Here is a 56122-nt window from a genome sequence, read left to right as displayed (position 1 = left end):
AACGAGCCGTTCTCGGTCGTCAGCCGGTGCAGGAAAATGATGTTCAACACAATCCAGCCGATCGGCAGCAAACCGTTGGCGGCCCCGTACAGCGCGGCCGACCCGGCCATGCCGGCGGGCATATCAAAGGCGAAAATCGCGATCACCAGGGCCGAGGCCAGGGCCATCAGTGCCGCCAGGTGTGCCTTGACATGGAAGAACGCCAGGGCTGCCAGCATCACCACCACCGGCACCGCGGCCATGAGGGTTGAAAGCACCGGGTTGTTGAACGGATCGTAGATTTGCTGCCAGACCATGTTCCACCTCTGCTTTTATTGTTGGACGTGCAGCCCCTTGGGGGGAGGTGGCCTGTAGTATAGGTGGCATTGCGCCGCTGTCAGGGCGTGTTTACCGGCGCTGTGCAGGCGCCTGAGCTAGCATTGCCGATAGGTCCAAACTGCCACGGGAGGAAAACCGCAATGACTGAGCGCCATCTGGAGCACAAGGAGACGCTTTCGAACGGATGCAGCATCAAGGTCAAGGCCGAGATACTGAAGGACGGCTCCCTGGGCATGTTCATCGGAGTCTACCGACCGGATGGCACGGCCATCGACGAAAACCACGATCCCAAGCCGCATATGCTGGACATGGAAGCGGCGATGGACTGGGGGATCGACATTGCCAAGGGGATTGGCAATAGCCAGAGGACGCTATAACGCAAGGCTGGGGATTTGCGGTGATGCCATCGCCAGCAGGCTGGCTCCCACAGCCAAATTGTGGGAGCCAGCCTGCTGGCGATGGTTTTAGTGCTTGAACATCACATGCCGCACGACGGTGTAGTCCTCCAGCCCATACATCGACATGTCCTTGCCATACCCGGACAGCTTCTGCCCGCCATGGGGCATTTCGCTGACCAGCATGAAGTGCGTATTCACCCAGGTGCAGCCGTACTGCAAGCGCGCCGACAGGCGATGCGCACGACCGACGTCGGCGGTCCATACCGATGACGCCAGGCCGTAGTCCGAGTCGTTGGCCCAGCCCAGCACCTGCGCCTCATCGGTGAATCTGGTCACCGACACCACTGGCCCGAACACTTCGCGCCGCACGATTTCGTCGTCCTGCTGAGCATCGGCCAACACCGTCGGTTCGAAGAAGAAGCCATTGCCGTCCACCGCTTTACCGCCGGTGATCAGGCGGATGTGCGGCTGCGCCACGGCGCGCTCGACGAAGCCGGCCACGCGGTCGCGGTGCTGCGCGGTGATCAGCGGGCCGAGCTCGGTCGCCGGATCGTCCTGCAAGCCGTACTTGATGCTGCTGACCGCCGCGCCGAGTTTTTCCACGAATTTGTCGTAGATGCCTTCCTGGGCATAGATGCGGCAGGCGGCGGTGCAGTCCTGGCCGGCGTTGTAGAAACCGAAGGTGCGGATGCCCTCGACGGCGGCGTCGATGTCGGCGTCGTCGAAGATGATCACCGGGGCCTTGCCGCCCAGTTCCATGTGCATGCGCTTGACGCTGTCGGCGGTGCTGGAAATGATGTTCGAGCCGGTGGCGATCGAGCCGGTCAGCGACACCATGCGCACTTTCGGGTGGGTGACCAGCGGGCTGCCGACCGTGGGACCACGGCCAAACACCAAGTTGAGCACGCCAGCGGGGAAGATTTCCGACGCCAGTTGTGCCAGGCGCAGGGCGGTCAACGGCGTCTGTTCCGACGGCTTGAGCACCACGGTATTACCGGCGGCGAGGGCCGGGGCGATTTTCCAGGCGACCATCATCAGCGGGTAGTTCCACGGCGCGATGGAGGCGATCACCCCCACCGGGTCGCGGCGGATCATCGAGGTGTGGCCGGGCAGGTACTCGCCACCGGCCGAGCCGATCATGCAGCGGCTGGCGCCGGCAAAAAAGCGGAACACGTCGGCGATCGCCGGAATCTCGTCGTTGAGCGCGGCGCTGTAGGGCTTGCCGCAGTTGTCCGATTCCAGCTTGGCCAGCTCTTCGCCGTGGGCCTCGATGGCGTCGGCGAGCTTGAGCAGCAGCAGCGAACGTTCCTTGGGCGGGGTCTGCGACCAGCTGTCGAACGCGGCATCGGCGGCGCGCACCGCGGCATCGACCTGGGCTTCGCTGGCTTCGTTGATTTCCACCAGCACGCGCCCCAGCGCCGGGTTGAACACCGGTTGGGCGGGGCCTTCGCCGTTGATGAGTTGGCCGTTGATCAAGAGTTGGGTTTGCATGGTTCTGTCCTCTTTGAAGCTATTTTATTTTTATCTGTGGAATCCGGTCCAAATGTGGGAGCGGGCTTGCTCGCGAAGGGGCCATCACCTTCAACACTGATGTCGGCTGACACACCGCTTTCGCTGGCAAGCCAGCTCCTACAGGATCCGGTTCCCACAATGGGTATCGGGTTGTCAGATGGCTGGTTTGTTTATCGCAGCACCTGGAAGGTCAGCACCCTTGGCCCGCGGCTTGGAAAACTTCCACGCATCCCCCGCCGGCGCCGTGCCTTTGTCGTAGGGCTTGCCCAGCAGCATGTAGACCAGGCCCGCACCCATCACCACCAGCGTGGTGAGGATCATCGAATAGTTGATGTACCAGGCCGCGTCCGGCGAGCGCGGCCAGACCATGTTGACGATGGCGCACACGCCATAGATCAGTGCCGCCAGGTTCACCCACAGGCCCCAGGCGCCGAGGGTGAATTGACCGTTCGGGCGCCAGCCCTTGGCACGGGCGATCAGCGCGGCGACCACGATCAACTGGAAGGCCACGTAAATGCCGATCGCGGCGAAACCGACGATGGTGGCCACGGCATCGGCCATGAACATCCCCAGGCAGACAATCGCCGCCGGCACCAGGCCGCTGACCAGCAGCGCGAACGACGGCACCTGGTTGGCCGACAGGCGCTTGAACAGTGAGCTGCCGACGATCATCTCGTCCCGGGCATAGGCGAACAGCAGGCGGCTGGCCGCCGCTTGCAGGCTCAGCACGCAGGAGATGAACGAGACCATGACCACCGCCATCACCAGGCGCGAACCGACCGGGCCGAAGGCATTGGCCAGGATCGTGGCGACCGGGTCGGTGTCTTCACCGGCCAGTACCTTGGCCATGTCCGGCACCGAGAGAATCAACGCCAGGCACGCGAACATCGCTGCCGCGCCGCCGATGTAGATGGTCATGCGCATGGCCTTGGGAATGCGCTTGCCCGGGTTCGGGGTTTCTTCCGCGACATCGCCGCAGGCCTCGAACCCGTAGTACTGGAACAGGCCGGCCAGGGAGGCCGCGAGGAAGGCCGGCAGGTACGAGCCATTGACCTCAAGGTTGAAGGTGTCGAACAGCACGCCGATCGGTTGATGACGCTCGAAGATCAGCAGGTAGCCACCGACCAGGATCGCGCCGACCAGCTCGCAGAGAAAGCCGAACATCGCCACCCGTGCCAGTAGCTTGGTGCCCACTAGGTTCAGCGCGGTGGACAGCAGGATGATCGCCAGGGCGATGACGATGTTGGCATCCGGGCCGGGATTGAAGCCCAGCATGATCGCCAGGTACGGCCCGGCACCCACCGCAACCCCGGCGATGGTGGCGCACAACGCCCAGGCATAGACCCAGCCGACCATCCACGCCCAGCGCTTGCCCACCAGGCGACGGGCCCAGGGGTAGACGCCACCGGAAATCGGGAACTGCGACACCACTTCGCCAAAAATCAGGCAGACCAGCATTTGCCCGGCGCCAATCAGCAGGTAGGACCAGAACATCGGCGGGCCGCCGGCGGCCAGGCACAGGCCGAACAGGGTATAGACCCCGACCACCGGCGACAGGTAGGTAAAGCCCAGGGAAAAGTTCTCCCACAGGCTCATGCTGCGATTGAAATCCGAGCTGTAGCCGAGGGCGCGCAGTTGTTCGGCGTCCTGATCGGCGCTGCTTGCACGCGTGTTGGATGAGCCACTCATGTTATTTCCTCATTATCAATGGCAGTGGTTTGCGGTGTGGGAGCCAGCCCGCTGGCGATGGCGCCCTCAAGACCGCCATCGCCAGCAGGCTGGCTCCCACAGGGGGATCGCATCAGGCTTTGGTTTCGTCGTCGTACTGCGACAGCCACTCGACCGCCGCATCGCGGTACCGGCTGAAGCCTTTGTAATCGACCAATTGCTGATTCAGGTCGCGCAGCACCCGGTGCATGCGACGCGCCCATGCCGGATTGGTGGCGATGTCTTCGAGGCTGAGCAGGTAGGTGCGGATCGGAAAGACAATGGCGTTGCTGCGCGGCAGGCGGTGCAGCGGTTGCAGCTCGATGCGCAGGTACACCAGCTTGCCGGCGTTTTCGGCGGTCACGAGGGTCCGGTCCGGCGCCCATTCGGGCAGGCTTTCGGCCGAGACTTCAAGGCGCGGGTTGACCGTCAGCGACCAGTTCAGGCGCCGCACCGGGTGGCCGGTACGCAGGCGCAGGAGGAATTTCAGGGCACGGTCGAGCATGCCGATTTCCTTCACCAGCGGCACCGGGCCGTGGAACTCTTCCCAGCTCATGCCGAGGTTGAATCGCAGCGAATAGTCGGCCCGTTGGGTGGCGATCCCTGCGCCCCAATACAGCGTACCGTCGCGTTCTTCCTGCAATACCCAGTCGCCCTGGGCCTGGCGGGTCACGTACTCCATCGGCTCATAGGGCAGGGTCGCCGGGTCGCCGAAGGTGAAGTGATCGTCGATGTCCAGCAGGCGGTTGACCCAGTGCCACTGGCGGCCTTCACGGGACAGGGTGAAGTACTGCGGATAGTCGCGGGCGTAGGACTCCATGATCAGTTCGAGCAGGTCCCACTGCGCCTCCATCATGTGCGGCGCCGCGACGTAGTGCATGCCCGGATCTTTCTCCAGGGTGATGGCGCGGTCCCGGCATTCGCTGATGTAGTGCTCGTCGATATCGAACGCGGCCCGGAAGGCGCCGTCGCCGACGGAGACATGGGGCTCGAGGTTCATCGAGTACATGTAGTCGTCATCGGGGAACGGGAAGGGCGCGCGGGCGATGGTCTCCGGGCTGTTGGCGAAGGTGTAGTCGTCGCGGTAGGTTTCGTCGGGATTGAATTTGATATTCATTGTTATGGTTTCCGTCGATCAGAGGTCGATGACCAGGCGATTGCATTTGGCGCGGGATACGCAGGGCATGATTTTCTTGTGGCTGCTCTTGTCGTCGTCCGACAGCCAGTCATCGCTGTGCAGCAGTTCGCCGTCGAGCTCCAGGACCGCGGTTTCGCAATGGCCACAGGCGCCACCACGGCACAGGTAAGGCATGCTGTAGCCCGCAGCCTCGACCGCTTCGAGCATGGTCTGGTCAGGCGAGACTTCGATGGTTGCGCCACTGCGCCCGAGGGTGAAACTGAAGGCTTCGCCGCCGCTGCTTTGTTCGATGAAGCGCTCGAAGTGCACGTGGCTGTCGGTCCAGCCCAGGTCGCGGGCACAGGCCAGGGTGGCGTCGATCATGCTGTCCGGTCCGCACGCATAAACGTGACTGCCCAGCGGGCGATCGGCGAGGATCCGGCCGATGTCCATGCGCGTTTCGATGCCTTTGCGATACAGGTGGACCTGTTCGCCGTAGGTGGCCTGCAACTCTTTGCCGAGCTGTGCGTGTTCATCGCCGCGAACGGCGTAATGCAGTTCGAAGGGCACCTTGCTCAGGCGCAATTCCTCCAGCTGGGAGATCACCGGGGTGATACCCACGCCACCGGCAATGAACAGGTGCAGGCGGGCCTGCTTGATCAGCGGGAACAGATTGACCGGTGGCGTGACCTCGATCAGGTCGCCCTCGCGGACACTGTCATGCAGCGCCATCGAACCACCGCGACCGCTTTCCACCCGGCGCACGGCAATCTGATAGCTGCTGGTGTCATAGGGCGAACTCAGCAGCGAGTAGGGGTTGCGCAGCGTGTTGTTCGGGTTGGCGATGAGCACCACCACGTGGCTGCCGCCGGAGAACGCCGGCAGGTGCGCACCGGTCGGCGATACCAGGGTGAAGCGTTTGATCTCTGGGGTCACCGCTTCGATGCGGACCACCCGCAGATTCAAGGTCCCGTTGTTCTGGCTCATGTATCGAGCTCCTCGGCTGGGGGCAGTTCGCCCGGTACTTCGGCATCGGCCTTGACCGCCTGGAAGGCCGCCAGGCGCCGGGAATAGTGGTCGCGCACCACCAGCGTCAGGCTGCAACCGGGGCAGTCGTAGACGCGTTGGGTCACGTTTTCGGTGTAGGTGTCGCAGTGCACGCACCAGACCCGGCGCACGAGCGTGCCGGAGTGCTCGCGCAGCACTTCGTCGCGATTGAGATCGAAGCGGGTGGCCACTTGCATGGCGCTGCCGAGGAAGCTTTCGGAACCGGCGAGGTAGAGGCGGGTACCCATCCTGGCGTCGCCGAGCAGGTCGTCGAGGGCGTCGATCAATGCCTGGTTGCTGGCATACACCCGCAGTTGATGACCCGGGTGCTGCTGCAATTGCGCCAGGAAGTCCTGGCCGGAAAATGACTCCTGGGCGTACAGCAGGGTCACGGGGCGATCCAGCCCGGCCATCTCCTCCAGCAAACGCAACATGGCGCGACCGCCACTGCCTTGCCCGGCAATGATGTGCCGGACACCTCCCGGCAGAGGTTGCAACCGGTCGTAGACCGGCCGACTTTTGATCCCGGTGATCAACATTATTGTTATTCCTCCTGACTATCGGAGCCCAACGATGGTGGGTTGCATATAGCAGGAGCACAGGGCGTGCCAAGTGTTTAAGTCGTTGTTTTTAAATGATTAAATATTTATACAGAATAAAAGTGTAAGCAGAAATAACTACGTTGTAGGCGTTTTTGCAGCGTTTTATTGGAGGGCACCGGGAAAAACCTGTAGGAGCTGGGCTTCCCAGCGAAGGCAGCCTGACAGCCGACCAATCTCCTGCCGATGTACACCGATCAACCTGTAGGAGCCGGCTTGCTGGCGATGGCGGCCTGACAGCCGACCATTCTCTTTCAGGTGTACATAGATCAACAGCCAAGCGAGTACCTGTGGGAGCGAGCCTGCTCGCGAAAAACCTGAGAGCGCCTTGGGTTGTCAGGATCCCCGCGTCATCGTTGACGTCCATCGCTGCGATGTGGCGACCCGACAAGCCAGCTCCTACAGTTAAGAGGCAAACCGTGGATGGCACCGAAAGAATAGGGTCGCCAAGCCCGGTCCCGCAGTCAGTCCCGCTGCAACTTGCGAATCAGCGTCCCTATATCAATCCCCAGATGCTGCGCAGCCTTGCGCTTGCTCCCGCACAGGTGCACGGCACGTAGAATGACCTGGCGTTCGAAATGCTGAACCTGAAGCTTGAGGTTCTGCTCCGACTCTTGCGGCGCTTGTTCCTGCGCGACCGAGGTGGCCCGGGAGCGCACCGGTTCGAGCAGTTCAGCCGGCAAGTGATGCTCCTGCGCCTCATCGTCGGCGAGCACGGCCAGACGTTCGAAAATGTTCACCAGCTCGCGAATGTTGCCCGGGAAGTCATAGCTCATCAAACGCTTGCGAACGCCGGCGGACAGGCTCAGGGACGGTACACGATCGCCATTGATGCGGCTGAGCAGGATGTCGATGAGAAACGGCAAGTCATCGCGGTGCTGGCGCAGCGGCGGGATCTCCACCGGCAGAACGGCGAGGCGATAATACAGGTCGGCGCGAAACTCACCCAGGTCCACCAGATGACGCAGGTCCTTGTTGGTGGCGGCGATGACCTGTACCTGCACGGTTTTGCTCAGGGGCGAGCCGACCGACTGGATGGTGCTGTCTTCGAGGAATTTCAGCAGTTTGGCCTGTACGTGCAGCGGGATCTCACCGATCTCGTCGAGGAACAGGGTGCCGCCCGACGCCGCTTCGATATAGCCTTGCTTGCCGCCCTGCAACGCGCCGGTAAAGGCGCCACGCTCGTAGCCGAACATCTCCGACTCGAACAGACTCTCCGGAATGCTCCCGCAATTGACGTGGATGAACGGACGATCGCCCCAACCGGCCGCTCGATGGATGTGCCGGGCGATCGCTGTCTTGCCGACCCCCGGCTCACCCAGCAGCAACAGCCGTGCGCGCCGGCGGAACGCCCGCACGCCGGTGTCGGCGATGCTCGACAGCTGCGGCGAAAGGTGCAGGGCATTGTCCTGGGGGTCGTGCAAGCCCTGGGGCTCCAGCGGCCGGTTGTTGAGCGATGCCCGGCGCTGCGGCTGGCTGGCGTCGAAGTCTTTCTGGGTGAGCATCCTGAACGGTTTTTCGTAGGCGCCGGTGGGGATCGCGTGGGTACTGCTGAGCAGCACCCGGCCTTCCCGTGAACGGGTCAACGCACTGTTGCCACCGCGGTTCAGCGCGGCCAGGAAGTCGTCGTAGTTCAACGCCGAACGCTGGAAAAAATCATTCTCGGACAAGCCTACGGCCTGCTGTTTCGACAGCCGGTTGACGCGCTCGGCGGCCAGGTTGATGAAGCGCAGCCGGCCCTCACCGTCGCTGATGATCAGCGCTTCGCTGAAGCTGTCGAGCAAGGCATGTAAGGCAGGCGTTTCCAGCAGCGCGCCCAGCACTTCGCTGCTGACATTGACCGAAGAACGCATGCCCATCTGCAAGGTGGGTGGCAGGTTGGAGTCTTTCATGGGTGCAACTCTTGGGGGGTGCGAACGCCCTGGCTTTCACGAAACACCGCCACGCGCCAGGCCACGCCTTCGCGAATCAGGATGCGCGAGCAATGCACATTGAAGTTCAGGTCGCGTCCGCTCAGGTCCGGCAGGGGCAGGCTGTGCCAGGTGCGTTCGGGCAAGGCATTGTCCAGCAGCAAACGGGCGATACCGGCACCATGGGTAATGCCGAAGGTGTCCTCAAAGGCTGCATTGCGCCACTGCGGTTGCAAGTGTTCATCGATCACCAGCACCGCGTCGGGCACGGCATCGAAGACCCGGCGCAAGGCATCGATGCGTTGCTCGGCATCGTGCTGCATGCGCAACTCCTGGCTGACGTCACGAATGCTGCCCCACATGCGCAACAGCTGGCCATTGACGATGGTGGCCCTGACGTCGTTTTCCACGTAGGCCGGCGAGCCATCGTGGCGGCGATCCACCGAGAGCGCTCCGTCGACATGAAACCCGGCCTCGATCAGGCGCCGCACGAACTCTTCGTTGGCCGGGCTGCGTGGCCAGTACAGGCGCACCGGTTGCTGGTTGAAGTCGACATCCGACGGCATCTCGTACACCTCGGCCATGGCCCGGTTGCACAGGCGCCAGTGGGAGTCGTTTTCGAACACCTGGCGCACGATCTCATCCGGTGAGTGGTTGATGTCCACCGCCTCGGCGAATTCGATGCACCAGTAGGCGACCTTGGCGCTTTGCAGCATCTGGTTCATTACTTCATTGGCGTTGTGCATTTCCCGCAGCCGATGGCCCAGCGTACCAAGGGGAATCTTCAACAGGTGCAGGCGTGCCGGTTGCACATTGCGCCACTCCAGCACACCGCTGGCAATCACATGCAGCAGGCCACCGTTGTGGCGAATCAGGGTCAGCTCCAGGCTGTGGATCAGCTCGTCGGCGGGCGGGTTGGCAAACAGCGCCTGCACCGTGCGCAGCGACTCGACGCTCAATACCCGCTCAATCGGTTGATTGAGCAGCTCCTCGGGTGCATAGCCCAATTGATCACTCAGGCTCAGGGACAGGCCGAGCAGTAGTCCGTCGGCGCCGACGGTACTGGTCAGGGGCTGGGCTTTGTTTACCAGCAAATTCAGGATATCCATTGGTGGATCGGCTCGATTCGGCTAATGGGACCTGGGCACAGAATGCCAGGGCAGTCTGTGCACGGCATATCGCATGCCAACTCAAAAGCCAGTGAACAGGAGGCCTTGCGCGTGGCCGTTTTGAATGCGCGCTGCGTTATTGCAGCATAATCAGCAAATATGCAGCGCGTTAATGATATCAACGGTTGTGCGCAGAACCTGTAGGAGCTGGCTTGTCGGGTCGCCGCATCGCAGCGAAGGCGTCCGTCAGATCACCATCCCATCAAGCCGGCACCTACAGGACCAAATCGATCTAAAAATTCCAGTCCACGCCCTGAGCGTTTTGCTACTCTGAAGTTGTAGGTGAAAACGCAGACTGATGCGCAAGCGGATAGCGAGGACGCGTGGGGCGCGCTCCGAAGGGTACACGGTTAGAAAGATCTCCGCGCTGAGATCCAGCCCTTATGCCGTGTGAAGCAGGACAGCGCTTATTGCTGTTTCTGTGGGAGTCCTGATAAACCTCGTAAGCCAGAGACCAGCGCTGGCCACCTACTTGGCTCTTAGAAGCCTGCCTTGTGCAGCTGAACATATGCAGCTCGCCAAGATCAAATGCCCCGACTTTCGGGGCATTTGTTTGTCTGCTCGTAGCCAACGATCTCAGGCCTTCACCCAGCGCTGGCGACTCCAGCTGCTCAGCGTATCGACCGCAAACACCAACACCAGCATCGCCAGGATCACCGTGCTGGCCTGGGCCTCCTGGAACAGGCTGAGGCTCATGTAAAGCATTTGTCCCAAACCGCCGGCACCGACGAAACCCAGCACGCTGGCCATGCGGATATTGTTCTCCCAGCGGTACAGGATGTAGGCCAGCAGCTGCGGGAACAGATTGGGCAGGGTGCCGTAGCAGAACGCCCACACGGCATTGCCCCCCTGCAGGCGGATCGCGTCGGCCGGTTCCGGCGGGGTGTTTTCCAGCGCTTCGGCAAACAGCCGGCCGAGCACGCCGGTGGTGTGCAGCGCCAACGCCAGGGTGCCGGCATTGGGGCCGAGCCCGGCGGCCAGGACCATCAGCACCGCCCAAACAAGCTCCGGAATCGCGCGCAGGGCATTGAGCACCAGGCGCGACAAACCCTGCATCGGCCAGCCGAATCGACCGGCCGCCGGCAGCGCGAGCAACAAGCCGAACACCGTCGCCAACAGTGTGCCCAGTGCCGACATGGCGATGGTTTCCAGCGCGCCGCGAGCAATCGCCTGCAAATGTCCGGTGCTCAGGTCCGGGCTGAGAAAACGCTGAATGTAGGCGAGCATCTGTTTCAGGTTGCCGCTGCCACCCAGTTCGCCGAGGTCGATGCCCAGGTAGCGGAACGAAGCGAACACCGCGGCGCCGATGCACAGCACCAGCAGCAGGTTGACCAGGCGACTCACGCCAGCCTCCAGCGCAACAGCCGGCTCAGTTGATCGGCGAGCAGCACCAGGACGAGGAAGGTCAGCAACAGGCTGGCCACTTCACCGCCGGCGAACATGCGCATCGACAGGTCGATCTGCTGGCCCAGGCCGCCGGCCCCGACGAAGCCCATCACCACCGAGGCGCGAATCGCGCATTCCCAGCGGTACACCGTGTACGACAACAGCTCCGCCGCGACGTTGGGCAGGATCCCGTAGCAGAACGCCGCGAGCCGCCCACTGCCGGCTTGCAGCAACGCGTGGGCGGGGCGCTGGTCGACCGATTCGAAAATTTCCGCGTAGACCTTGCCCAGCATGCCGCTGTAGGTAATGGCGATGGCCAGGACCCCGGCGGTCGGACCGAGGCCGACGGCGCGCACGAACAGCAGGGCCCAGACGATTTCCGGCACGCTGCGCAGGAAGATCAGCACCCCGCGCACCGGCCAGCGCAGCAGTTGCCCCCACTGGCTCGGGCGCCCGGCACGGGACGCTGCCGACAGGGACAGCGCGCGGCTGGCCAGCAGGCTGGCGGGGATCGCGAGGACCAGCGCCAGGGCCATGCCGGCCGTGGCGATGGCCAAGGTCTGCAAGGTGGCTTGCCACAACAGCTGAAGGAATTCTGCGCCATGGGCGGGCGGCCAAAAGGTCGCGACAAAGCGGCCCATTTCGCTCTGGCTGTCACTGGCCAGCAATACACTCAAGTCCAGTTCGCTGAAGCGGATACCCGGCCACAGCAGGGCGATCGCCAGCAGAGTGAGCAGCAGGCGTGGCCGGGCGGCGGGATCACGGGTGGCACGACTCAGCATCGGGGAATCTGCACGCTCAAGGAGGGAACCGGGGTTGGGGAGGGCTGCAACTGCTCGTTGGCGTAGAGGGCGTCGAGTTGCTCGCGGTCGACGGCGCTGGCCGGCAGGTCGAAGAGGATTTGTCCGTCACGCAAGCCGATGATCCGCGAGAAGTGCGCCAGCGCCAGATCCACCGCGTGCAGGCTGGCGACCAGGGTCACGGCGTGCTCCCGCGCATGCTGGCAGAGGACCTTGAGCGTGTGACCGGCCAGCACCGGGTCCATGGCCGAAACCGGTTCGTCAGCCAGCAACACCTCGGGCGCCTGATACAGCACCCGGGCGATGCCCACCCGTTGCAGCTGGCCGCCGGACAATTGCTGGCACTGAGCGAAGAGCTTGTCGTGCAGGTCGAGCCGGGTCAATGCCGCGCGAGCCCCGGGAACATCCAGCGGGTGCAGCAGGTTGATCAGGCTCTTGGCCAACCCCCACTGACCGATTTTTCCCGCCAGCACCGCGGTGATCACCCGCTGGCGCGGAGGCAGCGGCGGCGCTTGATGCACCAGGCCGATGCGCGCGCGCAGGCGTTGGCGCTGACGGGCCGACAGGTGCCAGGGCTGTTCCCCCAACACCTGCAATTCGCCGTTGCCGGGGCGCAGGCCGGTGGCAAGTACGTTAAGCAGGCTCGACTTGCCCGCGCCGGACGGGCCGATGATGGCGACCTGTTCACCGGCTTCGATGTGCAAGTCCAGGCTGCGCAGCGCCTGTACTCCGTTGGCATGGGTGAGACTGACCCGGGTCAAATGCAAGGTCATTTGAGCAGGTCGGCGGCGCGTGCGGCTTCCTCGATGCCCTTGTAGTTTTCCGGCTTGGTCTCGATGAAGCGGCTGGCGGCCTGCAAGTCGAGGATTGCTTTCTGCTCGGGTTTCGCCGGATCAAGCGCGAGGAAGGCAGCCTTGATCTTCGCCGCCAGCGCCGGGTCGAGGGTGCCGCGCACGGTCCAGTTGTAGTCATAGTAGGCCGGCGTGGTGGCAAATACCTTGACCTTGTTGGTGTCGACCTTGCCAGCCTTGACCAGTTTTTCCCAAACGCTGGCGTTGAGCACACCGGCATCGACCTTGCCCGCCTGGACCCAGGCCACGGTGGCGTCATGGGCGCCGGAGTAACCGACGCGGCTGAAGTAGGTTTCCGGCTTGATGCCGTCCTGCAACATGAAATAGCGCGGCATCAGGCTGCCGGATGTCGAGGACACCGAGCCGAAGGCGAAGGTCTTGCCCTTGAGGTCGGCGAGGGATTTGACGTTCGGGTCGGCGGTGATGAATTTGCTGGTGAACTGGGCGTCCTGTTCGCGCTGCACCAACGGAATGGCATTGCCGGTTTTCAGCCGCGCCTGGACGAAGGTGAACCCCCCGAGCCAGGCCATGTCGATCCGGTCGGTGGCCAGCGCCTCGACCACGGCCGGGTAGTCGCTGACCGGCACGAACTCGACCTTCATGCCCAATTGCTGTTCCAGATAAGTGCCCAGAGGCTGGAACTTGCGCAGCAGTTCGGTGGGGGCTTCATCGGGAATGGCACTGACCTTGAGGACGTCGGCGGCCTGTGCCAGCAGGGTGGAAAAGGACAGGGTCAAGCCGACAGCCAATGCCAGGGTGCGTTTGAGCATGAAAGTTCTCCGGTTCATTAGCGCAAGTATTTCGAAGCGCCTGACCTATATGGGATAACGGTCAGGCGCTTTTTGAGGGTAGACGAAGTGCGGCGATTATAGGGATTGCAGATGGCGTATCAACCAATCGCTGAAACTGCGTGCATTGTTCTCACTGTCACGGTGGGTCAGCAGGGCCCAGTACGGTGAAGTCGTCCTTGATTGGCCAATAGCGTATCGCAACGTATCCACCGCTCACCCAGCTACGTTGGCATACAAAAACCGGGGTGGCGGGACACGCAGGCGATACACGACGAGCGCGTAATGCAACAGCCGGATAACGGCTTTTACCTTGCGCTCACTGGAGAATCACCATGTCCCGAACCCCCACCCGCTACGCGGCAGGCCTGCTCGGCGTTGCCCTGGTCACTGCGACACTCACCGCCTTCACGGGCCTCGCCCAAGCCCAGGAATCCGGCCAGCCACCGGCAAAAAACTGGCAGGCCGGCCTCAAGCGTACGGACCTGGTGCGCCGCGACCTTGACGTCGCCGGGCGCGAAGTGATCCAGGTGCTCGTTGAATTCGATCCGGGCGTGGCGTCGCCGAAACACTCGCACCCCGGGGTAGAAGTGGCCTACGTCACCGACGGCACCCTGGAATATCAACTCGAAGGGCAACCGACCGTGACGCTCAAGGCTGGTGAATCCCTGTACATTCCGGCCGGCACCGCCCATGTGGCGAAAAACATCGGCCAGGGCAAGGCATCGGAACTGGCGACCTACATCGTCAAGAAAGACACGCCGTTGGTGTCGCTGGAGCAGTAAGCGCCTCTACCGCGGGTCAGCCTGCCTGCGCCATGCGACCAGGCAGGCGACAACGATCAGCCCCAGCGCGACCAGATAGGTCGTGCGCATGCCGCTGGCAATGGCCTGCGGCTGGGCGGTGCCGATGTCGACCGCCTTTGAGGCCAGGGCAAACACGGCGCCCATCGCCGAGGCCCCGGTGACCAGTCCCAGATTTCGTGACAGGTTGAGCAGGCCGGAGACCACGCCGCGTTGATCGGGCAACACGTCGAGCATCACGGCGGTGTTGTTGGCGGTCTGGAACAGCGCATACCCCAAAGTGATAACGACCATGGGCGCGATGTAGCCGCCGACGCCGAACGTTTCGGGCACCATCGACAACAGGCAGCAGCCGAGCGCCATGCCCAGCAGCCCGGCGAGGGTCATGGCCGGGGCCCCCCAACGGTCGACGATGCGCCCGGCGGGCACTCCGGCCAGCATGGCGACCAGCGGCCCGACCGCCAGCACCAGCCCGATCTCCATCGCCGTCAACCGCAGGGTCTGCGACAGGTAGAACGGCCCGACCAGCAGCGTCGTCATCATCACGGTGGTCACCAGTAGGCTCATGGCAAGGCAGCCACTGAGTCGGCTATCGCGCAACAGCGCCAGTAACAACGTACCCAGCGAATCGAACCCCGAACGCCTGGTTTGCCCCTGGCGATCTTCGGGCAGGTAGCGTTGCACGAGCAGCCAGGCCAGCAGACCCAGGGGCACGCTGATAAAGAAAATCCAGCGCCAGCCGAATCCGTCAATGAGCACGCCACCGAGCGCCGGTCCCATCGCCGTACCCATGGCGGACATGCTCCCCAGCAGCCCCATGGCGCCACCGGTCTTGCCCTTGGCCACCGTCTCGCCGACAAAGGCCAGGGTCAGCGCCATCATGACCGCCGCGCCCAGGCCTTGCAGCGCCCTGGCAGCGATCAGCAGGCCAAGATTGGGCGCCAGGCCGCACAGCGCCGAAGCCAATGTGAACAGGGCAATACCGGACAACAGCAGGCGGCGCCGACCGACAAGGTCGCCGAGACGGCCGACGCTGACAATCGAGGCGGTAATGGCCAGCAGATAGGCGATGACCACCCACTGCACCTGTTGAAAGGACGCGCTGAATGCCTGTGCCAGGGATGGCAGGCCGACGTTGGCAATGCTTGTGCCGAGGGACGACAACAACATCGCCAACGACAGGCTGGCCAGCGCCCCTTTCACCGAAGGTGTTTGTTGAGCCACTGCCGCGACTGCAGATCCGTCATTCATGGTGTTGCCCTTTTCTGGCCGCTCCCGACTGGAGCTACCAGAAATCTACGCCGGGGCCTAACATGGCGGAAGACGCACGGTTTGCACTGATTACGTGCATACAGCGCCATACCTGCCGACCTGGGGCCTCGCATGTCCACTCCCGATCTCAATCTGCTGATCACCCTCGATGTGCTGCTGGCAGAAGGCAGTGTCGCCCGCGCCGCCAAACGCCTGCGCCTGAGTCCATCGGCGATGAGCAGGGCGCTGGCGCGATTGCGCGAAACCACCGGCGATCCGCTGCTGGTCAGGGCCGGCCGCGGCCTGGTGCCAACGCCGCGTGCGCTGGAATTGCGTGAGCGGGTCGCCCAGCTTGTGCAGGAGGCCCAAGCGGTGCTGCGTCCGGCCGAGCAGCCCGACCTCCTGCAGGTGTCGCGCACCTTCACCTTGCGCACCAGCGAAGGATTTGTCGAAAACTTCGGCGCCGCACTGATCGCCCGCGTCGCCGAACAGGCGCCAGGCATACGCCTGCGCTTCATGCCCAAACCCGACAAGGACAGCACGGCGTTGCGCGACGGCACGGTCGATCTGGAAACGGGTGTGGTGGGCAGGACGGCAAGCCCGGAACTGCGTACCCAGGGGTTGTTCCGCGATCGATTGATCGGCGTGGTGCGCGCGGGGCATCCGCTGTGCGACGGTGAGATGTCGCCCGAGCGTTTTGTCGCCCGCGGTCACATCAGCGTGTCACGACGAGGGCTGGAAAAGGGGCCAATTGATGAAGCCCTGGAGGCGCTTGGTTTGCAGCGGCAGATCGTGACCATGGTCGGCGGTTTCTCGACTGCATTGGCGCTCGCCCAGGCAAGCGATCTGATCGCCACTGTGCCCGAGCGGCATACCGCCAATCTGCGAGCCGGCATGCACAGCTTTGTGCTGCCAGTGGCACTGCCGGAATTTACCTTGGCGATGATTTGGCATCCTCGACTGGATGCGGATCCCGTGCATCGATGGCTGCGTGCTTGCCTGAGGGATGTTTGCGCTTCTGCCTGATAATTAATCCGGGTGTTTCATGTGTCTAAGTTGATATTAAAATAATGGCTGTATCATTGTTGTAACTGTTCGTGCGTGCTTTTTGTTTTGTTATATAGTCTCACTGTGCTGATATAAAAAAGTTCGAACTCATAAGTTTGTATGCTGTATCGGAGGTCAAAATGGGATCCAGTTTAGTTAAGCTAGTAATTGATAGGCGCTCTCAATTACTGTCAAGTGGCCAGGGGCTATCAATGTTGGTCACCAATTATTAATGATAATTAATAATTTTTAGTTTTGTATGGTGATCGTAAATATATGAATTTTAAGAATATTTTGCAGTTAAAATAATTGATTTCTATGGATTTCTCCAATATCAATTCAGCGTCAAGATTTGGCGACGAGTGGTGATGAATTTTTGACGCTGGTCGTGTCAAAAAATAACTTGATAATAATCCACATATTTCGCAAATGTGATGCTAGTGTTCCTACCTCCAATTAACCCGCACTTGTCTGATTGTAGAGGACGTGCGTCATGCCGACTTCAAATCCTCGGGTTGCGATATTCGGTAATAGAGTTCCGAGCCTGAATCTTCCAGCGCTTGAGCACTTTACCGACTTGGGCAGCCTGCTGGCTGCCGATGCATTTGATGTGATGCTGCTGGACATGCCAGGTGCGTATGCCGGCAAAGTCCTTCGCAAACTGCGCTCACTTCCCTCTTACCGCTACACGCTCATCTACTGCTGTCGTGATCAGGATGGCTGGTGCGAAGCCTTGGGCGATGGCGCGTGCCCTGTGGAAACCAGCGAAATCATAAGGCTCTGGGGCGTATGGCAGGATCGCTTCGGGTTGTTCAATCATGGATCCGCACCGGAACGTTTCGAAAGCCGCGTGCTTTCCTGGCTGTGGTTGCGCGACGGCGCCCAGGTGCTCGCCCTGCGCGATCCGGAGGTGCCTCAGCACTATCGCTATCCATTGCTGGACGTGCTTGCCGATAGCGAGCAGGTCAACGCGTTTGTCTGGCTCAGCCTGATGGTGCAGCAGGACTGGCTGGAGGAGGGGGTCCTGATCGACCGCGTCCGCCTCTGTTCCGATTGTGGTTCGGGACGGCTCAATTACATCGATGTGTGTACCGAATGCCATAGCCTGGACATCGCACGGCAACCGTCACTGCACTGTTTTACCTGTGGTCATGTCGGGGCGCAGGAGTCATTTCTCAAAGATGGGGTGTTGCTGTGCCCCAACTGCCTGAATCGGCTGCGCCACATTGGCAGTGATTACGACCGCCCGATGGAGAATTATCGCTGTCGCTCGTGCCAGGCTTTTTTTGTCGATGCCGAGGTGCAGGCGCGTTGCCTGGATTGCGGCCTGTCGCACACGCCCGACAAGTTGCGCATACGCGAAGTCAGGGATTTCCGCCTGTCCGAGGCCGGGCGTTTCCGTTGCCGGCAGGAGTTCAGTGAGAGAGCGGTGCAGCACTTCGGTCAGCTCAATCTGTTGGGTGGCAAGAATTTTTATGATCTGCTGACCTGGCAAATGCAGATAGTGCGCCGCCATCCGGTGCCTGAGTTTTCCCTGATCGGCCTGCGCTTCGTCAACCTCGCCGGTACGTTGTCGCACCTGGGTGAACAGCGCGGGCATGCCTTCGTTGATAGCGTGGCCGATCGCTTGAAGGAGTCCGTCAGGGAAACGGACCGCTGTTCTCGCAGTACCGAAGAGTTCTTCTGGATCATGCTTCCCCATACCGACGAGAAAGGCCTGGAAATCGTCAAGCAGCGCCTGGGCCGGGTCGCCGAATTGTTTTCGGCGCCGGAGGTCAGCGACGTTACCTTGCGTGTCATCGGCATCACCGCCCCCCAGGATCTACTGGATCAGGAAGATGGCGAGCTGTTACTGGCGCGCCTGGCCGGTGAGATGGGTGATACACCATGAGCCCCTTCCTCGAGCAACTGTTGAACGCACTCAGCGCGCTCGCGGGGCCGGATGGCATGAGCCGCCTGTTCTACATGCTTTTTCCGGCGTTCCTGATGTTCGAGTTGCCGATGATGATCATGGTGATGCTGGGCGTGTTGCGCTGGTTCACCCGTCGGCGCACCAGCGTGCCGAAGATCAGTGTTTATTGCCCGAAGGTCTCTTGCATCATTACCTGCTACAGCGAAGGCATGGACGTCCAGACCACGCTGTTGAGCCTGTGCGAACAAACCTATGGTGGCCACATCGAGATGATTCCGGTGGTGGACGGCGCCACGGTCAACCAGGCGACGCTCAGCGCCGTGCGCAGTTTCAATGTGGACCCGCAGTTGTACCCCAAGCGACATTTACGGCCGATCGCCAAATGGCAGCGGGGCGGAAGGGTGTCGTCCCTCAACGCCGGCCTGTCGCTGGCCGGCGGTGAAATCGTCATGGCGCTCGATGGTGATACATCCTTCGACAACAACATGGTCGCCTCCATCGTACGGCACTTCGAGGACCCCTCGGTACCTGCGGTCGCCGGCAGCCTGCGGGTGCGCAATGTCTGGGGCTCGTGGGTGACGGCGATGCAGGCGCTGGAGTACCTGCTGTCGATCCACATGTCGAAGATCGGCCTGGCGGAATGGAACCTGGTCAACAACGTCTCCGGCGCCTTTGGCGCATTTCGCCGCAGTTTCCTGGTGAAAATCGGTGGCTGGAACACCCACACCGCTGAAGACCTGGACCTGACATTGCGTATCAAGAGCTACTTCAAAAGACATGACCTGAGGATTCCATTCGAGCCCGAAGCGGTAGGGCACACCGATGCCCCGGCGACGCTCAGCCAGTTCCTGATGCAGCGCCTGCGCTGGGATGGCGACCTGTTTTTCCTCTACATCCGAAAGCACAACCACAACATCAGCCCCACGTTACTGGGCTGGCGCACCTTCCTGATGATCCTGCTCACGGGATTCTTCTTTCAGTTGGTTCTGCCGTTCATCATCTTCATCTACACCTTGCTGGCCCTGTTCATTCTGCCGGGCAAGACACTGTTGTTTCTGTTTGCGCTGATCTACCTGCTGTACCTGACAATCACCCTGGTGATGTTCTTGGCCATGTTGGTGATGGTCTCCGACCGGCCCCGACAAGACATGGTGCTGGGCTTGCTGGTGCCTTTCTTCCCGCTGTTCATGCTGCTCCTGCGGTGCTGGAGCGTCGTGGCCATGCTTAACGAGATGTTCCGTCGCGGCCATGAAGAAAGCTCGATGGCACCCTGGTGGGTACTCAAGCGCGCCACGAGGTTCTGACATGCGATCGATACTTCTGGCGGTGACGCTATGGATGCCCTTTGTGATGCTGGCGGTACAGCCCATGACGCTTGAAGCGGCGCCAGCGCAAAAGTGGTCCCAGGCCAGCTATGTGTGGGACAGCGAGGCGTTGCTCGATCCAGGGCAGCGTGCTGCTGAACTGACGGCGCTGCGCAAGGCCGGGATGGAAAAGATCTACCTGGGCCTCAAGGGCGCACAGGTCAAGGACCTGGCCACCACGCGCGAACGCCTGGAGCAATTGCTGCAGGACGCGGCCAGGCAGGGTCTGCAAGTGGGTCTGCTGCTGGGCGATCCTGAATGGTTGAAACCGCAGGAACGCCATCAGCTCACCGATTTGCTGGGCAAATTCCAAGGGCTTTCATTCAGCAGCCTGCACCTGGACCTGGAAGTCGAACAGCTGGGCGTACCGGTGCCCGACCAGCGTTTGCAGGACTTGCTCGACACCTTGCATGCGGCGTCTCGAGCGAGCCCCTGGCCGGTCGAGATTTCCAGCCATCATCGCTGGTTCGCCGAGCCCAAACCCGGACAAACCTGTGTGCCCTGCGGGCTGCCCGATGCTGGCGTGCGCCAGGTCAGCCTGATGATTTATACCCGCAACCCGAAAAACAGCGCACGCATGGCAGAGCAGATCGCCCAGCGCTGGCCCGATCTGCAATTTCGCCTTGCCCAAAGCACGGAGCCACAACTGGATGCCACGGAGTCCTGGGCCGGCGCGTCGACCGAGCAGTTGCAACACCAGAGCAGTGCCTGGCGTGAACAACTGCAACCCCTGGGGATTGCCGGCATTGACTGGCAAGCCTGGCGAGACTTTCCAAAACGGTGAGCCGTCATGAAGATTCGTTTCGATAGTCGTAAAGAATTGAGTCCCACTCAGGAACAGGGTTTGACCGTGCTCTACGCGCCGGGCAAACGCATGGCCTTTCGCGTGCGCTGGTATCTGATCCTGCTGCTGGTCGCCAGCCCGTTGATCTGGCTGGGGGGCAAGCTGGCCTACGGCATGCTGATGATCGACGCGCCGGCGCAGTTGCGCCTGCCGATTCTCGAGGTGCGCGCGCGCGATACCGGTCGGGTCGAGCAATTGTTCGTCAAGGCCGGTGATCAGGTCCGGACCGACCAGCCTTTGGTCAATCTCGACAATCCGGAATGGCGAGCACGGTTATCGCAACTGGCGGCCATGCCGACCCAGACCAGCCCTGCGCGCAACAACAAATTGGGTGGCAACGAACGGCAGTTGCTCAAGACTCGCATCGGCAGGGCGCAGGAAAGGGTGGGCGTGCTTGAAAGTCTGGTTGCAAGAGGGGCGGTGTCGCCTGGCGAGGTGCTGACGGCGAAGTCCGAGCTCGACAGTTTCAGGGCGGATCTGCTGGCGTTCGAGCGCCGTGAGCAACTGGCCAATCAGCCGACGTTGAGCGTTGAGCGCGATGTCGTTCAACAACAGGCTGAACAACAGTGGCTGAAAACCCGCCTGGCTGCGCTGCCGATCAACGCCGCGCAAAGCGGACGCATTGCCGAGGTACTGGTCAATCCTGGCGAAAACGTCGGTGCCGGCACCTTGCTGATGCGCATCGAGCGCCTGGAAGATCCCTTGCTGTGGATCTACCTGGAGCCGTTGAACATCAGCTATGCCGCGATTGGCCAGCCGCTGCGGGTGCGCATGCCGGACGGCGAGTGGTTGAGCGCCCATGTGGTCCAGGCGGTCGACAGCGCCGGCCGTACGCCGACGGTGTTGCGCGGGCCGTTCGCTGCCAGCGAAATGGGCTTGCAGGTCGCCGCCCGGTTCGACCGGCCGCTGCCGCCGCGCTGGCGAATCGATCAACTGCCGTTGAACGTCCGTTTCCCCACTGACTGGCCACAACTGCTCAGTGACAGCCGTGAGTTCATCGATCAAATAGGGGAGTTCATCGCCATGGATCGAACTCCCGACACCAAAAACAGCGTATCGGAGGCTCAATAATGATGACTGCTGAGCGAATCCTGGTCACCGGTGGCGCCGGCTTCATCGGCTCGCACCTTGTCGAAGCCCTGCTCGAACACGGTTACAGCGTCCGAGTCCTGGACGATCTTTCCAGCGGTAAATTATCCAACCTGCCGATTGATCGATGCCATCTGACGTTGGTTGTGGGGGACGTCGCTGACGCGCCGACGGTCGCGCGGGCGATGAAAGACTGCACCGCGGTGGTCCATCTGGCGGCGGTGGCCTCGGTGCAGGCCTCGGTCGACGATCCGATCGCCACTCACCAAAGCAACTTCATCGGTACGTTGAATATTTGTGAAGCCATGCGCCAGGCGGGGGTAAGGCGAGTCGTTTATGCCTCCAGTGCGGCGATCTACGGCAACAACGGCGAAGGCACCGCGATCAGCGAAGACACGCCAAAAAATCCCCTGACGCCCTATGCCGCCGACAAGCTGGCCAGCGAACACTTCCTTGATTTCTATCGTCGCCAGCACGGACTGGAACCGGTCATCCTGCGCTTTTTCAATATCTACGGACCGCGCCAGGACCCTTCGTCGCCTTACTCCGGCGTCATCAGTATTTTCAGCGAGCGAGCACAAAAAAAACTCCCCATCACGGTCTACGGCGATGGGGAGCAAACAAGGGATTTTGTCTACGTCGATGACCTGGTCAAGATCCTGGTACAGGCGGTCGCTGAAGCCAAACCGCGTATGGAACCGGTCAATGTCGGGTTCAACCGCTCCACCAGCGTCAACGATCTGGCGACGATGCTGAGCGAACTGCTGGGATGGCCCCTGGCGCTGACCTACGATGCGCCCCGATCCGGTGACATCCGGCATTCGCGTGCCGAGAACAGCCGTTTGCTGGCACATTTTTCGTTGGAGAAGCCGACCTGTTTTGCAGAGGGCCTGGGTCAGTTGCTCAGAAGTATTGATGCCGGCGGGCGCTAGAGACGGCTTCGGTCTCCAGCAAATGCTCAGCCAGTACATCGTTGAGAAAGCGGAACTGATCGTTGAGCCCGACCACTTCGTTGCTGAAGTGATGACCGGCTGCCGGAATCAGCAGCGCCTCGAATTTTTCGTCGAACATCAGGGTCAATACTTTACGAGACTCGAATTGTTGCGAGTAGTAGTTGGTGCCGAATACCGGGAAGCTCACGGCCAGGGTGACGATGGTGATCATGACGTGCGCTCCTCGGAGAGTAAGAACCAGCCGAATACGCTCAACGTGAAGGCCGTCAGGGCCAGGCAGGTCAGGAGATGGATCAGCATGGTTCGACCCTCCGCTACAGGGATTGGTGTTGGGTTGGAATTGATCCTACGCTGACGGTCGGTGGGCGGAAGGCAATCGTGGCAATGGTGAATATCGATGGGAGTGATGCTCCGGATTTGTTGGTGTCCTTGATGGCCCCATCGCCAGCAGGCTGGCTCCCACAGGGGTTATGGGTGTTCACAAGACTTGTGTTCCACCCCGATCCACTGTGGGAGCCAGCCTGCTGGCGATGGCGGCCTCAAGAGCACCATCAGACCTATACTTTAACCAGGGGCCTCTGAACGCCGAACCTCCCGTTCGGCTCACATTTTCAGGAAACCGCGATCTTGAACCTGCGTTCGCTGATCGTCGCCGTGCTGGTGGTGTTGGCGGGATGCGCCACGGCCCCGCCTGCCCCGGTGGAAGTGCCGCAGATCATGGTGTCTCCCAGCACCTGGCAGCAGGTGGACCGGGAGATTGTCGATGCGTCGCAATCGGCCACCGATCAGGCAAAAATCTACGCCCGCGGGGCCATGGATTACTGGCGCACGCGGGTCTATCAACTGACCGAAGAAAACTTCATTCCCTGGTTCAGCAGTTACTGGACCCAGGAATGGCTGTCGATGAAGGTCAGCTGGTACTCCATCAGTAGTTCCAGGGACGAGCAAAATGCCTCGGAAAAACGCCTGGCGGCCTACCTGCTGGAGAAGTACCAGGAAAAAGTGCTGGCCCCGGCGGCGCTCGAGGTCGACCCGGACGCGATCCTCACCTTGGCAGCAGCGTTCTACGTGGACATTCTCAAGGAAGAACTGCAGAAGATTTCCCAGCGCCATGGCGTGCCGATGGCCCAGCTCAATGGTCGCGTGCGGAAAATTCCGGCGATTGCTCTCGGACCGCCGTCCGCCAGGGACGCCTCGCTGTTCCAGGTGGTGCACACTGAACAGTTGGCCACGTTGCCGGCGTACGCCGCGCTGGTCGACAAGGTGCACAAGGCCGGTGGCGACAAGGGCGTCGGCTCGACCGACACGGCCATGGCCCCGGTGGCCAAACGCGCCAGTAAACGCATTGAAGCGGAGATGGCTCCGCGCGGGGCGGCCAGTGCGGTAGCGGCGGCCGCCGGGAAACTCGCCGGTGCGTTGATCTCTGTTGGCGTTGCGGGCGTGCGGGCGATCATCCAGGCCAACGACCGGCCCGACAGCGAAGCGTTGATTCGCAGCAGCCTGGGTAACACGTTCGACAAGGCCTGGACCAAGCTGCTGCAGAACCCGACCACCGGTGTCATGGCGAGCACCCTGTACATGGCCTCACAGATAGAAGGGAACCTGGCGCAGAGCGCGCAACCGTCGGTCGGTCCGGATGCGGGATCTGTCGATTGGAGTCCGACCCAGTCGACTAACCAGCAGCTCAACCCATGATCCAAGGAGAACGCTCATGTCTTATGTCGATGGTTTTGTCATTGCCGTACCCACCGCCAACCGCGAAAAATTCAGGCAGCACGCCGACATGGCCGCTGCCATTTTCATCGAGAACGGCGCGCTCAGCCTCGCCGAGTGCTGGGGCGACGACGTCCCCGACGGCAAGGTGACCTCGTTTCCCATGGCGGTGAAACTCAAGGAGGATGAAACCGTGGTATTTTCCTGGATCGTCTGGCCGGACAAGGCCACCCGTGACGCCGGGATGGCGAAACTGATGACCGATCCGCGGGTGCAACCGGACGTCAATCCGATGCCGTTCGATGGTCAAAGGATGATTTTCGGCGGGTTTGAAATGATCGTGAAGGCTTGAACCGGCACCGTCGGGTCACTCCGCCGCAGGGGTGATCCGGCAGCTCTTGCGGTTGCGGATTTCGTGATCGCTCGGGCGCTCGCGGATGAACTCGAAACGCGGCTCGCCTTCGCTGTAATGCACCAGCCAGCCCCAATCCAATTCCATTTCGTCCTGGCCTGGCTCTGGCGGCGCGGCCCACCAAGGTTCCTTGCTGAGGATCTGGCGCATACTTGCCTCCGGTTGATTTCGCTTGCATCAACTATAACTGGCATGCCGGCAGACGCCAGAAACGAGAGACCCCGCATGAATGACGACATCCACGAACCTTTCAAACGGCTGTTTTTCGCGCTGGACTGCGCACCCGCACTGCGCAAGGCCATCGGCCAATGGCGCAGTGCCTTGCAACTGCGTAGCGGGCGCCCGGTGCCGGTGGAAAATTTTCACCTGACCCTGAAGTTTCTCGGGGCGGTGGAGATCGCGCAGATTGCCGACATCTGCAGCGCAGCCGCGTCTGTGCGCACGCCGGGGGAACGCCTGACCGTGGAGCTGGATCGCCTGGATGTCTGGCGCAGGGCAGGGGTCCTGGTGCTGGCACCCGAACAGGCATCGCCGGCGTTGTTACGGCTGGTGTATGACCTGGAGCAGGCCTTGTTGCCGTTTGGCCTGGAAGATGCCCCCCGGGAATTTCGCCCGCATTTGACCCTGACACGTGACTACCGGGCGCCGGTGCCGGAGTCCGCTACGCCACCCGAATTTTTCCTGCGTGCCGAGCGCTTCACCTTGTTCGAATCCCACAAGGGCCGCTATCGAGCGTTAGCCGAGTGGCCGTTGAGCGGTGCCTGAGCCAAAACAAAAAAGGCGCCCGAGGGCGCCAAACTTCACCTTAACCGAGGAGCCAGGTGAGTGATGCAGCGGTGGTAAGGCGCTGCATGAATATAAAAAATGTACGCAACCCCCTGTAGGAGCTGCCGCAGGCTGCGATCTTTTGATCTTGATCTTGAAAAAGCAAAGATCAAAAGATCGCAGCCTGCGGCAGCTCCTACCAGAGCAGAATTACTTACCCAACTTCACCTTGGTCCAGCCCCGGGTCATGATCCGCTGCACCGCAATCGGCTGGTCAGGAACGGCATACAAGGTCGCCATCACCGCTTCTGGCGGATACGAGCCCGGTTCGTTGCGAATCGCCTCATCCACCAACGGCGTCGCGGCCGAGTTGGCGTTGCTGTAGCCGATGTTGTTGGTGATCTCGGCGATGATGTCCGGGCGCATCAGGAAGTTCATGAACTGGTAGGCGTTGTCGACGTTGGCGGCATCGCGCGGGATGGCGACCATGTCATAGAAGCTGCCGGCGCCTTCCTTCGGGATGCTGTAGTCGATCTTCACCTTGTCCCCGGCTTCCTCGGCGCGGGCCTTGGCCTGCAGCACGTCACCGGAATAACCGACGGCTACGCAGATGTTGCCGTTGGCCAGGTCCGAGATGTACTTCGAGGAATGGAAATACGCCACCGACGGGCGGATTTTCATGAACAGCGCTTCGGCTTCGGCGATGTGCGCCTTGTCCTGATCGTTCACCGGGTAGCCCAGGTAGTGCAGGGCGGCCGGGATCATCTCGGTGGGCGAATCGAGGAAACTGATGCCGCAGGCCTTGAGCTTTTCCGCGTTTTCCGGCTTGAACAGCAGGTCCCAGGAGTTGGTCGGGGCGTTGGCGCCGAGCACTTCCTTGACCTTCTGCGGGTTGAAGCCGATGCCGATCGAGCCCCACATGTACGGGAAGGCGTGGGCGTTATCCGGGTCGCTGGCGGAGGCGTTTTTCAGCAGCACCGGATTGAGGTTTTTCCAGTTCGGCAGCTTCGACTTGTCCAGCTCCTGGTAGACCCCGGCCTTGATCTGCTTGGCCAGGAAGCTGTTGGACGGCACGACCAGGTCGTAGCCGGACTTGCCCGCCAGCAGGCGGGCCTCCAGGGTTTCGTTGCTGTCGAACACATCGTAGGTCACGCGGATGCCGGTCTCGTCTTCGAACTTCTTGACGGTGTCCGGGGCAATGTAATCCGACCAGTTATAGACGCGCAGAACCTTGTCATTGGCCTGGGCGCCCGAGGCGATCGCGCCCAATAAGGACAGTGTCAGCAGAGTCCTGCCAAACATTTTCATCGGTACAACTCCATTCTTTTTATTCAAACGCAAAATCTGTGAAACGCGACGGCCTAGGCCGTCGCTTCTACCATTTGCTTTTTCGGTTGTTGCCAGGATTCGCTCGCCGTCTGGTCCATCGCTTCCTGGATCGCTCGCTTACGGCTGGCTTCGGCACGGCGGCTGAAGTACCAGACCATGAAGGTCACGATCGACACGGCCAACAGGATCAGGCTGGCCACGGCGTTGATCTCCGGTTTCACGCCCAGGCGCACCGCCGAGAACACTTCCATCGGCAGGGTGGTGGAGCCCGGGCCCGAGACGAAGCTCGCCAGCACCAGGTCATCCAGCGACAGGGCGAACGACATCATGCCGCCGGCCGCCAGTGATGGCGCGATCATCGGGATGGTGATCAGGAAAAACACCTTGAACGGCTTGGCACCCAGGTCCATGGCCGCTTCTTCGATGGACAGGTCCAGCTCGCGAAGGCGGGCGGAGACTACCACCGCAACGTAGGCGGCACAAAACGTGGTGTGGGCGATCCAGATCGTGACGATGCCACGCTCCATCGGCCAGCCGATCATCTGCGCCATGGCCACGAACAGCAGCAACAGCGACAGACCGGTGATCACTTCCGGCATCACCAGCGGCGCTGTCACCAGGCCGCCGAACAGCGTGCGGCCCTTGAAGCGGGTGACGCGCGTCAGCACGAACGCGGCCAGCGTGCCCAGTGCGACGGCGGCAATCGCGGTGTAGCAGGCGATCTCCAGGGAACGCAGCACCGAGCCCATCAGTTGCGAGTTGTCGAGCAGGCCGGCGTACCACTTGAACGACCAGCCACCCCACACCGTCACCAGCTTCGAGGCGTTGAACGAGTAGATCACCAGGATCAGCATCGGCAGGTAGATGAACGACAGGCCGAAAAACAGCATGAACTTTGAAAATCCGAAGCGTTTCATCCCCGTGCCTCCATCTCTTTGGCTTGACTGCGGTTGAACAGCAGGATCGGCACAATCAGGATCAACAGCATCACCACCGCCAGGGCGGACGCCACCGGCCAGTCGCGGTTGTTGAAGAACTCCTGCCACAGCACGCGGCCGATCATCAGGGTCTCGGGACCGCCCAACAGCTCCGGAATCACGAACTCACCCACCACCGGAATAAACACCAGCATGCAGCCTGCGATGATGCCGTTCTTGGCCAGCGGCACGGTGATTTTCCAGAAGTTGTTGAAGTTGCTCGAGCCCAGGTCGGACGCGGCTTCCAGCAGGCTGCCATCGTGCTTGACCAGGTTGGCGTACAGCGGCAGCACCATGAACGGCAGATACGCATAGACCACGCCGATATAAACAGCGGTGTTGGTGTTGAGGATCTCGATCGGGTGCGAAGTCAGCCCGGTCCACATCAGGAAACCATTGAGCAAGCCGTTGTTGCTGAGAATGCCCATCCACGCGTAAACGCGGATCAGGATTGCGGTCCAGGTCGGCATCATGATCAACAGCAGCAGGACGTTTTGCGCTTCCTTGCTGGTCTTGGTGATGGCATAGGCCATCGGAAAACCGATCACCAGGCACATCAGCGTGCTGAGCAATGCAACCTTCAACGAACCGAGGTAAGCCGACAGGTACAACTCGTCTTCGCCCAGCAAGGTGTAGTTGCCGATGTTGAGCAACAGGTTGAATTTCTGCTCGGCGTAGGTGTAGATCTCCGAGTAGGGCGGAATGGCCAGGGCCGCTTCCGAGAAGCTGATCTTCATCACCAGGAAGAACGGCAACAGGAAGAACAGGCACAGCCACAGGAATGGGATGCCGATGACCAGTTTTCGTCCGCTGGGCACCAGGCGCAGCAATTGCTGATTGAAGGTTTTCATGCGCGCAGTACCACGCCGCTGTCGTCTTCCCACCACACGTAGACCTGATCGTCCCAGGTCGGACGCGCACCACGGCGCTCGGCGTTGGCCATGAACGATTGCACGACCTTGCCGCCCGGCAACTTGACGTAGAACACCGAGTGACCGCCGAGGTAGGCGATGTCATGCACCTTGCCGCTGGACCAGTTGTAGCGGGCGTCCGGCTGGGTGGTGCTGACCAGCAGTTTTTCCGGGCGGATGGCGTAGGTGATCGACTTGTCCTGCACTGACGTACTGACGCCATGGCCGACGTAGATCTTCTGCTCCAGGTCCGCGCTGTGAATGATCGCGTGGCCTTCCAGGTCTTCCACCACGGTGCCTTCGAAGGCGTTCACGTTGCCGATGAATTCGCAGACCATGCGGCTGACCGGCGCTTCATAGATGTCGACCGGGCTGCCGATCTGGGCGATCCAGCCCAGGTGCATGATCGCGATGCGCTGGGCCATGGTCATGGCTTCTTCCTGGTCGTGGGTCACCATGACGCAGGTCACGCCGACGCGCTCGATGATCTCAACCAGCTCCAGCTGCATCTGCGAGCGCAGCTTTTTATCCAGCGCGCCCATGGGTTCGTCGAGCAACAGCAGCTTCGGACGCTTTGCCAGGGAGCGGGCCAGGGCTACACGCTGACGCTGGCCGCCTGATAACTGATGGGGTTTGCGCTTGGCGTACTGGGTCATGTGCACCAGGCGCAGCATTTCTTCCACACGGGCGTCGATTTCAGCGGCGGGCAAACGATCCTGCTTGAGGCCGAAGGCGATGTTCTGCGCCACCGTCATGTGCGGGAACAGGGCGTAGGACTGGAACATCATGTTGATCGGCCGCTCGTAGGGCGGCATGTCGGTGATGTCGACGCCGTCGAGCAGGATCCGGCCTTCGGTCGGGCGCTCGAAGCCGGCGAGCATGCGCAGCAGCGTCGATTTGCCGGAACCGGAACCACCGAGCAGGGCAAAGATCTCGCCCTGATGGATTTCCAGGGACACATCGTCCACGGCGGTGGTCTCGTCGAATTTCTTGGTGACGCGATCGACTTTCACCAACACCTTTTTCGGTGCCTGGTGACCCTCAAGAGCCTTCCTGTAGATGCTGGAGGCGTTTGCCATGTGAAACTCCCAACAGGTTTCAGTCGTCGGGCCAACGCGGCCTGACTTAATAGTTGATTGCAAACCCTGCAGTAAGGCGCCAATCAGGACGCGGTCTCTGTAGGAGCTGGCTTGCCAGCGAAGGCGGCTTTCCAGTCAACGATGATGTCGGCTGAAAGGGCCTCTTCGCTGGCAAGCCAGCTCCTACAAGGTATTGCGCATGCCTGACGGGCACTCCACTCGGGTTAATTCGGCGCCGCCGTCCTGGCTGCCTGGTAGTGCTTGTTGTTATTGCAGTGTGTTGTTTTCGCGGGCGAGAGGCGCGCAAAAGCCCGCCTGCCCGCTCGCGGGGGCAGTAAATGGTTTGATCGTTTATGGCGTCAGCGTGAGTTACGCAGCGCCGCCCGTTGCCGGCACGCGTCGCCAAACGCCTGGAAGATCTTCAGGTAGGGCGGGTTGTCCAGCACCTGCCATTCCGGGTGCCATTGCACACCGAGGGCAAATGCCTTGCTGTTCTCCACCGAGACCGCTTCGATCAAGCCATCCGGCGCGAGTGCTTCGGCGCGCAGGCCGGGAGCGAGTCGGTCGATCCCTTGGCTGTGAATCGAATTGACCTGGAACACCGGCGGCAGATCCAGCGCCTGGAACACACCGCCCGGTTGCACATCGACGGCATGGGCCGGTGCGTATTGCACCGCCAGATCCGGATGGTTGGCCTCGCGATGATCGAGGAAGCCGGGAAGTTCATGGACCTTCTGATGCAGGCTGCCACCGAACGCCACGTTCATCTCCTGGAAGCCGCGGCAGATGCCGAGCACGGGAACGCCAGCGGCGATGGCCGCGCGAATCAGGGGAAGGGTGGTGCGATCCCGCTGGGGATCGTGTTCCGTGCCGGGAGCGCTGTCGGGGCCTTGATAGTGGAAGGGTTCCACATTCGATGGCGAGCCGGTCAGCAACAGACCATCGAGCTGCGGGAGCAGGTCCTCGATTTCGGTCAGTTCGCCCAGGGAAGGAATGACGACAGGCAGCCCCAGTGCCGCAACGCTGACAGCACGCAAGTACTTGTCGCCGCTGACATGGTAGGGGTGCAGGCCAATCTGTTTGACGCATGCAGTAACGCCGATCAATGGCTTGAATGCCATTTTTATCACCTCGAAGTTTCACACTTGAACGAGCTTTTCCGGAGCTTAGCCTTGTTGATTTTAATTAACAACTCTCATGTAAAAAATTCTAAACGCCGCACGTCCGAAGCTGAGGATTTACGCGTGTTCCAGGGATGATCTGGCACTCTCGTGCCTCTGAGAGGCCCGAAAATAAACGTTTAAAGGCAAGGTGTTCGCTATTGACTTCACTTTGTCTTTCGGATTGACTGGCTACGTGAAAGGGCGGTGAACATAATAATTAACAGTAAAAAATAGGTGCATCATGTCGGTCCCTCTGCGTACCGTTCAACTCAACGAAGCAAACGCATTCCTTAAGAAATATCCTGAGGTTTTGTACGTCGACCTTCTGATTGCGGATATGAACGGTGTGGTGCGCGGTAAGCGCATCGAACGCACCAGTCTTCATAAGGTTTACGAGAAAGGCATCAACCTGCCGGCGTCCCTGTTTGCCCTGGACATCAATGGCTCCACGGTGGAAAGCACCGGCCTGGGTCTGGACATCGGCGACTCCGACCGGATCTGCTACCCGATCCCCGGCACCCTGAGCATCGAGCCATGGCAGAAGCGCCCAACCGCGCAACTGCTGATGACCATGCACGAACTCGAAGGCCAGCCATTCTTCGCCGACCCGCGGGAAGTCCTGGCCAACGTGGTGCGCAAGTTCGACGAGATGGGCCTGACCATCTGCGCCGCGTTCGAACTGGAGTTCTACCTGATCGACCAGGACAACGTGAACGGTCGTCCGCAGTCGCCACGTTCGCCGGTGTCCGGCAAGCGTCCGATGTCGACCCAGGTGTACCTGATCGACGACCTCGACGAGTACGTCGACTGCCTGCAAGACATCCTCGAAGGCGCGAAAGAGCAGGGCATCCCGGCTGACGCCATCGTCAAGGAAAGCGCCCCGGCGCAGTTCGAAGTCAACCTGCACCACGTGGCCGACCCTATAAAGGCATGCGACTACGCGGTCCTGCTCAAGCGTCTGGTGAAAAACATCGCCTACGACCACGAGATGGACACCACCTTCATGGCCAAGCCGTATCCGGGCCAGGCGGGTAACGGTCTGCACGTGCACATTTCGATTCTCGACAAGGAAGGCAACAACATCTTTGCCAGCGAGGATCCCGAGCAGAACGCCGCGCTGCGTCACGCGATCGGCGGTGTGCTCGAGACCCTGCCGGCGCAGATGGCGTTCCTCTGCCCGAACGTCAACTCCTACCGTCGCTTCGGCGCGCAGTTCTACGTGCCGAACTCGCCGAGCTGGGGCGTCGACAACCGTACCGTGGCGGTCCGCGTGCCAACCGGTTCACCGGATGCCGTGCGCATCGAACACCGCGTGGCCGGTGCCGATGCCAACCCGTACCTGTTGATGGCCTCGGTATTGGCCGGCGTGCACCACGGCCTGACCAACCAGATCGAGCCGGGCGCCCCGGTGGAAGGCAACAGCTACGAGCAGAACGAGCAGAGCCTGCCGAACAACCTGCGCGATGCCCTGCGCGAGCTGGACGACAGCGAAGTCATGGCCAAGTACATCGACCCGATGTACATCGACGTGTTCGTGGCGTGCAAGGAAAGCGAGCTGGCCGAGTTCGAGAACTCCATCTCCGACCTTGAGTACAACTGGTACTTGCATACCGTCTGATTAGTCGGTTCAACACGATCAAATGTGGGAGCGGGCTTGCTCGCGAAAGCGGAGTGTCAGGCGACATCAATATTGGATGTGCCGGCGCCTTCGCGAGCAAGCCCGCTCCCACAGGGATCGCATTTCAAATTTGAATTGGCGGGCGTCGGCCTGACGATCACCTATTCCCCTGCGTCGAGTCACAACCATGACAACTACTCGCAGCGACTGGGAGCAACGCTTCCAGTCCCTGACAATCGAAAGCCGTGCCTTCATTGACGGCCAATACTGCGCAGCCGCCAGCGGTGCGACGTTCGAATGCATCAGCCCGGTAGACGGCCGTTTCCTGGCCAACGTCGCCAGCACCGACGAAGCCGACGCCAACCTGGCCGTCGCCGTCGCCCGCCGCACCTTCGAATCCGGCGTCTGGTCCGGGCTGGCCCCGGCCGAGCGCAAGCGCATCCTGATCCGCTTCGCCGACCTGATCCTGGCCAACCAGGAAGAACTGGCGCTGCTCGAAACCCTCGACATGGGCAAGCCGATCGGCGATTCGCTGGCCATCGACATTCCGGCCACCGCCAATGCGATCCGCTGGACCGCCGAAGCCATCGACAAGATCTACGACGAAGTGGCCGCCACCCCCCACGACCAACTGGGCCTGGTGACGCGCGAAGCGGCCGGCGTAGTAGCGGCCATCGTGCCGTGGAACTTCCCGCTGATCATGGCCAGCTGGAAATTCGCCCCGGCCCTGGCGATGGGCAACTCGTTCATCCTCAAGCCTTCGGAAAAGTCGCCGCTGACAGCCATTCGCATCGCGCAGCTGGCGCTGGATGCGGGCATCCCCAAAGGCGTGTTCAACGTGCTGCCGGGTTTCGGCCACACCGTCGGCAAGGCGCTGGCGTTGCACATGGACGTCGACGTGCTGGCCTTCACCGGCTCCACGGCGATTGCCAAGCAACTGATGATCTATGCCGGGCAAAGCAACATGAAACGCGTCTGGGCTGAAGCCGGTGGCAAGAGCGCCAACGTGGTGTTCGCCGATGCGCCGGACTTGCGCGCCGCCGCGCAGGCCGCCGCCGGGGCCATTGCCTTCAACCAGGGCGAGGTCTGCACCGCCGGCTCGCGTCTGCTGGTGGAGCGCTCCATCCGCGAGCAGTTCATCCCGCTGCTGGTGGAGGCCCTGCAAGGCTGGAAACCGGGGCACGCGCTCGATCCTGCGACCACCGTCGGCGCGGTGGTGGACCAGCGTCAACTGGACAACGTGCTGCGCTACATCGACATCGGCAAGGAGCAGGGCGCCCGGTTGATCGCGGGCGGCAGCCGCACCCTCGAAGACACCGGCGGTCTCTACGTCGAGCCGGCGATTTTTGACGGCGTGACCAACGCCATGACCATCGCCCAGGAAGAAATTTTCGGCCCGGTGTTGTCGGTGATCACCTTCGACACCCCTGAAGAAGCCCTGGCGATCGCCAACGACAGTATCTACGGACTGGCCGCCGGCGTGTGGACCAGCAACCTGAGCAGGGCCCACACCTTCGCCCGTGGCCTGCGTGCCGGCAGCATCTGGGTCAACCAGTACGACGGCGGCGACATGACCGCGCCGTTCGGCGGGTTCAAGCAGTCGGGCAATGGCCGGGACAAATCGCTGCATGCGTTCGACAAGTACACCGAACTGAAAGCGACCTGGATCAAGCTCTAATAACAATAAAGCGGCGGTCGCCGGCTCTTTGCGGCGGCCATCGGAGAAACTTATGAAACAAGCACATGTAAACAGCTACTACGCCGCCACCCGCAACTTCACCGGTGATTTCCCGGTGCTGGAAGGCGCGGTGGACTGCGACGTCTGCGTGATCGGCGCCGGCTATACCGGCCTGTCCTCGGCACTGTTCCTCGCTGAAGCGGGCTACAGCGTCACCGTGCTCGAAGCCGCCAAAGTCGGCTTCGGCGCCAGCGGTCGCAACGGTGGCCAACTGGTCAACTCTTATAGCCGTGACGTCGATGTCATCGAGGAGCGCTACGGCGACAAGACCGCCGAAGTCCTCGGCAGCATGATCTTCGAAGGCGCCGACATCATTCGCCAGCGCATACAGCACTACGACATCCAGTGCGATTACCGTCCGGGCGGTATCTTCGCCGCGATGAACAAGAAGCAGCTCAAGGGCCTGGCCGAACAGAAGAAGGGCTGGGAACGCTACGGCAACAAGAACCTGACGATGCTCGGCAAGGATGACATCCAGCGCGAAGTCGGTTCCGACGCCTACGTCGGCGGCCTGCTGGACATGCAGGGCGGGCACATTCACCCGCTGAACCTGGCGCTGGGCGAGGCTTCGGCGATCATCGGCCTGGGCGGCAAGATCTACGAGCAATCGGCGGCGGTGGAAATCACCTACGGCGAGCCGATCACCGTACGCACCGCCAAAGGCGTGGTGAAGGCCAAGTACCTGCTGATCGCCGGTAACGCTTACCTGCCGCAGGGCCTGGACAACCGCGTGACCAGCAAGAGCATGCCGTGCGGTTCGCAGATTGTCGTCACCGAGCCGTTGTCGGAAAAGCAGGCCCGCAGCCTGATCAAGAACAACTACTGCGTCGAAGACTGCAACTACCTGCTCGATTACTACCGCCTGACCGCCGACAACCGCCTGCTCTACGGCGGCGGCGTGGTCTACGGCGCCCGTGAGCCGGACGACATCGAACAACTGATCCGCCCGAAAATCCTCAAGACCTTCCCGCAGTTGAAGGACGTGAAGATCGACTACCGCTGGACCGGCAATTTCCTGCTGACCATGTCGCGCATGCCGCAATTCGGCCGTATCGAGAAAAACGCCTACTACATGCAGGGCTACAGCGGCCACGGCGTCACCTGTTCGCACCTGGCGGGCAAGCTGATTTCGGAAATGATCCGCGGTGACGCCGAACGCTTCGACGCCTTCGCCTCGCTGCCGCACATGCCGATGATCGGCGGGCGCACCTTCTCGGCGCCGTTGACCGCCCTGGGCGCGGTGTACTACTCGCTGCGCGACCGTTTCGGGATCTAAGCTTTACCTCGCCGGTGGTCAACCCCAGGAAGGCCACCGGCTTTTTACCTGAAACACCACGTTCCCGTGTAGAAGCTGCCGCAGGCTGCGATCTTTTGATCTTGCTTTTCAAGATCAAGATCAAAAGATCGCAGCCTGCGGCAGCTCCTACAGCAACACCCACAAACGTGATTTAATAGCCGCCTTTCACGTTTCCGGGACAGGAAAACGGCGCGATCCACGCCTGCTCTCCACCCCCATTACCCTTGCGTACCAAGCACATAAGGCTGTCATGGACACGGGCTCACGACTCAAATTAGTACGCGAAAGCTACAAACTGTCCCAGCGCGAGCTGGCCCGGCGTAGCGGCGTCACCAATGCCACCATTTCCCTGATCGAGCAGAATCGCGTCAGTCCTTCCGTCAGCTCGCTGAAAAAGCTGCTCGAAGGCATCCCCATGTCCCTGGCCGACTTCTTCACCTTCGATCAACCGCCGCGCGAGCACCAATACGTCTTCCGCGCCAACGAACAGCCCGACCTCGGCCGCCACGGCCTGCGCCTGCTGCTGATCGGCGCGTCCGTGCCAAGCCGGCAGATGCGTCTGCTGCGCGAACAATACGCACCGGGCGCCAGTTCCGGGGAAGAGCCGATCGTGCATTCGGAAGGCGAGGAGTGCGGTCTGGTCACCCGTGGCACCGTCGAATTGACGGTGGATGGGCAGATCAGTGTGCTCAATGCCGGGGACGGGTATTACTTTCCGACGACCTTGCCGCACAAGTTTCGCAATATCGGCCAGGATGAGGCGGAAATCATCAGCGCCAACACGCCGGCAAACTTCTGATTACGGCGTGACGTGATCCGGCGGCGCATCATCCATGGCGCTTGATAAAAAACCGATGCCCGCTCAGGCATCGGTTTTTTTTATTTGGTCTTCCAGTGACCACCGCCCGACTCGCAATCAATCTTGGCTTGGGCGATGTGCTCGGCACCGTAGTAATACGTCGTGACCTGGGCATTGTCGGGAATGTTGACCGACTGACTGTTCTTGTCCTTGCTGGTGGAATGAGGGTTGGCCAGGGATTCCTGGGTCAAGGTGGCGATGCAGGTGGCCTGGTAATGATCGTCACAATGTTCGACTTTCTTCTTGGTACTGGTCAGCATCTCCTTGCTCTCGTTGCTGCATGACCAGTCGATGGAATTGACTGGCATGCCTTCGTACTCATAGCAGCTATGACTTTCCACCACGGGAATGGAAGCGCTTTGGGATCGGGTCAGCACGTCGCAACCTTCGGCGTACGCCAGGGCAGGGCACAGGCCAGCGAGCAAAAGCAGCAGTCTAGTGTTCATCGGGATTTCCTCTCCAATGGCGCCTTGTTTGATCCAGGATCAGCGCTGATAAAGTTTCGAAACCCCGATGTGGCCTGTGGTTCCATGCATTTCGCTCAGTCACGAAGCGTTAACGCATTTCCCCGGCCTTATTGTCTGGCCTGTGCTGGATCCGGGTGGTGAGCGATGTGCTTTGGCCCCGCCAGGGCCCACAGGATCAGCCCGATCAGCGGCACAAACACGATCACCACCATCCACACGCCTTTGCTGCTCGCTTTGCCTGCGCTTTTGCGCACCCGATTGATGGCCCACAACTCGATCAACAGAAGAACGGCTGCCAATACAATCCACGTCGTTTCGATCTGCATGTAGTCACCTCCTGAATAGTCTTTCAGTTAGGTGGGCTGGTGGACACAGGGTTCAGTTAATTTGCGGTTTTCTAGAATGGGGGTATCGGCGCACTCTAACGTTCGTCGGATCTCATGTGGCTATCAGCGGATTTGGCTGCCCGTTCCATCACGGCTGCTAAGCTTCGTCGTTGCAGCACCCGAGCCTGTCCTGGGCTCACGTTGCGTGCGCAACCACGGAGTTCCACCTCTTTTCCTGTCGGCAATCTGCACGGAGGCAGGCGATGGTGATCAAGCGCATGGTTGATTCGAGCGCGGCGGGGGTTCCCGTGGCCCTCGATCCTGAAGAGATGCAGCGCGTACTGGCGTTGCTGCTGGCCAGCCCGTTGTTCGCCAAATCCCGGCGCATGGGCAGTTTGTTGCGGTTTCTGGTCGAGCACGACCTGCAACCTTCAAATACCCCCCTCACCGAACACGCCATCGGCATCGCGGTGTTCCGTCGCGATCCGGCGGTGTACTGCACCGGCGACGATCCGGTGGTGCGGGTGCAGGTGGGGCGGTTGCGGCGCAAGCTCGCGGCGCATTACGCCAGCAACGGCCAGCAGGACCCGGTGCGGCTGAGCATACCGGCCGGGTGTTATCGCCTGGCTTATCAGCGGTTGCAAACCAAGGGGACCGCCACCCGCCATCCGGTTTTGCAGATCCAGCCGTTCACCTGCATCACCCCGGATGGCGATGACTTCGCCCGGGGCTTGTGCGAAGAGCTGAGCTGTCGCTTGTTCGAGTCGTTCGAGCAAACGCAAAGCGTGGCCAATCATGTGTTGATGAAGGTGCCGCGCAGCAGCGTAAAAGCAGCGGATGGGGGACGCGGCGGGCGCTACAGCTATTGCCTGGAGGGCAGCGTGCGGGTCGAGCCGGCGCGGGTGCGGGCGTCGTTGCGCCTGGTGGATGTGGCGCAGGGGCGGATTCGCTGGTCGGCGCAGTTCGATCGCAACCAGCCTTATGGCATCGCCACCCAGGAGGACTTGGCGCAATCGATCTGCCTGTCCCTGACGGGCTACTTTGCCAAAGGCGCGATCGACGAATGAAAGGGGCAACCCTGGGGTTGCCCCGGTGCGCAGCAGTTACACGGTTTTCCATTGACCGCCTTCGTAAAGGCGACCGGCGGTGTTTTCGAACGTCAGGTCGATTTCGATCGCCTTGGAGCGTGAGGTACTGAACATGGTACTGGTCTGTACGTTCTGTTCGAACCATACGAGGATGGTTTCAACGGGGGTCAGTACGGTTTTACCGGTGACGACCGGGTCCACCGCCACGTAGATCGGCGTGCTGACCTGATTGCCATCGATGCCGGTGGACAGCTGGTTGATCCCCGGATGGATCGGTGCGTACTCGTTCACAAAGGTCATGGACACGTCCGGGCCGCCCGTGATCGCCGGGCTCAGCAGGCCGTGTTCATCGAGTGTCGAAGTTTGCCCAAGACCGATATTGACGATGTTGGTCGAGACTTTGACCTGGACGTTTTCCTTGAACACGTTGGAGGCGAACAGCTGATACAACGGCGTCCAGCTGAATTCGTTATTGCTCAGGTACGCGACATAGGACTGCCAGACCACGTTGTAGTCGGCGGTGCCGACCTTCTTGGCAAAGCACAGCTTGTAGCCAGACTTCTTGAGCAGGGTCAGGTCGCCGGCGGCGATTTCGATGGTGACGGTTTTTTGCGCCGCCGCCAGGGCGGACTTCAAGACCCTGCCATAGTCCGACGCCTTCAGTTGCGTTGCACCCATGATCGACTTGACGGCTTCTTGCACATCATCGTGCAGCTGCTGGCGTTGTTGGCTGACAGCGTTTGATTGGCTCATGGTGTCCCTCTTCCTTGGTGGTGTGTTGGGCGATCAATGGCTGGCAGGCAGTCAACCCGGTCCATCCATCGAGGGCTTCACTCTAGGTTCAAGCAGCACATGGGCTAAGTGTCTTGGCGTTACAGGCGGGTAACGGGGGGGTATCAATCAGGTTGAAGTGGCGGGGCGAACGACGGGCCGCCCCGCCAGGGCCTCAGGCTGCCTTCACATCGGCCCAGACGAAGTTCCAGCTGGTGCGCTTGCCCTTGGCAATCTCGATCAGCTTGTTCTCATACACCGTGTGATTGACCAGGCCGGCGTAGGTCAGGGTGCGAGCAGCGTTGTTGCCGCTGCACTCGCCCGGTACGCCGCCAGACTCGAACATGGCTTTTATCATGTCGGCTTCCGACGGGGCGCTGCTCTGGTTTTTTTCAACTTTGACGAAACTCATGATGTCACCTCTTCCGTGATGGGAAATCGGTGCGGTTGAGGGTCGACAGCGTTCGTGCCTGCCGCAACACACCGAAGGCCATACTGTATTGGCCTGCCGTGCGGCGCAGAAGTGACAAGTGGGGCGGTGAGGTAACAGCACGATCGGGGGGGCGTATCAGCGAGGTATCAAGCGCGGGTCGATTCAGGTGGAGTTTGCTCGAGAAAGGCCTGACGATCCATGTCAGGGCTTTGTCGCGAGCAGGCTTGCGGATCTTGATTACAGGCTGGTAGCGAGTTTCCCACTCGACAACCGACGCTTGTAGGCACTGTCGCGATTGGCCAGCCACCAGTACAACGGCGAGGTAATCACCAGGCCCACCACCCAGGACAGATCCGCGCCGTTGATGTGCTCGGAAATCGGTCCGACGTACAGCGGCGTGTTCATGAACGGAATCTGCACCAGGATGCCGATCGCGTAGGCCAGCAGCGCCTGCGGGTTGTAGCGCCCGTAGATGCCGCCATCGACGTGGAAGATCGAGTCGATGTCGTACTTGCCCTTGTGAATGGCGTAGAAGTCGATCAGGTTGATCGCCGTCCACGGCACCAGCACCACCAGCAACACCAGCACCATGTCGACGAAGTGGCCGATGAAGTCAGCGGAGGCACCGACGGCGGCAAAGCAGCAGGCACCGAGCACAATCACCGAGAGCACGGCGCGGCTCTTGGCGGTGGGGATCCAGCGGTAGGCGAAGGTCTGCACCAGGGTGATCAGCGACAGTACCGCGCCGTAGAGGTTGAGGGCGTTGTGGCTGATGACGCTGAGCAAAAACAGCACCAGCATCAGCGGGCCGATGGAACCGGTGGCGAGCTTGACCGCGTCCATGGTGTCCATGCCGACGGGCGTGGCCAGTACGGCGACGGCGCCGAAGACGAACGACAGGCTGGAACCGAGCACGGTGCCCAGGTAGGTGGTCCAGAAGGTCGACGCCACGGGCACGTCGGCCGGCAGGTAGCGCGAGTAGTCGGACACGTAGGGCGCGAAGGCGATTTGCCAGAGCGCGGCCAGGGACACCGTCGCCAGCCAGCCGGAGATGTTGAAGCTGCCGCGGGTGAGGAAGTCGTCCGTCTGCACGTGGGTCAGGATGTAGGCGAAACCCAGCACGATGCCGATGCCCAGCACCCAGGTGCCGATACGGTTGAGCACGTGGATGAAGCGATAGCCGATGATGCCGATGATGCCCGAACCCAGGGCGCCGATGACGATGCCCACGGGCACCGGGACGCTGTCGACCACGCCGTGCAGGGACTTGCCCGCCAGCACGATGTTGGAGGCGAAGAAGCCGATGTACATGACGCCGGCGATCAGCACCACCAGCAGCGCGCCGAGGGAGCCGAACTGCGCGCGGCTCTGGATCATCTGCGGGATGCCCATCTGCGGGCCCTGGGCCGAGTGCAGCGCCATCAGCACGCCGCCGACCAGATGGCCGACGAGGATGGCGACGATGCCCCACACCAGGTTCAGGTGAAACAGCTGCACGCCGAGGGCGCCGGTGACGATGGGCAAGGGCGCGATGTTGCCACCGAACCACAGGGTGAACAGGTCGCGCGTCTTGCCATGACGGTCTTGCGGCGGCACGTAGCCGATCGTGTGTTTCTCGATGAGCGGAGCGCTCGTTGCTGCAGTGGTTACCATGACGAACTCCAAGGCAAAGTGAGTACGTGGACGTACTTCGGTGAGCGTCGCGCGAACGACGCTTTTCTTGTTGGAGCGATCATGTGCAATGGCTCGGGATAGATAAATTAGTAAGTTTGTTGCTTCAAACCTTAAAAAATATATGCCGCGCCGGCGGTCGCCTCCGGTATGTTCAGCCTTGACCGCAGGCCGGCACCAACCCCTTGTGTGCGCTGCCGATTCCTTGACCCTGATGTTCTGTTTTCCGGAGGTTCCCATGGCCGCCTACAACCTGCGCCAGCTCAGGTATTTCGTCACCACGGCCGACTGCGGCAGCGTGGCGGAGGCCTCGCGCAAGCTCTACATCGCGCAGCCATCGGTGTCGACGGCGATCAAGCACCTGGAAGAAAGTTTTGGTGTGCAACTGTTCATCCGCCATCACGCCCAGGGGGTGTCGCTGACGCCGAGTGGCTCGCGGTTCTACCGCAAGGCCCAGGAGCTGCTGCGGGTCGCCCATGAGTTCGAGCAGAACGCCCTGGCGGACAACGACGTGGTGGCGGGGCAGATCGACATCGGTTGTTTTGAAACCGTGGCACCGCTGTACCTGCCACGCCTGATTGCCGGTTTCAAGGAGCGCTGGCCCGGGGTGGAAATACGCATTCGCGATGGCGAACAGCAGGAGCTGGTGCAGGCGCTGACCGCCGGCAGCATCGACATGGCCATGGTCTACGAACATGACCTGGACAGCACCATTGAGACCGTGGCGCTGATGCCGGCCCAGCAACCCTATGCCTTGCTGCCCGCCGACCATCGCTTCGCCCAGCAGGCGAAAGTCTCGCTGCACGACCTGGTGCTGGAGCCGATGATCCTGCTCGATGTGGTGCCCAGCCGAACCTACTTCGTGAGCATTTTCGAAGAGCGCGGGCTGACGCCGAACATCGTGTTCAGCTCGCCGTCGATCGAGATGGTGCGCGGGATGGTCGGGCGGGGTTTCGGCTTTTCGATCCTGGTGACCAAACCGTTTTCCGAATACACCTATGACGGGCAGAAAGTCGTGTGCGTGCCGCTGGCCGAAAACGTCACCGGCTCGGGGTTGTCCGCGGCGTGGTTGCGCCGGGCACAGCTGACCAAACCGGTGCAGCTGTTCGTCGATTACTGTCAGGAAGAACTGGCCCGACTCTATACCTGAGCGTCGGGCCAGGGATCAGTTGCTGATTGCCAGCAGCATCCGTTGCAGCATGGCATCGCAGCCGTGCAGTTGCTCCAGGCTGACGAACTCATCGGGTTTATGGCCTTGCTCCATGCTGCCCGGGCCGCACACCACCGTCGGGATGCCCGCTGCATCGAACAGACCGCCTTCGGTGCCGAACGCCACCGTGCCGAATTCCCGGGAGCCGGAAAACGCGGCGATCAATTCAGCGGCTTCGCTGCGGGCATCGGTGGCCAGGCCGGGGTACGCCGACAACTCACTGAAGCGGATCTCGCTGTGCTCGCTCACGGCGTGCATGCGCGGCAACAACTGCTGCTCGGCATAAGCCTGCAGTTCCTCTGCCACCAGGCGCGGGTCGTGGGAGGGCAGGGCGCGAACTTCGAAGTCGAAGCGGCAGTCGGCCGGCACGATGTTCAAGGCCTTGCCGCCGCCAATCACCCCGGTTTGCACGGTGGAGAACGGCGGATCGAAGCGCGGGTCATGCAGCTCCGGGGCCTTGAGCCGTTGGCCGATGCGCCCCAGTTCACCGATCAGCTCGGCTGCGTATTCGATGGCATTGACCCCAAGCGGGGCGTAGGCCGAATGGCAGGCGTGACCGTGGATGTCGCAGCGCATCGCCAGCTTGCCCTTGTGGCCCAGCACCGGCTTGAGCTCGGTGGGTTCGCCAATGATGCACAGCAGCGGTTTGACCGGACGTTGCTCGAGGGCCTTGAGCAGCGATCGCACGCCCAGGCAGCCGACTTCCTCGTCGTAGGACAGGGCGATATGCACCGGCAGGCGCAACGAGGCCTGCACCAGCGCGGGCACCAGGGCGAGCACGCAGGCGATGTAGCCCTTCATGTCCGCCGTACCGCGACCGTACAGCAGCCCATCGCGCTCGGTGAGCTGGAACGGCGCGACGGTCCACGGCTGGCCGTCGACCGGGACCACGTCGGTGTGCCCCGAGAGCACGATGCCCGGCCGGTCCGCCGGGCCGATCGTGGCGAACAGGTTGGCTTTGCTGCGCTCCTGGTTGTAGACCAGCTGGCACGGCACATCGAAGCGTGCGAGGTAGTCGCGGACAAACTCGATCAGCTGCAGGTTGGATTCGCGGCTGGTGGTGTCGAACGCCACCAGCGTTGTGAGCAGATCGCGGCTGGCGCTCATCGATCGTCTCCAGCGACGCCGTAGCCAGGGGATCGGTCGGGCGCCAGGGCGCGGTCGATGTAGTCCTGGACCTGCGGACGGTAGGCCTGCCAGAGCTTTTGCAGCTGGCCAATCGGGTCTTCGTCGGCCCAGTCGACCCGCAGGTTGACGATCGGCCAGGTCAGCTCACCGACCACCATGACCGCCGCCGAATGCACCGGCCCGGCTTCGCCACCGGCCGCCACGCCACCTTGCATTGCCGCGATCAAGCGGTCGGCCAGTTGGCCTTCAGCCTGTTCGAAGGCGCTGACCATGGCCTCGATCACCGCCGGGCTGGCAAGCATGTTGCCGGCCGCCACGCATTGCTCGCCGGACACCGCATTGTGGTTGCCCAGGGTTTGCGCGCCGCTGAAGTGCGCGGTGCGGCCGAGGTGGTCGATGGCGGTGATCTGCCGGTACTGGCTGTAGCCGTTGCGGGTCAGCACCTTGTCCAGGGCCTCGGCGGGTGCCCGACCCTGCTCCATCAGGGCCAGGGTTTCCGGGCCAAGGGAGGGCAGGGTGATGTTCTGCGTCGAGACGGCGCCCACACCGGGCAATAACCAGGGGCAGCGGGCGCCGACAGCGATACTCGAGGAGCTGATGGCGATGCCGAACTGACCGGTGTCGGGGCAGCGGGCGGCGATGGAAAAGGTCATGGGGCGGGTCCTTGTCTGGATTTTGTAGGAGCGAGCTCGCTCCTACAGAAGATCAATGGCGGGAGCGGGCGGCTGGAGTTTGTCGCGACGCGGTCTGCCCGTTATTCCGGGATCACCGCAATCACATCGATCTCCATCAGCCACTGCGGCTGACCCAATGCCGTCACCACCAGCCCGGTGGAAATCGGGAATACGCCTTTGAGCCACTTGCCCACTTCCTGATACACCGGTTCGCGGTAGCGCGGATCGATCAGGTAGGTGGTGGTCTTGACGATGTGGCTCAGGTCGCTGCCAGCTTCTTCCAGCAGTTGCTTGACGTTGCGCATGGCCTGCTCGGTCTGTGCCCGCGGATCGCCCAGGCCAACCAGGTTGCCCTCGAAATCGGTGCCGACCTGGCCGCGCACATACACGGTGTTACCGGCGCGGACGGCCTGGCACAGGTCGTTGTCCAGGCTCTGGTTCGGGTAGGTTTCCTTGGTGTTGAACATGCGAATGCGGGTATGGGTTGGCGTGGTCATTTGAAACTCCTGAAATTTTGGGGGCCGGCGCGGTTCACGCGCCGTGCGGGAATCAAGCGTTGGCAGTGGTCTTATGTGCGGCCGGGCAGGCTTGGGCCTCGCGTTGGTCGGCATCGCGGTACTCGAGATAGGTCCGCTGGATGGCAATGTGATCGGCCACGTACTTGGCGTCATGCCACACGCCCCAGATGAAGGACGAACCGCGACGGGACTGCCAGGGCAGGCCGAGGAAATACACGCCCGCCTCGCTGGACACACCGCGCTGATGCCGGGGCTTGCCGTTGTCGTCGAAGGCGTCGACCTGCAGCCAGCTGTAGTCCACGGCAAAACCGGTGGCCCAGATGATCGACGTCACGCCGGCCTTGGCCAGGTCGAGTTCGAGGATCGGGTTGGAGACACAGTCCGGCTCCGGGAAGGTATGGCGCGCTTCGGGTTCTTCCGGCAGGTCCAGGCCATTGCGTTCGATGTAGGCATCGGCGGCGTCGAGCAGGGCCAGGTAGTTTTCATCGCCCCGGGCCAGGTTGTCCGCCAGGTTCGCCTGGAAGGTCGCCACGCTGCCGTTGAACGATTGGGTCAGGCCCACCAGCACCATGCCGGCATGGGCCAGGCCACGAAAATCCACGGTGCGGCCACCCTGGGCGCCGCTGACGGCGATGGTCACGTGTTCACGGCCGGGTTTCATCGCGGCCTGGTCCCACTCGCCCAGCACCCCCAGCCACCAGCAGAAATCACGGTTGCGATAGGCGCGGGGCGGGCGATCGTGGGCGCCCACCGACAGGTAGACCTGCTTGCCGGAGCGCTGCAATTCATCGGCGATCTGCACGCCCGAGGAACCGGCGCCCACCACCAGCACGGCACCCTCGGGCAATTGCCCGGGATTGCGGTAGTCGGCGGAGTGGATCTGCAGCAGTTGCGCATCCTTGGGGGCGATCGGCGGGATCACCGGACGCTGGAACGGACCGGTGGCAGCCACCACGCGACTGGCCTCGATCACGCCTTGGGAGGTCTCGATGGTGAAACCCGGGCGACCGACGTTGCGCTCGACCTTCTTCACTTCCACGCCAGTGCGGATCGGCGCCTTGAACTTGCGGGCATAGGCTTCGAAGTAATCGGCCACGCGCTCCTTGGGGGCAAAACCATCGGGGCTGATGTCGTCGAATTCCAGGCCGGGAAAACGGTCGTGCCAAGCCGGACCATTGGCCACCAGCGAATCCCAGCGGCCGGTGCGCCAGCGCTCGGCGATACGATTGCGCTCCAGCACCAGGTGCGGCACGCCGAGCTTGCTCAGGTGTTCACTCATGGCTACGCCGGCCTGGCCGGCGCCGACAATCAAGGTATCTATTATTGTTTTTTCAATGGTCATCTGCTTGCCCTTCGAAGTTGGTTAACGGTCGGTGTCGACCTGCCATTTCCTGGGCTCAAGACTAGGGATCAGCCTGATATCGGTAAAATATTATTAAGCTGGCATTTGAGTATAAATAATTGATGCAGAGGGTTTGCCCGGGCGGATTGGAGGGGGAGAGCGCAGCCCGTCGGAGAAGAAAAACGTCGACTCGCGCCCAGTAAAAGGACTGTTTTCAGTGGTTTCTTGTAGGGCATTTCTGGAAATAAGTAAGAAATTTCCCAAAGTTGCCGGGAGGGGTGGAATGTGCGAGTGGGATAGTTCATTGTCGTTGTAGGAGAACAGTCATAGTTCCCGTGCGTATATTGTTGCACTCATTTTGACATGGAATTCACAGGCTGTAGCAGGGAAACTTTCTATTCTGTTGGCTAGAGTTTCGAGTTCCTGTCTTGCAGGTTTTAGCGATTGCATTGGCTGTCGCAAAATAATCGGGAGGTGTTATGTCTTCAAGCAGTTTTCAAAACGAAGTGCCGAAGGCTCGGGTCAATATCAAGCTCGATCTGCATACCGGTGGTGCGCAGAAAAAAGTCGAATTGCCACTGAAGCTGATGGTGATGGGGGACTACAGCAATGGCAAGGAGCAGCGTCCCTTATCTGCCCGTAGCAAGGTTTCCATCAACAAAAACAACTTCGATAGCGTATTGGCGGAGTTTTCTCCGGTCTTGAAAGTGGCCGTGGAAAACACCCTGGTCGATGACGCTGGCGACACCTCGGTCGAGCTGAATTTCCAGCGCATGAAGGACTTCGAGCCAGAGCAGGTGGCGCGGCAAATCCCGCACCTGCGTGCGCTGCTGGCCATGCGCAATCTGTTGCGCGACCTTAAGTCGAACCTGCTGGACAATGCCACTTTCCGTCATGAGCTGGAACGCATCCTCAAGGACGATGCGCTGAGTGACGAACTGCGCGCCGAGTTGGCCGCGTTGGCTCCGGAAGAAAATCGTTAATCCACTTCGGTTCGTTTAAAGGGAAGTTACCTGCATGTCCATCGAAAGTTCCAACGTGCATTCGCGCGGCACTACAGTGTTGTCCGAAGAAAATAAAGGCGTCTATGGTGCGCTGTTTGGCAAGATCAATCTCAGTCCGGTCGATACATTAAGTAGTATCGAAGTATTTCAAAATACCGAGGCACTGTCCGAAGTGTCGGCCGATGAGCGAGTGACGGCGGCCGTCAGTGTATTTTTGAAACTGCTCGGGCAGTCTTCGCAGAAAATCGAGCGCCTGGATAAAGTCCTGCTCGATGAACACATTGCTGCCCTGGATGGGCAAATCAGCCGGCAACTCGATGCCGTGATGCACCACCCGGATTTCCAGCGCGTCGAGTCAACCTGGCGCGGGGTCAAATCCCTGGTCGACCAGACCGATTTTCGCCAGAACGTGCGCATCGAATTGCTGGATATCAGCAAGGATCATCTGGTCCAGGACTTCGACGATGCACCGGAAATCGCTCAAAGCGGCCTGTACGTGCATACCTATACCCAGGAATACGACACACCGGGTGGCGAGCCGATTGCCGCGGCTATTTCCAACTACGAGTTCGACCGCAGTCCGCAGGACATCGCCCTGCTGCGCAACATTTCCAAAGTCGCGGCGGCTGCGCACATGCCATTTATCGGCACCGTCGGCCCGGCTTTCTTCGGCAAGCGCTCGATGGAAGAAGTGGCCGCCATCAAGGACATCGGCAACTACTTTGACCGTGCCGAATACCTGAAGTGGAAGGCGTTCCGCGACAGCGACGACGCCCGCTACATCGGCCTGGTCATGCCCCGTGTCCTCGGGCGCCTGCCCTATGGCCCGGACACAGTCCCGGTGCGCAGCTTCAACTACATCGAGAGCGTCAAGGGCCCTGACCACGACAAATACCTGTGGACCAGCGCCTCGTTCGCCTTCGCCGCCAACATGGTCAAGAGTTTCATTGCCAACGGCTGGTGCGTACAGATCCGCGGGCCGCAGTCGGGCGGCGCGGTCACCGAACTTCCTATCCACCTGTACGACCTGGGCACCGGCAACCAGGTGAAGATCCCTTCGGAAGTCATGATCCCGGAAACCCGCGAATTCGAATTCGCCGATCTCGGTTTCATCCCGCTGTCGTATTACAAGAATCGCGACTACGCGTGTTTCTTCTCGGCCAACTCGACCCAGAAAGCGGCCCTGTATGACACCGCCGACGCAACCGCCAACAGCCGGATCAATTCGCGCCTGCCCTACATTTTCCTGCTGTCGCGCATTGCCCATTACCTCAAGCTGATCCAGCGCGAGAATATCGGCACCACCAAGGACCGGCGCTTGCTGGAACTGGAGCTGAACAAGTGGATTGGCGGGTTGGTGACCGAAATGACCGACCCGGGCGATGACCTGCAGGCCTCGCATCCGCTGCGTGACGCCAAGGTGACCGTGGAAGACATCGAAGACAATCCGGGCTTCTTCCGCGTCAAGCTGTATGCCGTGCCGCACTTCCAGGTCGAAGGCATGGACGTCAATCTTTCGCTGGTGTCGCAGATGCCCAAGCGCAAGCCCGATGCCGTTCGCGGGGAAACCAGGTCTTGAAAATCGACCGTCCCGTATGGTCTGCGGGGGCACTCCTGTGCCCCCAGCAGTTCCAGCAACAGGCACGCTGGGAAGCCTGGACCAACGAACGCCTGGCTCACTTGTCACTGGTGCATCCCTGGGGTGTAGCGGCGGTGGCGTTTGACCAGGAGACCCTGCGACTGGGCAAGCTCAAGGCCACAAGGTTGTGCCTGCGCATGCCCGACGGCACCTTGATCGATACCGATCAGGTGGATCGTCTGCCCTCGGCCCTGGAATTGACCCAGCTGCTGTCCAGTGACGTGCAGGACACCACGGTGTTATTGGCCTTGCCGCTGGAACAGGCCAATGGCAACAACTGCCTGCTCGATGACAGCAAGGTCGAGCGACCGACGCGTTATCGCCAGGACTGGCGCAAGGTGCAGGATTTGTACGAAGGCGAGGCGCAGCAGATCGGCGTGCTGGAACACGTGCTGAGCCTGCGTCTTGCCCACGACGACAACGCCGATTACCTGACCTGCCCGATCGTGCGCCTGGTGCGGGACGGGCAGGGCGCATGGGGGCTGGATGACACTTATGTGCCGCCACTGCTCGATTTTGCGGCTCACCCGGGATTGCTGGCGCAGCTGGATAATCTGTTGACCCAATTGGCCGCCAAGCGTCAACGGCTGATGGGCTTGCGTCGTGAAAGTAACCAGCGCATGGCCGATTTTGCCGTGGCCGATGTGTCGCTGTTCTGGCTGCTTAACGCCCTGAACACCTACCAGCCGATCCTGGCAGATCTCAAGGCGCACCCGGCACGGCATCCCGAATCGGTGTACCGGGAATTGGCAAAGTTGGCCGGCGGCCTGCTGACCTTTTCCCTGGAACACGATATCGACCAGATCCCGGCTTACCGGCATGAGCATCTGGAAAGTGTGTTCCCCCCATTGTTGCGTCTGATTTCCACGTTGCTGGAGGCCAGCCTGCCTTCGCGTGTGATCGCCCTGGCGCTGGAGGAGAACGGCGACAACCGCTGGAAGGTCAGCCTCAATGATCCACGCCTGCGCGAGCGTGAAGGCGCTGATTTTTATCTGTCGGTGCGTTGCCGCTTGCCGGCAGCACAGGTGCAGAGCCAGTTCCCGCGCCTGTGCAAGATTGGCACCCCGGATGAGGTCGATCAACTGATCAATGCCGCGCTCGACGGTGTGCCGTTGCAGTCGCTCAGCCATGTACCGGCAGCCATTCCGCTGCGACTGGAGAACCAGTATTTCGCCCTCGATCTCGACCATGCCAAGGGCCAGGCGGTGCTGGCTGCAGGGGTCTGCGCCTTCTACGTCCCGAGCACGCTGGCCGAGGTAAAACTTGAACTGTTCGCGGTGTTGCGCACATGAACCTGAAAGCCTCAAGAAAACCTGCCGCATTGGCGGTGGATATCGACGCATTGCTGCAGGACAGCTACCTGCTGGTGGTGGAATTGTGCAAGGGCGCATCGGCGCACGATGGCATGGCGCTGAAGGACCTTTGCGTCAAGCAGGTCGAACATGTCCGCCAGATGCTCGAGCACGCCGGCCTGAGCCCGCGCAGCATTGATCACATCAGCCATGCCCAGTGCGCTTTGCTCGATGAAACCGTACTCCGTGTGGATAAGCAGGCTCGCGATGCCTGGACGAAAGAGCCCTTGCAAGCGAAGTTCTTCAGTCGCCACCAGGCGGGCGAGTTCCTGTATGAAGACATGCGCGAAGTCTTGCGCGAGCCCGCCCCTGATCCATTGGTGCTGACGGCGTTCCATCGGGTGCTGATGCTCGGCTTCCAGGGGCGTTATCGCGACGCCGACGACCCTGAGCGCGAACAGTTGCTCAGCGCGCTCCATGCACAGGTCGCACCCTTGGCACTCAGCCAGACGCTGGCGACAAAGATGACGTTCGGACAGGGACTGCGTATTTGGCTGTGGCCGCGTTCGCCACTGGCTCATGGTCTGCTTGTGGGCCTGCTGTTTGTCGGTTGCTGGTGGGGGCTTGACCAGCTGTTGGCCAATCTCCTCAGCTCGGTTTTGCCCGGTGAGGCTTGAGGTGGGACCGATGACGCCGACACTGATGCGTGGTCTCTGGTTATGGGCGGGCGTGCTTTCACTGGCGTTGCTGGTTGTCGTTCCCTTGACCTGGAGCCTGCGCACCATCGCCGTCCTGGTCGTTGTGTGCGTCATGGTCCTGGCCTGGAGCCGGATTGGGCGCCGGACATGCGCGTCAGTGACCCTGGCCGAAAATACCTCGCTGCCTCCGGCCGCCTACCGTCAACCAGTGGTCCTGGTTTGTGGCGATGGCCTGACGGGATTGTTCGGCGCGACGCCGTTGGAGCACCTGGCTTTGCGCACAACCCGCCACGGTTGTTATGTGCGGGTACCCGAGCTTGAGCAGTTGCCTGCGATCACCGCCAGCCTGATGACGCTGCGTCCCGAGTGGAGTGGGCAGCTCAGCGTCATGTTCATCGTCAACCCGACCGAACACGTCGACAGCGCCGTGTTGGCCGGACAGGCGCGCGCACTGCGCTATCAGGTCGGCATGGTTCGCAAGGGCGGCGTTGCGCTGCCGCTACTGTTGACCAGCTATGTGCAAGCCTCGGCCGCAGAAGGTCCCTGGTTCAATTGGGAGGCCGGTGAAGTCAGCCCCAGGGTGCACGAGGGCGGAACCTGCGCCAGCCTGGACGACTGGCAAAGGCAGCCGTCAGACAGCGCAACGCGCTCAGCCCGGATGCACACCAGCGTGAAGCTGAACAGTGTCGTGGCATGGCTGGATCAAGCGGTAATGCCCCACCTGGCCCCCCGTGATGTACGCGATCCCGACAGCCTGCCGAGGATCAGTGCCATCACCTTCGTACCGGCGCTCGCGCAATCAGTCGCGGGCAACCTGTGGCAGCAATGGCTGCGCAACAAGGTTGCACTGCATGACGTCAGGCAGGCGCAGCCAGGGCAGGGCACTTCAATGCCTTTCCCCGATCCCTTGCTGGCGCTGCTGCCCTCGCAGAATCAACGCGCCCCATTGCGCCGCGCGAGCGTCATCGCGTTGTGGATGTTCGCCATTGTCGGGACAACGGCCCTGGCCAGCTCGGCCTGGCAAAACACCCTACTGGTCCGCCAGGTCAGTGACGACCTGCGTCGTTACCACGCCATCCCCGTGACAGGACAACCCGATCGGCCTGAATTCATCCTGCGCGAGCAGGCACTTGCGGTGCTGCGCGAGGATGCCCTGCGCCTGGACGGCTACTACCGACACGGCGCGCCCCTGTCGCTGGGGCTGGGCCTTTACCGGGGCGAGCGATTGCGCATCAGGCTGCAGTCGACAATTGCCGGTCACCGTCATCCGTCGCTGGCCCCAAGGCTTGCGGGTCATCCAAAGCCGGTGCGCCTGGACAGCCTGTCGCTGTTCAGTACCGGCAGCGCCCAACTCAAGCCCGGCTCGACCAAGGTCCTGATCAACGCCCTGGTCGACATCAAGGCCCAGCCTGGCTGGCTCATCGTGATCAGCGGCCATACCGATGGCACCGGCAGCGCCGAGCAAAACCTGCAGTTGTCCCGGGCCCGGGCGGCCGCCGTGCACGACTGGATGCAGCACATGGGCGGTATCCCCGCCAGTTGCTTTGCGGTGCAGGGCTTTGGTGCCAGCCAGCCCATCGCCAGCAATGACAACGAGGCCGGGCGCAGCGCCAATCGTCGAGTCGATATTCGTCTGGTGCCGGAGCCGGGAGCCTGCGTGTTCCCCGCTACGGGGCCGGATTTGCAACCCCCTGTCGCATAACGCGGCATTCATGTTCAGAGAGAAGGAGCTTCACATGGCAATTCCCGTTTACCTGTGGCTGAAAAATGACGGCGGCGCGGACATCAAGGGTTCGGTGGATGTCGAGGCACGTCAGGGCAGCATTGAAGTGCTGGCTCTGAATCACAGCGTGTCCATCCCAACCGATAACAACACGGGCAAATTGACAGGTACACGGATTCACGATCCGTTTGTATTCACCAAGGAAATTGATTCTTCCAGTGTCTACCTGCTTAAAGCCGTCACACAGGGACAGACCCTGATGAGCGCCGAGTTCAAGTGGTACTGCATCAACGAGGCAGGCCAGGAGGTCGTGAACTACACCGCGCTGCTCGAGAACGTCAAGGTGGTGAACGTCGAGTCGAAAATGCACGACATCAAGGATCCGTCCAAAGAAAAGCACAATCATCTGGAGGAAATTGAATTGCGCTACGAAAAGATCACTTGGAGATTCCTGGAGGGCAACCTCAGCCACTCCGATTCCTGGGCCGAACGCGGGCAAGCCAATTTAGCGCCAGCAGGCTGACAAACCGCTGAACACCTGAGAACCCGCATACGTCGATGACGGCGGGTTTCGGCGTGTCGTGTTGAGCGTCCGTACGCGGGCGCTCAGCAAGTCCCTCGATTACCAGCCTTATACTCAAAACAAGGACGTACCCATGGTACAGAACGCCTCCCGCTTGCTTCGTCGTCTCAATCCCTACTGTGCCCAGGCGCTGAGCGCGGCGGCGACGCTGTGCCAAAGTCGCGCCCATGGCTACATCAGTATCGAGCACTGGCTGCTCAAATTATTCGAACAGGGCGAGGGCGACCTGACGCTCATTGCCCGTCGCTACGAATGGGATCTGGACGCTCTCTGGGGCGGACTGCTTGAACACCTGGACACACTGCCGCGCAGCGTACACGCCAAGCCGCAGCTGTGTGGCAAGTTACAGCGACTGATCAGCAATGCCTGGCTGCGTGCATCGCTGGACAGCCAGGATCACCTGCGCTCAGCCCACTTGCTTGGCGCGTTGCTGGAGTCTCCTGACCTGCTGGCTTGCGAAGCGGCCTGGCCTCTGTTCAGTGTCAGCGAAACCCAGTTGCAGCATCTGTTCGCACTGCTTGATCAACACTCCGAAGAGCGTCCCCAGGCGCAGCAAGCGGCTGCCATTGATCAGGCACAAGTATTGACTGGATCCGCTGCCGTCAACCACGAGGCCTTGCAGGCCGTGCTGGACAGGTTCACCCAGGACATCACCGCCAAGGCCCGGGAAGGGCGGATCGACCCGGTGTTCGGCCGTGACGATGAGATCCGCCAGGTCATCGACATCCTCAGCCGCCGGCGCAAGAACAACCCGTTGCTGGTCGGCGAGCCGGGGGTCGGCAAAACCGCACTGGTCGAAGGACTGGCGCTGCGCATTGCCGAGGGCAATGTTCCGGACAGCCTCAAGCCGGTCAGCGTGCGTACCCTCGACCTGGGGTTGCTGCAAGCGGGGGCCGGGGTCAAGGGCGAGTTCGAGCAACGCCTGAAAAACGTCATCGATGCCGTCCAGCAATCGGCATGTCCCGTGCTGTTGTTCATCGATGAAGCCCATACCCTGATCGGCGCCGGCAACCAGGCGGGCGGTGCCGACGCGGCGAACCTGCTCAAGCCCGCACTCGCCCGTGGCGAGCTGCGCACCATCGCCGCCACCACCTGGAGTGAATACAAGCAGTACTTCGAGCGCGATGCCGCCCTGGAACGACGCTTCCAGAAGGTCAAGGTCGACGAGCCGGATGACCACGATGCCTGTCTCATGCTGCGTGGCCTGAAGGCGCGTTACGCCAGCCATCATGGCGTGCACATTCAGGATGCGGCGGTACAGGCGGCGGTCACGCTTTCGCGGCGCTACCTGACCGGTCGCCAGCTGCCGGACAAGGCCGTCGACCTGCTCGACACCGCCAGTGCACGGGTGCGCATGAGCCTCGACTGCGAACCCCAGGCACTGGTCAGACTCAAGGCCGGGCAGGCGGCCCTGGGACTTGAACGACAAGCCCTGGAAGAAGATGCACAACTCGGTGGCAGTAGCCTTGACGAGCGCCTTGCCTCGATCGATGCGCAACTTGTCGACTTGAAAGACCAACACAGTGAGCTGGTGCGGCAATACCGCAACGAACTCGACCTGACCCGCCAACTGCTTGATGCACGTCAGGCTCACCCCCTGCAGATCACCCTTTGTACTCGACTGCAAGATCAGCTTGCCGAAGTGCAGGGCGCCCAACCGTTGCTCTCCCTGGACGTCAACCCGCGCAGCGTAGCTGAAGTGATTGCCGACTGGACCGGCGTGCCGCTGGGTAGTCTGCTCAAGGACGAGCAGGCCAGCCTGTTGGCGCTGGAGCAGCAGTTGAGTGAGCGTGTCGTCGGCCAGGATCATGCCCTCGCTGCATTGGCCCAGCGTCTGCGCGCGGCCAAAACCGGCCTGACCGAGGAGCAGGCACCGTTGGGCGTGTTCCTGCTGGTCGGCACCAGCGGCGTCGGCAAGACGGAAACCGCCCTGGCGCTGGCCGACTGCCTGTTCGGTGGCGGGCAGTCGCTGATTACGCTCAACCTCTCCGAGTACCAGGAAGCCCACACCGTCAGCCAACTCAAAGGCTCGCCACCGGGCTATGTCGGTTACGGCCAGGGTGGTGTGCTCACTGAAGCGGTGCGCCGGCGCCCCTACAGCGTCGTATTGCTCGACGAAGTGGAAAAGGCTCACCGCGACGTACTCAATCTGTTCTACCAGGTCTTCGATCGCGGCTTCATGCGCGATGGCGAGGGACGCGAAATCGATTTTCGCAACACCGTCATTCTCATGACCTCGAACCTGGGCAGCGATGAACTGCAAACCTGCCTGCAACAACACCCTGACGTAACGGACAACACCTTGCAGGAGCTGCTGCGGCCACTGTTGCGCGAACACTTCCAGCCGGCCTTGCTCGCGCGCTTCCAGACCCTGATCTACCGCCCGCTGCAAGTCGACGCACTGCAGCGCATCGTCGCGCAAAAACTCGCCCGGGTCGCCACGCGCCTGCAACGCCACTACGGCCTGACCTGCCAGGTCGACAACGCACTCAACCAGGCCCTGGTTGCCGCCTGCCTGTTGCCCGATACCGGCGCGCGCAACATCGACAGCCTGCTCAACCAACAGATCCTGCCGGTGCTCAGCCAGCAACTTCTGCAGCGCCAGGCGACCCATCGGCAAGCCCGGGGGGTGACCCTGGGTTACAGCGACGATCAAGGCATCACGCTGCAGTTCATCGACACACAGGAAGCGATGCCAAGCGTCGTCAAGGAGGCCTGACCATGAGCACCCAACAGCGCATTTTCTTTGACCACACTCGCCATAAATTCGCCATCCGCTGGTTCGACGCCGTCTTCGACGTCCTGGCCTTCGAAGGCCAGGAGCACCTG

At 61.4% G+C, this 56122-nt stretch carries 53 protein-coding genes (1 of these 53 cut by a window edge); 24 read left to right on the top strand and 29 right to left on the bottom strand.

Features of this window, described 5'->3' with window-relative positions; translation table 11 throughout:
- Positions 1 to 296, bottom strand: partial view of an L-lactate permease gene (locus ACM6I6_RS12195; RefSeq protein ID WP_414919948.1) — the beginning only. 1468 nt of this gene lie to the left of the window's left edge; 296 of the gene's 1764 nt are visible here — the first part of the coding sequence; it begins with the start codon at positions 294 to 296; its stop codon lies off the left edge, out of view.
- 162 nt (positions 297 to 458) lie between these two features.
- Between ACM6I6_RS12195 and ACM6I6_RS12190 the strand changes: the two genes are divergently transcribed.
- The gene (locus tag ACM6I6_RS12190) at positions 459 to 695 is read left to right on the top strand and encodes a hypothetical protein (RefSeq protein WP_046818795.1); all 237 of its coding nucleotides are present in this window, start codon (positions 459 to 461) and stop codon (positions 693 to 695) included.
- A gap of 87 nt (positions 696 to 782) precedes the next feature.
- Here the strand turns inward: ACM6I6_RS12190 and ACM6I6_RS12185 are convergent, their stop codons facing one another.
- From ACM6I6_RS12185 to ACM6I6_RS12135, 11 genes are all read right to left on the bottom strand, one after another.
- Positions 783 to 2207, bottom strand: coding sequence for a gamma-aminobutyraldehyde dehydrogenase (locus tag ACM6I6_RS12185; RefSeq protein WP_414919947.1), 1425 nt, complete (start codon positions 2205 to 2207; stop codon positions 783 to 785).
- 174 nt (positions 2208 to 2381) lie between these two features.
- A complete protein-coding gene (locus ACM6I6_RS12180) occupies positions 2382 to 3917 on the bottom strand; it encodes an APC family permease (protein WP_274077554.1) in 1536 nt (511 codons plus the stop codon).
- 112 nt (positions 3918 to 4029) lie between these two features.
- Complete coding sequence (locus tag ACM6I6_RS12175) at positions 4030 to 5052, bottom strand: DUF3445 domain-containing protein (RefSeq protein ID WP_323608555.1); 1023 nt, start codon at positions 5050 to 5052, stop codon at positions 4030 to 4032.
- 18 nt (positions 5053 to 5070) lie between these two features.
- On the bottom strand, positions 5071 to 6039 hold the full coding sequence (locus tag ACM6I6_RS12170) for a PDR/VanB family oxidoreductase (protein WP_414919946.1): 969 nt from the start codon (positions 6037 to 6039) through the stop codon (positions 5071 to 5073).
- A complete protein-coding gene (locus ACM6I6_RS12165) occupies positions 6036 to 6638 on the bottom strand; it encodes a dimethylamine monooxygenase subunit DmmA family protein (RefSeq protein ID WP_274077557.1) in 603 nt (200 codons plus the stop codon). The genes ACM6I6_RS12170 and ACM6I6_RS12165 overlap by 4 nt, the downstream gene beginning before the upstream one ends.
- A 524-nt stretch (positions 6639 to 7162) precedes the next feature.
- On the bottom strand, positions 7163 to 8590 hold the full coding sequence (locus ACM6I6_RS12160; protein ID WP_414919945.1) for a sigma-54 interaction domain-containing protein: 1428 nt from the start codon (positions 8588 to 8590) through the stop codon (positions 7163 to 7165).
- Positions 8587 to 9717, bottom strand: a complete 1131-nt coding sequence (locus tag ACM6I6_RS12155; protein WP_274077559.1) for a PAS domain-containing protein — start codon at positions 9715 to 9717, stop codon at positions 8587 to 8589. Before ACM6I6_RS12155 ends, ACM6I6_RS12160 begins: the two co-directional genes overlap by 4 nt.
- Before the next feature lie 636 nt (positions 9718 to 10353).
- Complete coding sequence (gene phnE / locus ACM6I6_RS12150) at positions 10354 to 11121, bottom strand: phosphonate ABC transporter, permease protein PhnE (RefSeq protein WP_323608557.1); 768 nt, start codon at positions 11119 to 11121, stop codon at positions 10354 to 10356.
- Entirely contained in the window at positions 11118 to 11945 is an 828-nt protein-coding gene (locus ACM6I6_RS12145) for a PhnE/PtxC family ABC transporter permease (protein WP_414919944.1), read from the bottom strand. The genes phnE and ACM6I6_RS12145 overlap by 4 nt, the downstream gene beginning before the upstream one ends.
- Entirely contained in the window at positions 11939 to 12736 is a 798-nt protein-coding gene (locus ACM6I6_RS12140; protein WP_274077562.1) for a phosphonate ABC transporter ATP-binding protein, read from the bottom strand. The genes ACM6I6_RS12145 and ACM6I6_RS12140 overlap by 7 nt, the downstream gene beginning before the upstream one ends.
- Positions 12733 to 13584 (bottom strand): putative selenate ABC transporter substrate-binding protein, encoded by an 852-nt coding sequence (locus ACM6I6_RS12135; RefSeq protein ID WP_414919943.1) that lies wholly within the window; start codon positions 13582 to 13584, stop codon positions 12733 to 12735. Before ACM6I6_RS12135 ends, ACM6I6_RS12140 begins: the two co-directional genes overlap by 4 nt.
- A gap of 353 nt (positions 13585 to 13937) precedes the next feature.
- On the opposite strand from ACM6I6_RS12135, the gene ACM6I6_RS12130 reads away from it, so the two are divergent.
- Positions 13938 to 14387 carry a cupin domain-containing protein gene (locus tag ACM6I6_RS12130; RefSeq protein ID WP_274077564.1) on the top strand — a complete coding sequence of 150 codons (450 nt, stop codon included), beginning with the start codon at positions 13938 to 13940 and terminating at the stop codon, positions 14385 to 14387.
- 6 nt (positions 14388 to 14393) lie between these two features.
- On the opposite strand, the gene ACM6I6_RS12125 is transcribed toward ACM6I6_RS12130, so the two are convergent.
- The gene (locus ACM6I6_RS12125; RefSeq protein WP_414919942.1) at positions 14394 to 15656 is read right to left on the bottom strand and encodes an MFS transporter; all 1263 of its coding nucleotides are present in this window, start codon (positions 15654 to 15656) and stop codon (positions 14394 to 14396) included.
- 132 nt (positions 15657 to 15788) lie between these two features.
- On the opposite strand from ACM6I6_RS12125, the gene ACM6I6_RS12120 reads away from it, so the two are divergent.
- From ACM6I6_RS12120 to ACM6I6_RS12095, 6 genes are all read left to right on the top strand, one after another.
- Positions 15789 to 16682 (top strand): LysR family transcriptional regulator, encoded by an 894-nt coding sequence (locus ACM6I6_RS12120; RefSeq protein WP_414919941.1) that lies wholly within the window; start codon positions 15789 to 15791, stop codon positions 16680 to 16682.
- A gap of 514 nt (positions 16683 to 17196) precedes the next feature.
- A complete protein-coding gene (locus tag ACM6I6_RS12115; RefSeq protein WP_323608562.1) occupies positions 17197 to 18594 on the top strand; it encodes a diguanylate cyclase domain-containing protein in 1398 nt (465 codons plus the stop codon).
- A complete protein-coding gene (locus ACM6I6_RS12110; RefSeq protein ID WP_323628318.1) occupies positions 18591 to 19919 on the top strand; it encodes a glycosyltransferase in 1329 nt (442 codons plus the stop codon). The genes ACM6I6_RS12115 and ACM6I6_RS12110 overlap by 4 nt, the downstream gene beginning before the upstream one ends.
- A gap of 1 nt (position 19920) precedes the next feature.
- The gene (locus tag ACM6I6_RS12105) at positions 19921 to 20763 is read left to right on the top strand and encodes a hypothetical protein (protein WP_414919940.1); all 843 of its coding nucleotides are present in this window, start codon (positions 19921 to 19923) and stop codon (positions 20761 to 20763) included.
- 6 nt (positions 20764 to 20769) lie between these two features.
- On the top strand, positions 20770 to 21894 hold the full coding sequence (locus ACM6I6_RS12100) for an HlyD family secretion protein (protein ID WP_274077570.1): 1125 nt from the start codon (positions 20770 to 20772) through the stop codon (positions 21892 to 21894).
- A gap of 2 nt (positions 21895 to 21896) precedes the next feature.
- Positions 21897 to 22844, top strand: a complete 948-nt coding sequence (locus tag ACM6I6_RS12095; RefSeq protein ID WP_323608564.1) for an NAD-dependent epimerase/dehydratase family protein — start codon at positions 21897 to 21899, stop codon at positions 22842 to 22844.
- On the opposite strand, the gene ACM6I6_RS12090 is transcribed toward ACM6I6_RS12095, so the two are convergent.
- Complete coding sequence (locus tag ACM6I6_RS12090) at positions 22816 to 23076, bottom strand: hypothetical protein (protein WP_414919939.1); 261 nt, start codon at positions 23074 to 23076, stop codon at positions 22816 to 22818. The two genes, ACM6I6_RS12095 and ACM6I6_RS12090, sit on opposite strands and share 29 nt — an antisense overlap.
- Positions 23077 to 23492: 416 nt before the next feature.
- Here ACM6I6_RS12090 and ACM6I6_RS12085 point away from each other — a divergent pair, with 416 nt between their 5' ends.
- Positions 23493 to 24560, top strand: a complete 1068-nt coding sequence (locus ACM6I6_RS12085; protein WP_414919938.1) for a hypothetical protein — start codon at positions 23493 to 23495, stop codon at positions 24558 to 24560.
- Between the two features lie 16 nt (positions 24561 to 24576).
- The gene (locus tag ACM6I6_RS12080; RefSeq protein WP_323608568.1) at positions 24577 to 24930 is read left to right on the top strand and encodes a DUF1428 domain-containing protein; all 354 of its coding nucleotides are present in this window, start codon (positions 24577 to 24579) and stop codon (positions 24928 to 24930) included.
- Between the two features lie 15 nt (positions 24931 to 24945).
- On the opposite strand, the gene ACM6I6_RS12075 is transcribed toward ACM6I6_RS12080, so the two are convergent.
- Positions 24946 to 25140: a hypothetical protein gene (locus ACM6I6_RS12075; RefSeq protein ID WP_274077574.1), complete on the bottom strand. Its 195-nt coding sequence runs from the start codon at positions 25138 to 25140 to the stop codon at positions 24946 to 24948.
- Positions 25141 to 25215: 75 nt separating this feature from the next.
- Between ACM6I6_RS12075 and thpR the strand changes: the two genes are divergently transcribed.
- The gene (gene thpR / locus ACM6I6_RS12070) at positions 25216 to 25755 is read left to right on the top strand and encodes an RNA 2',3'-cyclic phosphodiesterase (RefSeq protein WP_414919937.1); all 540 of its coding nucleotides are present in this window, start codon (positions 25216 to 25218) and stop codon (positions 25753 to 25755) included.
- A gap of 210 nt (positions 25756 to 25965) precedes the next feature.
- On the opposite strand, the gene ACM6I6_RS12065 is transcribed toward thpR, so the two are convergent.
- The 5 genes from ACM6I6_RS12065 to ACM6I6_RS12045 all read right to left on the bottom strand — a co-directional run bounded on the left by ACM6I6_RS12065 (position 25966) and on the right by ACM6I6_RS12045 (position 31172).
- Entirely contained in the window at positions 25966 to 27063 is a 1098-nt protein-coding gene (locus tag ACM6I6_RS12065; RefSeq protein ID WP_414919936.1) for a polyamine ABC transporter substrate-binding protein, read from the bottom strand.
- Between the two features lie 53 nt (positions 27064 to 27116).
- A complete protein-coding gene (locus ACM6I6_RS12060) occupies positions 27117 to 28001 on the bottom strand; it encodes an ABC transporter permease subunit (protein WP_406590837.1) in 885 nt (294 codons plus the stop codon).
- Positions 27998 to 28879: an ABC transporter permease subunit gene (locus tag ACM6I6_RS12055; RefSeq protein WP_274077601.1), complete on the bottom strand. Its 882-nt coding sequence runs from the start codon at positions 28877 to 28879 to the stop codon at positions 27998 to 28000. Before ACM6I6_RS12055 ends, ACM6I6_RS12060 begins: the two co-directional genes overlap by 4 nt.
- A 29-nt stretch (positions 28880 to 28908) precedes the next feature.
- A complete protein-coding gene (gene potA / locus ACM6I6_RS12050; protein ID WP_274077578.1) occupies positions 28909 to 30051 on the bottom strand; it encodes a polyamine ABC transporter ATP-binding protein in 1143 nt (380 codons plus the stop codon).
- 359 nt (positions 30052 to 30410) lie between these two features.
- Positions 30411 to 31172, bottom strand: a complete 762-nt coding sequence (locus tag ACM6I6_RS12045) for a gamma-glutamyl-gamma-aminobutyrate hydrolase family protein (RefSeq protein ID WP_274077579.1) — start codon at positions 31170 to 31172, stop codon at positions 30411 to 30413.
- 283 nt (positions 31173 to 31455) lie between these two features.
- Between ACM6I6_RS12045 and ACM6I6_RS12040 the strand changes: the two genes are divergently transcribed.
- From ACM6I6_RS12040 to ACM6I6_RS12025, 4 genes are all read left to right on the top strand, one after another.
- The gene (locus ACM6I6_RS12040) at positions 31456 to 32832 is read left to right on the top strand and encodes a glutamine synthetase family protein (protein WP_274077580.1); all 1377 of its coding nucleotides are present in this window, start codon (positions 31456 to 31458) and stop codon (positions 32830 to 32832) included.
- A 187-nt stretch (positions 32833 to 33019) separates the two neighbouring features.
- Positions 33020 to 34510, top strand: a complete 1491-nt coding sequence (locus ACM6I6_RS12035) for an aldehyde dehydrogenase (RefSeq protein WP_323608573.1) — start codon at positions 33020 to 33022, stop codon at positions 34508 to 34510.
- Between the two features lie 52 nt (positions 34511 to 34562).
- Positions 34563 to 35846, top strand: a complete 1284-nt coding sequence (locus tag ACM6I6_RS12030) for an NAD(P)/FAD-dependent oxidoreductase (RefSeq protein WP_414919935.1) — start codon at positions 34563 to 34565, stop codon at positions 35844 to 35846.
- Between the two features lie 271 nt (positions 35847 to 36117).
- Entirely contained in the window at positions 36118 to 36666 is a 549-nt protein-coding gene (locus tag ACM6I6_RS12025; protein WP_007946335.1) for a cupin domain-containing protein, read from the top strand.
- Between the two features lie 80 nt (positions 36667 to 36746).
- Here the strand turns inward: ACM6I6_RS12025 and ACM6I6_RS12020 are convergent, their stop codons facing one another.
- Both ACM6I6_RS12020 and ACM6I6_RS12015 read right to left on the bottom strand, forming a co-directional pair.
- The gene (locus ACM6I6_RS12020) at positions 36747 to 37172 is read right to left on the bottom strand and encodes a hypothetical protein (protein WP_274077583.1); all 426 of its coding nucleotides are present in this window, start codon (positions 37170 to 37172) and stop codon (positions 36747 to 36749) included.
- Between the two features lie 128 nt (positions 37173 to 37300).
- On the bottom strand, positions 37301 to 37519 hold the full coding sequence (locus ACM6I6_RS12015; RefSeq protein ID WP_274077584.1) for a PLD nuclease N-terminal domain-containing protein: 219 nt from the start codon (positions 37517 to 37519) through the stop codon (positions 37301 to 37303).
- A gap of 263 nt (positions 37520 to 37782) precedes the next feature.
- Here ACM6I6_RS12015 and ACM6I6_RS12010 point away from each other — a divergent pair, with 263 nt between their 5' ends.
- Positions 37783 to 38586, top strand: a complete 804-nt coding sequence (locus ACM6I6_RS12010) for a hypothetical protein (protein WP_323628330.1) — start codon at positions 37783 to 37785, stop codon at positions 38584 to 38586.
- Positions 38587 to 38622: 36 nt separating this feature from the next.
- Here the strand turns inward: ACM6I6_RS12010 and ACM6I6_RS12005 are convergent, their stop codons facing one another.
- The 3 genes from ACM6I6_RS12005 to ACM6I6_RS11995 form a co-directional block, all read right to left on the bottom strand.
- Entirely contained in the window at positions 38623 to 39360 is a 738-nt protein-coding gene (locus ACM6I6_RS12005) for a hypothetical protein (RefSeq protein WP_274077586.1), read from the bottom strand.
- Positions 39361 to 39553: 193 nt separating this feature from the next.
- Positions 39554 to 39790 (bottom strand): hypothetical protein, encoded by a 237-nt coding sequence (locus ACM6I6_RS12000; protein WP_274077587.1) that lies wholly within the window; start codon positions 39788 to 39790, stop codon positions 39554 to 39556.
- Positions 39791 to 40048: 258 nt separating this feature from the next.
- A complete protein-coding gene (locus ACM6I6_RS11995; RefSeq protein WP_274077588.1) occupies positions 40049 to 41464 on the bottom strand; it encodes a purine-cytosine permease family protein in 1416 nt (471 codons plus the stop codon).
- 256 nt (positions 41465 to 41720) lie between these two features.
- Here ACM6I6_RS11995 and ACM6I6_RS11990 point away from each other — a divergent pair, with 256 nt between their 5' ends.
- Entirely contained in the window at positions 41721 to 42632 is a 912-nt protein-coding gene (locus ACM6I6_RS11990) for a LysR family transcriptional regulator (protein WP_274077589.1), read from the top strand.
- 15 nt (positions 42633 to 42647) lie between these two features.
- On the opposite strand, the gene argE is transcribed toward ACM6I6_RS11990, so the two are convergent.
- The 4 genes from argE to ACM6I6_RS11970 form a co-directional block, all read right to left on the bottom strand.
- Positions 42648 to 43799 (bottom strand): acetylornithine deacetylase, encoded by a 1152-nt coding sequence (argE, locus tag ACM6I6_RS11985; protein ID WP_414919934.1) that lies wholly within the window; start codon positions 43797 to 43799, stop codon positions 42648 to 42650.
- Positions 43796 to 44473, bottom strand: a complete 678-nt coding sequence (locus ACM6I6_RS11980) for a DUF1028 domain-containing protein (protein ID WP_414919933.1) — start codon at positions 44471 to 44473, stop codon at positions 43796 to 43798. Before ACM6I6_RS11980 ends, argE begins: the two co-directional genes overlap by 4 nt.
- Before the next feature lie 101 nt (positions 44474 to 44574).
- Complete coding sequence (locus ACM6I6_RS11975; RefSeq protein ID WP_008058648.1) at positions 44575 to 44991, bottom strand: RidA family protein; 417 nt, start codon at positions 44989 to 44991, stop codon at positions 44575 to 44577.
- 52 nt (positions 44992 to 45043) lie between these two features.
- On the bottom strand, positions 45044 to 46354 hold the full coding sequence (locus ACM6I6_RS11970) for a flavin-containing monooxygenase (protein ID WP_274077592.1): 1311 nt from the start codon (positions 46352 to 46354) through the stop codon (positions 45044 to 45046).
- Positions 46355 to 46833: 479 nt separating this feature from the next.
- Between ACM6I6_RS11970 and tssB the strand changes: the two genes are divergently transcribed.
- The 7 genes from tssB (at position 46834) to tssH (ending at position 56012) form a co-directional block, all read left to right on the top strand.
- Positions 46834 to 47337, top strand: coding sequence for a type VI secretion system contractile sheath small subunit (gene tssB, locus ACM6I6_RS11965; RefSeq protein WP_274077593.1), 504 nt, complete (start codon positions 46834 to 46836; stop codon positions 47335 to 47337).
- Between the two features lie 34 nt (positions 47338 to 47371).
- Entirely contained in the window at positions 47372 to 48937 is a 1566-nt protein-coding gene (gene tssC, locus ACM6I6_RS11960; RefSeq protein ID WP_274077594.1) for a type VI secretion system contractile sheath large subunit, read from the top strand.
- Entirely contained in the window at positions 48934 to 50289 is a 1356-nt protein-coding gene (gene tssK / locus ACM6I6_RS11955) for a type VI secretion system baseplate subunit TssK (protein WP_274077595.1), read from the top strand. The genes tssC and tssK overlap by 4 nt, the downstream gene beginning before the upstream one ends.
- Positions 50286 to 50966, top strand: a complete 681-nt coding sequence (gene tssL, locus ACM6I6_RS11950) for a type VI secretion system protein TssL, short form (protein WP_274077596.1) — start codon at positions 50286 to 50288, stop codon at positions 50964 to 50966. Before tssK ends, tssL begins: the two co-directional genes overlap by 4 nt.
- A gap of 10 nt (positions 50967 to 50976) precedes the next feature.
- Complete coding sequence (locus ACM6I6_RS11945) at positions 50977 to 52689, top strand: OmpA family protein (RefSeq protein ID WP_414919932.1); 1713 nt, start codon at positions 50977 to 50979, stop codon at positions 52687 to 52689.
- Positions 52690 to 52723: 34 nt separating this feature from the next.
- On the top strand, positions 52724 to 53233 hold the full coding sequence (locus tag ACM6I6_RS11940; protein ID WP_323628341.1) for an Hcp family type VI secretion system effector: 510 nt from the start codon (positions 52724 to 52726) through the stop codon (positions 53231 to 53233).
- Between the two features lie 133 nt (positions 53234 to 53366).
- Complete coding sequence (tssH, locus tag ACM6I6_RS11935; RefSeq protein WP_414919931.1) at positions 53367 to 56012, top strand: type VI secretion system ATPase TssH; 2646 nt, start codon at positions 53367 to 53369, stop codon at positions 56010 to 56012.
- The last annotated feature ends 110 nt before the right edge of the window (positions 56013 to 56122 follow it).

The sequence above is a fragment of the Pseudomonas sp. IT-P218 genome, from assembly GCF_949767605.1.
Classification (GTDB): domain Bacteria; phylum Pseudomonadota; class Gammaproteobacteria; order Pseudomonadales; family Pseudomonadaceae; genus Aquipseudomonas; species Aquipseudomonas putida_AE.
The sequence above is the reverse complement of the archived record's forward strand: the minus strand, read 5'-3'. Positions and strand labels throughout refer to the sequence as shown.

What these genes read in the sequence shown, in the direction of transcription:
- ACM6I6_RS12190 (WP_046818795.1), top strand. Translation starts at nt 459, where the DNA reads ATGACTGAGCGCCATCTGGAGCACAAGGAGACGCTTTCGAACGGATGC.
- ACM6I6_RS12185 (WP_414919947.1), bottom strand. Translation starts at nt 2,207, where the DNA reads ATGCAAACCCAACTCTTGATCAACGGCCAACTCATCAACGGCGAAGGC.
- ACM6I6_RS12180 (WP_274077554.1), bottom strand. Translation starts at nt 3,917, where the DNA reads ATGAGTGGCTCATCCAACACGCGTGCAAGCAGCGCCGATCAGGACGCC.
- ACM6I6_RS12175 (WP_323608555.1), bottom strand. Translation starts at nt 5,052, where the DNA reads ATGAATATCAAATTCAATCCCGACGAAACCTACCGCGACGACTACACC.
- ACM6I6_RS12170 (WP_414919946.1), bottom strand. Translation starts at nt 6,039, where the DNA reads ATGAGCCAGAACAACGGGACCTTGAATCTGCGGGTGGTCCGCATCGAA.
- ACM6I6_RS12165 (WP_274077557.1), bottom strand. Translation starts at nt 6,638, where the DNA reads ATGTTGATCACCGGGATCAAAAGTCGGCCGGTCTACGACCGGTTGCAA.
- ACM6I6_RS12160 (WP_414919945.1), bottom strand. Translation starts at nt 8,590, where the DNA reads ATGAAAGACTCCAACCTGCCACCCACCTTGCAGATGGGCATGCGTTCT.
- ACM6I6_RS12155 (WP_274077559.1), bottom strand. Translation starts at nt 9,717, where the DNA reads ATGGATATCCTGAATTTGCTGGTAAACAAAGCCCAGCCCCTGACCAGT.
- ACM6I6_RS12145 (WP_414919944.1), bottom strand. Translation starts at nt 11,945, where the DNA reads ATGCTGAGTCGTGCCACCCGTGATCCCGCCGCCCGGCCACGCCTGCTG.
- ACM6I6_RS12140 (WP_274077562.1), bottom strand. Translation starts at nt 12,736, where the DNA reads ATGACCTTGCATTTGACCCGGGTCAGTCTCACCCATGCCAACGGAGTA.
- ACM6I6_RS12135 (WP_414919943.1), bottom strand. Translation starts at nt 13,584, where the DNA reads ATGCTCAAACGCACCCTGGCATTGGCTGTCGGCTTGACCCTGTCCTTT.
- ACM6I6_RS12130 (WP_274077564.1), top strand. Translation starts at nt 13,938, where the DNA reads ATGTCCCGAACCCCCACCCGCTACGCGGCAGGCCTGCTCGGCGTTGCC.
- ACM6I6_RS12125 (WP_414919942.1), bottom strand. Translation starts at nt 15,656, where the DNA reads ATGAATGACGGATCTGCAGTCGCGGCAGTGGCTCAACAAACACCTTCG.
- ACM6I6_RS12120 (WP_414919941.1), top strand. Translation starts at nt 15,789, where the DNA reads ATGTCCACTCCCGATCTCAATCTGCTGATCACCCTCGATGTGCTGCTG.
- ACM6I6_RS12115 (WP_323608562.1), top strand. Translation starts at nt 17,197, where the DNA reads ATGCCGACTTCAAATCCTCGGGTTGCGATATTCGGTAATAGAGTTCCG.
- ACM6I6_RS12110 (WP_323628318.1), top strand. Translation starts at nt 18,591, where the DNA reads ATGAGCCCCTTCCTCGAGCAACTGTTGAACGCACTCAGCGCGCTCGCG.
- ACM6I6_RS12105 (WP_414919940.1), top strand. Translation starts at nt 19,921, where the DNA reads ATGCGATCGATACTTCTGGCGGTGACGCTATGGATGCCCTTTGTGATG.
- ACM6I6_RS12100 (WP_274077570.1), top strand. Translation starts at nt 20,770, where the DNA reads ATGAAGATTCGTTTCGATAGTCGTAAAGAATTGAGTCCCACTCAGGAA.
- ACM6I6_RS12095 (WP_323608564.1), top strand. Translation starts at nt 21,897, where the DNA reads ATGACTGCTGAGCGAATCCTGGTCACCGGTGGCGCCGGCTTCATCGGC.
- ACM6I6_RS12090 (WP_414919939.1), bottom strand. Translation starts at nt 23,076, where the DNA reads ATGATCACCATCGTCACCCTGGCCGTGAGCTTCCCGGTATTCGGCACC.
- ACM6I6_RS12080 (WP_323608568.1), top strand. Translation starts at nt 24,577, where the DNA reads ATGTCTTATGTCGATGGTTTTGTCATTGCCGTACCCACCGCCAACCGC.
- ACM6I6_RS12075 (WP_274077574.1), bottom strand. Translation starts at nt 25,140, where the DNA reads ATGCGCCAGATCCTCAGCAAGGAACCTTGGTGGGCCGCGCCGCCAGAG.
- thpR (WP_414919937.1), top strand. Translation starts at nt 25,216, where the DNA reads ATGAATGACGACATCCACGAACCTTTCAAACGGCTGTTTTTCGCGCTG.
- ACM6I6_RS12065 (WP_414919936.1), bottom strand. Translation starts at nt 27,063, where the DNA reads ATGAAAATGTTTGGCAGGACTCTGCTGACACTGTCCTTATTGGGCGCG.
- ACM6I6_RS12060 (WP_406590837.1), bottom strand. Translation starts at nt 28,001, where the DNA reads ATGAAACGCTTCGGATTTTCAAAGTTCATGCTGTTTTTCGGCCTGTCG.
- potA (WP_274077578.1), bottom strand. Translation starts at nt 30,051, where the DNA reads ATGGCAAACGCCTCCAGCATCTACAGGAAGGCTCTTGAGGGTCACCAG.
- ACM6I6_RS12045 (WP_274077579.1), bottom strand. Translation starts at nt 31,172, where the DNA reads ATGGCATTCAAGCCATTGATCGGCGTTACTGCATGCGTCAAACAGATT.
- ACM6I6_RS12040 (WP_274077580.1), top strand. Translation starts at nt 31,456, where the DNA reads ATGTCGGTCCCTCTGCGTACCGTTCAACTCAACGAAGCAAACGCATTC.
- ACM6I6_RS12035 (WP_323608573.1), top strand. Translation starts at nt 33,020, where the DNA reads ATGACAACTACTCGCAGCGACTGGGAGCAACGCTTCCAGTCCCTGACA.
- ACM6I6_RS12030 (WP_414919935.1), top strand. Translation starts at nt 34,563, where the DNA reads ATGAAACAAGCACATGTAAACAGCTACTACGCCGCCACCCGCAACTTC.
- ACM6I6_RS12025 (WP_007946335.1), top strand. Translation starts at nt 36,118, where the DNA reads ATGGACACGGGCTCACGACTCAAATTAGTACGCGAAAGCTACAAACTG.
- ACM6I6_RS12020 (WP_274077583.1), bottom strand. Translation starts at nt 37,172, where the DNA reads ATGAACACTAGACTGCTGCTTTTGCTCGCTGGCCTGTGCCCTGCCCTG.
- ACM6I6_RS12015 (WP_274077584.1), bottom strand. Translation starts at nt 37,519, where the DNA reads ATGCAGATCGAAACGACGTGGATTGTATTGGCAGCCGTTCTTCTGTTG.
- ACM6I6_RS12010 (WP_323628330.1), top strand. Translation starts at nt 37,783, where the DNA reads ATGGTGATCAAGCGCATGGTTGATTCGAGCGCGGCGGGGGTTCCCGTG.
- ACM6I6_RS12005 (WP_274077586.1), bottom strand. Translation starts at nt 39,360, where the DNA reads ATGAGCCAATCAAACGCTGTCAGCCAACAACGCCAGCAGCTGCACGAT.
- ACM6I6_RS12000 (WP_274077587.1), bottom strand. Translation starts at nt 39,790, where the DNA reads ATGAGTTTCGTCAAAGTTGAAAAAAACCAGAGCAGCGCCCCGTCGGAA.
- ACM6I6_RS11995 (WP_274077588.1), bottom strand. Translation starts at nt 41,464, where the DNA reads ATGGTAACCACTGCAGCAACGAGCGCTCCGCTCATCGAGAAACACACG.
- ACM6I6_RS11990 (WP_274077589.1), top strand. Translation starts at nt 41,721, where the DNA reads ATGGCCGCCTACAACCTGCGCCAGCTCAGGTATTTCGTCACCACGGCC.
- argE (WP_414919934.1), bottom strand. Translation starts at nt 43,799, where the DNA reads ATGAGCGCCAGCCGCGATCTGCTCACAACGCTGGTGGCGTTCGACACC.
- ACM6I6_RS11980 (WP_414919933.1), bottom strand. Translation starts at nt 44,473, where the DNA reads ATGACCTTTTCCATCGCCGCCCGCTGCCCCGACACCGGTCAGTTCGGC.
- ACM6I6_RS11975 (WP_008058648.1), bottom strand. Translation starts at nt 44,991, where the DNA reads ATGACCACGCCAACCCATACCCGCATTCGCATGTTCAACACCAAGGAA.
- ACM6I6_RS11970 (WP_274077592.1), bottom strand. Translation starts at nt 46,354, where the DNA reads ATGACCATTGAAAAAACAATAATAGATACCTTGATTGTCGGCGCCGGC.
- tssB (WP_274077593.1), top strand. Translation starts at nt 46,834, where the DNA reads ATGTCTTCAAGCAGTTTTCAAAACGAAGTGCCGAAGGCTCGGGTCAAT.
- tssC (WP_274077594.1), top strand. Translation starts at nt 47,372, where the DNA reads ATGTCCATCGAAAGTTCCAACGTGCATTCGCGCGGCACTACAGTGTTG.
- tssL (WP_274077596.1), top strand. Translation starts at nt 50,286, where the DNA reads ATGAACCTGAAAGCCTCAAGAAAACCTGCCGCATTGGCGGTGGATATC.
- ACM6I6_RS11945 (WP_414919932.1), top strand. Translation starts at nt 50,977, where the DNA reads ATGACGCCGACACTGATGCGTGGTCTCTGGTTATGGGCGGGCGTGCTT.
- ACM6I6_RS11940 (WP_323628341.1), top strand. Translation starts at nt 52,724, where the DNA reads ATGGCAATTCCCGTTTACCTGTGGCTGAAAAATGACGGCGGCGCGGAC.
- tssH (WP_414919931.1), top strand. Translation starts at nt 53,367, where the DNA reads ATGGTACAGAACGCCTCCCGCTTGCTTCGTCGTCTCAATCCCTACTGT.